The 56,936-nt window shown below is 59.4% G+C and carries 51 protein-coding genes and 2 pseudogenes (1 of these 53 running past the window's edge); 17 read left to right on the plus strand and 36 right to left on the minus strand.

Going from position 1 to position 56,936, the window contains the following annotated elements; genetic code table 11:
- Nucleotides 1–269: 269 nt before the first annotated feature.
- The 7 genes and pseudogenes from C6558_RS36340 to C6558_RS36365 all read right to left on the minus strand — a co-directional run bounded on the left by C6558_RS36340 (nt 270) and on the right by C6558_RS36365 (nt 7,211).
- Nucleotides 270–479, minus strand: coding sequence for a hypothetical protein (locus tag C6558_RS36340; protein ID WP_245449315.1), 210 nt, complete (start codon nt 477–479; stop codon nt 270–272).
- A 90-nt stretch (nt 480–569) separates the two neighbouring features.
- Entirely contained in the window at nt 570–1,160 is a 591-nt protein-coding gene (locus C6558_RS36345) for a type IV toxin-antitoxin system AbiEi family antitoxin domain-containing protein (RefSeq protein WP_245449317.1), read from the minus strand.
- 22 nt (nt 1,161–1,182) lie between these two features.
- A pseudogene (locus C6558_RS41235) lies at nt 1,183–1,401 on the minus strand (AbiEi antitoxin N-terminal domain-containing protein); the annotation flags it as partial.
- Between the two features lie 246 nt (nt 1,402–1,647).
- Nucleotides 1,648–2,634 carry a quinone oxidoreductase gene (locus tag C6558_RS36350; RefSeq protein WP_107028647.1) on the minus strand — a complete coding sequence of 329 codons (987 nt, stop codon included), beginning with the start codon at nt 2,632–2,634 and terminating at the stop codon, nt 1,648–1,650.
- 51 nt (nt 2,635–2,685) lie between these two features.
- Nucleotides 2,686–3,252: a TetR/AcrR family transcriptional regulator gene (locus C6558_RS36355; RefSeq protein WP_025431036.1), complete on the minus strand. Its 567-nt coding sequence runs from the start codon at nt 3,250–3,252 to the stop codon at nt 2,686–2,688.
- Nucleotides 3,253–3,667: 415 nt separating this feature from the next.
- Nucleotides 3,668–5,716 (minus strand): hybrid sensor histidine kinase/response regulator, encoded by a 2,049-nt coding sequence (locus tag C6558_RS36360; protein WP_057217468.1) that lies wholly within the window; start codon nt 5,714–5,716, stop codon nt 3,668–3,670.
- On the minus strand, nt 5,700–7,211 hold the full coding sequence (locus C6558_RS36365; protein WP_057217470.1) for an ATPase domain-containing protein: 1,512 nt from the start codon (nt 7,209–7,211) through the stop codon (nt 5,700–5,702). Before C6558_RS36365 ends, C6558_RS36360 begins: the two co-directional genes overlap by 17 nt.
- A 443-nt stretch (nt 7,212–7,654) precedes the next feature.
- On the opposite strand from C6558_RS36365, the gene C6558_RS36370 reads away from it, so the two are divergent.
- Nucleotides 7,655–8,326, plus strand: a complete 672-nt coding sequence (locus C6558_RS36370) for a DUF938 domain-containing protein (RefSeq protein WP_057217472.1) — start codon at nt 7,655–7,657, stop codon at nt 8,324–8,326.
- Nucleotides 8,327–8,711: 385 nt separating this feature from the next.
- Here C6558_RS36370 and C6558_RS36375 read toward each other — a convergent pair whose 3' ends face one another.
- Together C6558_RS36375 and C6558_RS36380 are read right to left on the minus strand one after the other, a co-directional pair.
- On the minus strand, nt 8,712–11,009 hold the full coding sequence (locus C6558_RS36375; protein ID WP_107028612.1) for a hypothetical protein: 2,298 nt from the start codon (nt 11,007–11,009) through the stop codon (nt 8,712–8,714).
- A 505-nt stretch (nt 11,010–11,514) separates the two neighbouring features.
- Nucleotides 11,515–11,985 (minus strand): cyclophilin-like fold protein, encoded by a 471-nt coding sequence (locus C6558_RS36380; protein WP_107028613.1) that lies wholly within the window; start codon nt 11,983–11,985, stop codon nt 11,515–11,517.
- Nucleotides 11,986–12,431: 446 nt separating this feature from the next.
- Here C6558_RS36380 and C6558_RS36385 point away from each other — a divergent pair, with 446 nt between their 5' ends.
- Complete coding sequence (locus tag C6558_RS36385; RefSeq protein WP_158269001.1) at nt 12,432–13,901, plus strand: adenylate/guanylate cyclase domain-containing protein; 1,470 nt, start codon at nt 12,432–12,434, stop codon at nt 13,899–13,901.
- Here C6558_RS36385 and C6558_RS36390 read toward each other — a convergent pair.
- Complete coding sequence (locus C6558_RS36390; protein WP_107028615.1) at nt 13,861–14,757, minus strand: LysR family transcriptional regulator; 897 nt, start codon at nt 14,755–14,757, stop codon at nt 13,861–13,863. The two genes, C6558_RS36385 and C6558_RS36390, sit on opposite strands and share 41 nt — an antisense overlap.
- Before the next feature lie 152 nt (nt 14,758–14,909).
- Here C6558_RS36390 and C6558_RS36395 point away from each other — a divergent pair, with 152 nt between their 5' ends.
- The 7 genes from C6558_RS36395 to C6558_RS36425 all read left to right on the plus strand — a co-directional run bounded on the left by C6558_RS36395 (nt 14,910) and on the right by C6558_RS36425 (nt 21,862).
- Nucleotides 14,910–15,356: a (2Fe-2S)-binding protein gene (locus C6558_RS36395; RefSeq protein WP_107028616.1), complete on the plus strand. Its 447-nt coding sequence runs from the start codon at nt 14,910–14,912 to the stop codon at nt 15,354–15,356.
- A gap of 13 nt (nt 15,357–15,369) precedes the next feature.
- A complete protein-coding gene (locus tag C6558_RS36400; protein WP_107028617.1) occupies nt 15,370–17,616 on the plus strand; it encodes a xanthine dehydrogenase family protein molybdopterin-binding subunit in 2,247 nt (748 codons plus the stop codon).
- Entirely contained in the window at nt 17,613–17,987 is a 375-nt protein-coding gene (locus C6558_RS36405; RefSeq protein ID WP_107028618.1) for a cytochrome c family protein, read from the plus strand. Before C6558_RS36400 ends, C6558_RS36405 begins: the two co-directional genes overlap by 4 nt.
- A gap of 184 nt (nt 17,988–18,171) precedes the next feature.
- Nucleotides 18,172–19,362, plus strand: a complete 1,191-nt coding sequence (locus C6558_RS36410) for an MFS transporter (protein ID WP_107028619.1) — start codon at nt 18,172–18,174, stop codon at nt 19,360–19,362.
- The gene (locus C6558_RS36415) at nt 19,359–19,808 is read left to right on the plus strand and encodes a cyclophilin-like fold protein (RefSeq protein WP_244494671.1); all 450 of its coding nucleotides are present in this window, start codon (nt 19,359–19,361) and stop codon (nt 19,806–19,808) included. The genes C6558_RS36410 and C6558_RS36415 overlap by 4 nt, the downstream gene beginning before the upstream one ends.
- Nucleotides 19,809–19,830: 22 nt before the next feature.
- A complete protein-coding gene (locus tag C6558_RS36420) occupies nt 19,831–20,847 on the plus strand; it encodes a zinc-dependent alcohol dehydrogenase family protein (protein ID WP_057215828.1) in 1,017 nt (338 codons plus the stop codon).
- Between the two features lie 88 nt (nt 20,848–20,935).
- On the plus strand, nt 20,936–21,862 hold the full coding sequence (locus C6558_RS36425; RefSeq protein ID WP_245449319.1) for an XdhC family protein: 927 nt from the start codon (nt 20,936–20,938) through the stop codon (nt 21,860–21,862).
- Nucleotides 21,863–21,912: 50 nt separating this feature from the next.
- Here C6558_RS36425 and C6558_RS41865 read toward each other — a convergent pair whose 3' ends face one another.
- The 6 genes from C6558_RS41865 to C6558_RS36450 form a co-directional block, all read right to left on the minus strand.
- On the minus strand, nt 21,913–22,326 hold the full coding sequence (locus C6558_RS41865) for a hypothetical protein (protein WP_348523276.1): 414 nt from the start codon (nt 22,324–22,326) through the stop codon (nt 21,913–21,915).
- 12 nt (nt 22,327–22,338) lie between these two features.
- The gene (locus tag C6558_RS41240) at nt 22,339–22,680 is read right to left on the minus strand and encodes a hypothetical protein (protein ID WP_245449321.1); all 342 of its coding nucleotides are present in this window, start codon (nt 22,678–22,680) and stop codon (nt 22,339–22,341) included.
- A 226-nt stretch (nt 22,681–22,906) separates the two neighbouring features.
- Nucleotides 22,907–24,115, minus strand: coding sequence for an MFS transporter (locus tag C6558_RS36435; RefSeq protein WP_107028621.1), 1,209 nt, complete (start codon nt 24,113–24,115; stop codon nt 22,907–22,909).
- A 207-nt stretch (nt 24,116–24,322) separates the two neighbouring features.
- Nucleotides 24,323–25,360 carry a nucleotidyl transferase AbiEii/AbiGii toxin family protein gene (locus C6558_RS36440; protein ID WP_057210716.1) on the minus strand — a complete coding sequence of 346 codons (1,038 nt, stop codon included), beginning with the start codon at nt 25,358–25,360 and terminating at the stop codon, nt 24,323–24,325.
- Nucleotides 25,353–25,982 carry a DUF6088 family protein gene (locus C6558_RS36445; protein WP_244494673.1) on the minus strand — a complete coding sequence of 210 codons (630 nt, stop codon included), beginning with the start codon at nt 25,980–25,982 and terminating at the stop codon, nt 25,353–25,355. The genes C6558_RS36440 and C6558_RS36445 overlap by 8 nt, the downstream gene beginning before the upstream one ends.
- Before the next feature lie 96 nt (nt 25,983–26,078).
- Complete coding sequence (locus C6558_RS36450) at nt 26,079–26,405, minus strand: NIPSNAP family protein (RefSeq protein ID WP_057210717.1); 327 nt, start codon at nt 26,403–26,405, stop codon at nt 26,079–26,081.
- A 537-nt stretch (nt 26,406–26,942) separates the two neighbouring features.
- Here C6558_RS36450 and C6558_RS36460 point away from each other — a divergent pair.
- Nucleotides 26,943–27,269, plus strand: a complete 327-nt coding sequence (locus C6558_RS36460) for a hypothetical protein (RefSeq protein WP_057215834.1) — start codon at nt 26,943–26,945, stop codon at nt 27,267–27,269.
- Nucleotides 27,270–27,564: 295 nt separating this feature from the next.
- Here C6558_RS36460 and C6558_RS36465 read toward each other — a convergent pair whose 3' ends face one another.
- Together C6558_RS36465 and ligD are read right to left on the minus strand one after the other, a co-directional pair.
- A complete protein-coding gene (locus C6558_RS36465) occupies nt 27,565–28,338 on the minus strand; it encodes an SOS response-associated peptidase family protein (protein WP_107028622.1) in 774 nt (257 codons plus the stop codon).
- 63 nt (nt 28,339–28,401) lie between these two features.
- Complete coding sequence (ligD, locus tag C6558_RS36470; RefSeq protein WP_057215837.1) at nt 28,402–29,466, minus strand: non-homologous end-joining DNA ligase; 1,065 nt, start codon at nt 29,464–29,466, stop codon at nt 28,402–28,404.
- A gap of 281 nt (nt 29,467–29,747) precedes the next feature.
- Here ligD and C6558_RS36480 point away from each other — a divergent pair, with 281 nt between their 5' ends.
- From C6558_RS36480 to C6558_RS36490, 3 genes are read left to right on the plus strand one after another with little or no spacing between them, the layout of a single operon-like run.
- The gene (locus C6558_RS36480) at nt 29,748–30,500 is read left to right on the plus strand and encodes an ImuA family protein (protein WP_057215840.1); all 753 of its coding nucleotides are present in this window, start codon (nt 29,748–29,750) and stop codon (nt 30,498–30,500) included.
- On the plus strand, nt 30,421–31,932 hold the full coding sequence (locus C6558_RS36485) for a DNA polymerase Y family protein (RefSeq protein WP_057215844.1): 1,512 nt from the start codon (nt 30,421–30,423) through the stop codon (nt 31,930–31,932). The genes C6558_RS36480 and C6558_RS36485 overlap by 80 nt, the downstream gene beginning before the upstream one ends.
- Entirely contained in the window at nt 31,929–35,186 is a 3,258-nt protein-coding gene (locus C6558_RS36490) for an error-prone DNA polymerase (RefSeq protein WP_107028623.1), read from the plus strand. Before C6558_RS36485 ends, C6558_RS36490 begins: the two co-directional genes overlap by 4 nt.
- Nucleotides 35,187–35,261: 75 nt before the next feature.
- Here the strand turns inward: C6558_RS36490 and C6558_RS36495 are convergent, their stop codons facing one another.
- Both C6558_RS36495 and C6558_RS41245 read right to left on the minus strand, forming a co-directional pair.
- Nucleotides 35,262–36,035 (minus strand): Fic family protein, encoded by a 774-nt coding sequence (locus tag C6558_RS36495; protein WP_245449323.1) that lies wholly within the window; start codon nt 36,033–36,035, stop codon nt 35,262–35,264.
- Between the two features lie 21 nt (nt 36,036–36,056).
- Entirely contained in the window at nt 36,057–36,335 is a 279-nt protein-coding gene (locus tag C6558_RS41245) for a hypothetical protein (protein WP_245449325.1), read from the minus strand.
- 101 nt (nt 36,336–36,436) lie between these two features.
- On the opposite strand from C6558_RS41245, the gene C6558_RS36500 reads away from it, so the two are divergent.
- Entirely contained in the window at nt 36,437–37,018 is a 582-nt protein-coding gene (locus tag C6558_RS36500; protein ID WP_057211185.1) for an intradiol ring-cleavage dioxygenase, read from the plus strand.
- 42 nt (nt 37,019–37,060) lie between these two features.
- Here C6558_RS36500 and C6558_RS36505 read toward each other — a convergent pair whose 3' ends face one another.
- Together C6558_RS36505 and C6558_RS36510 are read right to left on the minus strand one after the other, a co-directional pair.
- Complete coding sequence (locus tag C6558_RS36505; protein WP_107028624.1) at nt 37,061–38,383, minus strand: type II toxin-antitoxin system HipA family toxin; 1,323 nt, start codon at nt 38,381–38,383, stop codon at nt 37,061–37,063.
- On the minus strand, nt 38,373–38,657 hold the full coding sequence (locus tag C6558_RS36510) for a helix-turn-helix transcriptional regulator (protein ID WP_057211187.1): 285 nt from the start codon (nt 38,655–38,657) through the stop codon (nt 38,373–38,375). The genes C6558_RS36505 and C6558_RS36510 overlap by 11 nt, the downstream gene beginning before the upstream one ends.
- A 769-nt stretch (nt 38,658–39,426) precedes the next feature.
- Here C6558_RS36510 and C6558_RS36515 point away from each other — a divergent pair.
- Together C6558_RS36515 and C6558_RS36520 are read left to right on the plus strand one after the other, a co-directional pair.
- Entirely contained in the window at nt 39,427–39,681 is a 255-nt protein-coding gene (locus C6558_RS36515; RefSeq protein ID WP_107028625.1) for a plasmid stabilization protein, read from the plus strand.
- The gene (locus C6558_RS36520) at nt 39,678–40,097 is read left to right on the plus strand and encodes a type II toxin-antitoxin system VapC family toxin (RefSeq protein WP_107028626.1); all 420 of its coding nucleotides are present in this window, start codon (nt 39,678–39,680) and stop codon (nt 40,095–40,097) included. The genes C6558_RS36515 and C6558_RS36520 overlap by 4 nt, the downstream gene beginning before the upstream one ends.
- Nucleotides 40,098–40,340: 243 nt before the next feature.
- Here the strand turns inward: C6558_RS36520 and C6558_RS41250 are convergent.
- The 3 genes and pseudogenes from C6558_RS41250 to C6558_RS36535 all read right to left on the minus strand — a co-directional run.
- Nucleotides 40,341–40,514 (minus strand): annotated as a pseudogene (locus C6558_RS41250) (Fic family protein); the annotation flags it as partial.
- A gap of 362 nt (nt 40,515–40,876) precedes the next feature.
- Entirely contained in the window at nt 40,877–41,461 is a 585-nt protein-coding gene (locus C6558_RS36530) for an AAA family ATPase (RefSeq protein ID WP_107028627.1), read from the minus strand.
- 75 nt (nt 41,462–41,536) lie between these two features.
- Nucleotides 41,537–41,899, minus strand: a complete 363-nt coding sequence (locus C6558_RS36535; protein WP_256371997.1) for a GNAT family N-acetyltransferase — start codon at nt 41,897–41,899, stop codon at nt 41,537–41,539.
- A gap of 765 nt (nt 41,900–42,664) precedes the next feature.
- Between C6558_RS36535 and C6558_RS36540 the strand changes: the two genes are divergently transcribed.
- Nucleotides 42,665–44,584 (plus strand): alkyl/aryl-sulfatase, encoded by a 1,920-nt coding sequence (locus C6558_RS36540; RefSeq protein ID WP_305765389.1) that lies wholly within the window; start codon nt 42,665–42,667, stop codon nt 44,582–44,584.
- Nucleotides 44,585–44,749: 165 nt separating this feature from the next.
- On the opposite strand, the gene C6558_RS36545 is transcribed toward C6558_RS36540, so the two are convergent.
- The 11 genes from C6558_RS36545 to C6558_RS36595 form a co-directional block, all read right to left on the minus strand.
- Nucleotides 44,750–46,867, minus strand: a complete 2,118-nt coding sequence (locus tag C6558_RS36545; RefSeq protein WP_107028629.1) for a type IV secretory system conjugative DNA transfer family protein — start codon at nt 46,865–46,867, stop codon at nt 44,750–44,752.
- Nucleotides 46,864–47,862 (minus strand): P-type DNA transfer ATPase VirB11, encoded by a 999-nt coding sequence (gene virB11 / locus C6558_RS36550; RefSeq protein ID WP_107028630.1) that lies wholly within the window; start codon nt 47,860–47,862, stop codon nt 46,864–46,866. The genes C6558_RS36545 and virB11 overlap by 4 nt, the downstream gene beginning before the upstream one ends.
- Nucleotides 47,859–49,280, minus strand: coding sequence for a type IV secretion system protein VirB10 (virB10, locus tag C6558_RS36555; RefSeq protein WP_158269002.1), 1,422 nt, complete (start codon nt 49,278–49,280; stop codon nt 47,859–47,861). The genes virB11 and virB10 overlap by 4 nt, the downstream gene beginning before the upstream one ends.
- On the minus strand, nt 49,277–50,059 hold the full coding sequence (locus C6558_RS36560) for a TrbG/VirB9 family P-type conjugative transfer protein (protein WP_107028632.1): 783 nt from the start codon (nt 50,057–50,059) through the stop codon (nt 49,277–49,279). Before C6558_RS36560 ends, virB10 begins: the two co-directional genes overlap by 4 nt.
- Nucleotides 50,059–50,793 carry a virB8 family protein gene (locus C6558_RS36565; protein ID WP_107028633.1) on the minus strand — a complete coding sequence of 245 codons (735 nt, stop codon included), beginning with the start codon at nt 50,791–50,793 and terminating at the stop codon, nt 50,059–50,061. Before C6558_RS36565 ends, C6558_RS36560 begins: the two co-directional genes overlap by 1 nt.
- Nucleotides 50,794–50,945: 152 nt before the next feature.
- Nucleotides 50,946–51,317 (minus strand): hypothetical protein, encoded by a 372-nt coding sequence (locus C6558_RS36570; protein ID WP_107028634.1) that lies wholly within the window; start codon nt 51,315–51,317, stop codon nt 50,946–50,948.
- A gap of 16 nt (nt 51,318–51,333) precedes the next feature.
- Nucleotides 51,334–51,567, minus strand: coding sequence for a hypothetical protein (locus C6558_RS36575; RefSeq protein ID WP_107028635.1), 234 nt, complete (start codon nt 51,565–51,567; stop codon nt 51,334–51,336).
- 52 nt (nt 51,568–51,619) lie between these two features.
- Entirely contained in the window at nt 51,620–52,639 is a 1,020-nt protein-coding gene (locus tag C6558_RS36580) for a type IV secretion system protein (RefSeq protein WP_107028636.1), read from the minus strand.
- Nucleotides 52,640–52,823: 184 nt separating this feature from the next.
- A complete protein-coding gene (locus tag C6558_RS36585) occupies nt 52,824–53,540 on the minus strand; it encodes a type IV secretion system protein (RefSeq protein WP_107028637.1) in 717 nt (238 codons plus the stop codon).
- Nucleotides 53,537–54,709: a transglycosylase SLT domain-containing protein gene (locus C6558_RS36590; RefSeq protein WP_158269003.1), complete on the minus strand. Its 1,173-nt coding sequence runs from the start codon at nt 54,707–54,709 to the stop codon at nt 53,537–53,539. The genes C6558_RS36585 and C6558_RS36590 overlap by 4 nt, the downstream gene beginning before the upstream one ends.
- Nucleotides 54,702–56,936, minus strand: the 3' portion of a protein-coding gene (locus C6558_RS36595) for a VirB4 family type IV secretion/conjugal transfer ATPase (protein ID WP_107028639.1). The gene runs 177 nt beyond the window's last position; the window shows 2,235 of its 2,412 coding nt (coding positions 178–2,412); its start codon lies beyond the right edge, outside the window — the gene reads right to left on this strand; it ends in the stop codon at nt 54,702–54,704. Before C6558_RS36595 ends, C6558_RS36590 begins: the two co-directional genes overlap by 8 nt.

Raw genomic sequence — 56,936 nt, forward strand, 5'->3', positions numbered from 1 at the left:
CGCAGTAAGTCTCTGAGATCAAGCGCGAGGACATTCTCTTTGAGATCATAAATCCTAAGTATCGCCATGACGTCCCCCTGACGGCAGGATTCGCATTGGCAGCAGCACTTTGTCAACAGGACCTAATACAGCCGGAGATAACAAACCTGTTCATGGCGGGGTATACTGGCCGCGACGCGGAGTTTGTGAAGCGGCACATCGCCGAGCATGTTCTTGGCATAGTCGAGGGAGACACCACTTACCATCAGTTCAATCGAAGTACCCATAGGTCAGATCTTATCCGCTCCGGAATCCCTGCGAGCCTGTGGCACGATCTCCTCGATCTTACGCCGCTGCTCCGCATGTTTCTCTGGGTTCCTGGCTTTCAGCTTTTCGAGGTTGAGAAGCTTCCAGCGGACGGCGGGCAGCTCGGCCGCCTGGGGCAGGCCGATTGCTTTGAAATCTGGTTCGCCATCGTGGAGTGACAGCAGGAAGCGCATCGCCTTGTCGTCGAGCTTTGCGCGAAGGCCTCGTGCCGGGCAATGTAGGGAAGGGTCCGCACCAGGAGGTCGACTTGGCGCAGGTATTGGTCACGGGCCATTCGGGGTCTCCTTTGGCATCAAGTCGGCCGGGATCGTGATGCGGTAGATGGGGTGCAGCCGGCCGCCCGGTGTCAGCGCCCGGTCGCCCTTGCCTAGATCGACGGACGAGATGTCGATGTGGCGGCGCCAGGCATGATTATGCTTGTCGGCAAATACGAAGAAGAGGCGCTTGGTTTTGACGCTGCGGCATAGGGTGAGGAGCGTCGTTAGCAATCTCGGGCGCAGATTGGCCAGGCTCTCGAAGGCCATGTCGACCTTGTGAAAGCTTTCTTCTTTTGGGACCTCGTCGAGCATTTCGAGGATCGCGCGTTCGGGTGAGGACATTGGCATCGGCCAGCGCCACGGGCTCTGTGCCAGCTCCGGATCCTCGTCGTTGGAAAGGTCGAAATCCGCGTTTTCGACGCCAGTCGCTCCTTCGCCGAACAGGACGTTGCTCCTGGTCTTCACATCGGCGTCCGTCCGCAGCTTCGATAGCCATGTCGGGATATCGGATCCGTAGAGATAGAGGGCGAATTCGCCGCCGAACGACAGGTAATGAGCATGTCCCCCGTAAGGAGAGGGAGCTCGCCCCGCCGACATGAAATTTATGCCGCATGAGCCAGACGGCCGAGAGCAGGGGTATTTTCCAGCCTCCGACGGCTTCTGGATTGGTGTCTGAGGAAAACGGGCGGCGGTACACGCCGGACATGACCGGCTCGAGCCAGCCCTGTTTGAGATAGCCTGAGACGGACTGCCGCGAGATGGCATGACGAGCCATCCACCCAGAATCCACCAGGAAGCCGGGGGGGACTTGCTGGAGGAGTTGCTTTAGTTTTGTCATCGTCCACTCACGTTTGACATTATGGCATAAAAGTAAAGCTCGGGCCACTCCAGCTTTACAAAGATGGAAACTTGTCAATCTAGGATTGACCGGACTCACCGATCTCAAAGCGGGAGTTGGGTGGGCATCCCCCTTCAGGCCGCGCTGTTGTCAGAGCTGAAGCCCCGCGTGTCATCCCATGCGGGCGGCCATTGCGGAACCTCTTGCCGGGGCTAGTCGACCCCGGTTCCAGCCTTTCAGGCAGCGCTATGCTGAACCCCTTTGCGTGGGGATCAGCAATAGCTTGCCGGTGGTCGACCGGCTTTCCATGTCGGCATGAGCACGGGCGGCATCAGAAAGCGCGTAGGTTCCACCGACGTGCAGCTTGAGCGACCCATCGTGAATCCAACGGAACAACTGCTCGGTGCGGGCGCGAAGAAGTTCGGGCGTACTGATGTGATCGAAGAATGTCGCATAGCCGATCTTGATGCTCTTGGGCAGGCTCATGATGTCGAGTGGCCCCGGACCGCCAAGCACCGGCCCATACCAGCAGAATGTGCCGGAGCGACGAAGTGCTGCGAGCGACCCCTGAAAGGTCTTGGGACCGGAACCGTCATAGACGACGCTTGCACCTTCTCCCCCGGTGAGACGCAAAACTTCAGCGGCAAACTTCCCCTCCGTGTCGACGATAACGTGGTTCGCGCCAGCCGCTTTTGCGACGTCCACCTTGTCGGTCGACGAAACGCGGCCGATCACATGTCCACCCCTTAGCCGGACGATCTGTGTCAGCAGCAGGCCGACGCCACCCGCCGCAGCATGCACGAGTGCGGTGTCTCCAGGCTGGATCGGGTAGAAATCGGTGGCGAAGTGGCTCGCGGTCAATCCTTGCATCATGAGGGAGGCTGCTGTCTTGTCATCGATAGTATCGGGAAGGCGCACGAGCGCATCCGTTGAGATCAGGACGTGCGAGGCATAGCTTCCTGGCGCGTAGACCCAGGCGACCCGGTCTCCGATAGCGAAACCATCGACCCCATCACCAAGCGCGACGATGCGTCCTGCACCCTCGACCCCGAGAATTTTCGGGTTGGGGCTGTCTGTCCACGCCATGCCCTGGCGCACGCCGATATCCATGAAGTTCACGCCTGCGGCCGCGACTTCGACCACCACATGCCCCGGGGTGGCGACCGGTTCCGGGAGAGCGACAAATTCCATCACCTCGGTGCCACCGATTTCATTCATAACCACGGCTCTCATGATCTTCCTTTCTTGACTGATCATTCCAGAAACAAGCAAAAAATTTTGCCCTCATGTCACTACCCGAAGCGCGATCCTGGCTAGGGTCTTGAGCTCTTTTGGCCCCGCGCCGCCGCGCGCAGCGATGCGGATGCCGGCAACATTGGCGAAGAGGAAATCGGCAGTCTCTTCCGTGGAAAGCGTTGCGTCGAGATCCCCTTGCGCCTGAGCCTCGCTGATGCGTTGCTTGGCGGCATGCTTCAATCGCCGATCAGCAGCCTGATGAATTGCCGTTAGGTCAGGTCGGTTCTGGCCGAACTCGCAGACCGAGTTCACGCCAAGACAGGCCCGTGAAGCATTTTCGACCACTCGGTCCATCATCGCCCGAATGCCGTCCTGGGCACGCGGCGCACCGCGCAGCATGGCGATGTGGGCCTCCGTTTCCGCAGCGGCGTAGCGTTCGACAGCAAGGCAGTAGAGCTTCCACTTGTCGCCGAACGTATCATAAAGACTCTGCCGGCCAATCTTCATCGCACGGACGAGCATTTGGGTGGACGTGCCTTCGAAACCGTGTTCGCGAAACACCTCGATGGCGTCATCCAGCGCCTGCTCTCGATCGAATTCCTTGTTCCTTGCCATGGATGCGATTTAGGTATTCTGGAACGATCTGTCAAGAAAAGAATACGGCGAACGCTCGGGTAACTCCTTTAGAGCGTTGACTATGACATTTCAGGTTCGGTGGTTTGATTCCGTTCAAGGCGAGGGATAGGAGACATCCTTGCTGCCGGCCTTCTGGTCGTCGAGTGATCTGAACGCCCGAGGAGCGTCAGGAGTGGATACTTGGTCAGTGCGACCCAAGCGTCTCGATTGGGGCCGGAGAACGAACCCGCTGCGCGGGAGGGCGTCCGCGGTTGAAATAGAGGACAGAGGCTGGAGGTCGCGCCTGGGTTGAACGTCGTCCGGCAAGGGCGGAACATGACGAGCTTCTTTGCAGCCATTAGGCGCCTCGGGCTTTGCATCACGCTGCATCATAACGGCTTCGCATGGACGAAAACTAGAACTTTAGGACTTTGGCAATTTCAAATGCCAATTGATCTTGCGTGTAGGGCTTGCCAAGACGTGGTAAATCTATTCCAGCACCGGGAGGCAGATCGGCGTAGCCGGTTGCAACCAGAATAGGAAGCGCAGGGTTGATTTCCAATGCTGCCTTTGCGAGTTGCGCGCCATTCATCCCCGGCATCGAATAATCCGTAATCATCAGATCGATCTGATCGCCTCCACCCAGAAGCTCCAGAGCCCTTGCGCCCGAATTTGCCTCAAGGACCTCATGGCCGAGATCTTCCAACATATCGACGGTGCTCATGGCGATAAGCGCGTCGTCGTCAACCACCAGAATCTTTGCTCTTGCTGTCACGCCCGGCTGGGCTGGCGTCAGGTCCATCCCCTTATCCTCTATTTTCTGTGTCGTGGAAGGAAACCAGATTTCCGCTTTGGTTCCGTGCCCAGGCGCGCTGAACAACTGGAATTTGCCGTTCAACTGGACAGCAAGCCCATGAATCATCGATAAACCCAAGCCAGTACCCTTCCCCAATTCCTTGGTGGAGAAAAAGGGGTCAATCGCTTTCTTGAGCGTTTCGCCATCCATTCCATGCCCGGTATCTGTTACTGAAATCCGAACGTAGGATCCCAAAGCTAGCCTATCCTCGGGCATTGATTGAGCAAGATCGAGTTCCACCACGAGTGACCCACCGTCCGGCATCGCGTCGCGCGCATTCACAGCCAGGTTGAGCAAAGCAAGTTCCACCTGATTGCCGTCCACCAGCGCGTGCGGCAGCCCGTTGGTCAAATTCAATCGCAGAGCAATCGCCGAGCCGATGGAACGCTCCAAAAGATCAGTCATGCCGCGGATGAGTTTTTCCAGATCAACGGGTTCGACCTGAAGATCCTGTCGCCTGGCGAAGGCGAGCAGGCGCTGCGTCAGCGCCGCACCACGACGGGCGCCCTGCATCGCACCCTCCAGAAGCCTTGCCGCCTTTGGGTTGTTTGCCAGGTGCTTTCTCAACAGGTCGAGATTGCCCATGACGGCCATGAGAAGATTATTGAAATCGTGGGCAACACCGCCTGTGAGCTGTCCGATTGCCTCCATCTTCTGTGCGTGGCGCAAATGCTCCTCAGCCCGTTCCCGCTGCGCCACCTCAGCCAAGAGTGTATCATGCGCCCGGCTAAGCTCGGCCGTTCGCTGAGCCACGCGCTCTTCCAGTGTATCGTTCAGGTCCCGCAACTGGTCTTCGTAGCGTTTGCGGTCAGTGATGTCCGACGACACGCCAACCAAACGTTCGGGATGGCCGCTTTTGTCTGATACGACGCGAGCGCGGATTTCCGTCCAGTGAACGCTGCCGTCGGGCCATAGAGTGCGATGGTCTATGGCGTAGTCGCGGCCGCTATCGATGCTTTCCTTCACGGCGTTGAGGACGCGCTCCTTGTCATCCCCGTGGATACTTGAAAGCGCTTCCTCATAGGAAAAAGCCATAGTGGCCGGACGTCCGAAAATTGCCTTGCACGTGTCGGACGCCGCAAACCGCATGCTGTCCAATTCAAGTTCCCAGGTTCCGAGCCGGCCGGCAAGAAGCGCTGTTTGAAGACGCGATTCTCCTTCGCGAAGCTCTTCAATCCGAGCGCGTGCCTCGTACTGGCGTCGCCGTCCCCTAATTGCGGTGCGGGCCACGCTGGCAAAAGTGACAGCATTGAATGGCCGCTCCAGGAACGTCACGTTACCGAAAAGCTCCGACAGTCTTGCCGCCGCAGGGTTGCGTTCGGGGCTACCGCCGCGATGGGTTAGAATAATGAATGGAAGATCGGACCAGCTAGGCTGGTTGTTTATCCAGGAAGTTATCTGCCGCAGATCGGGAAACCGAAGAGCCTCCTCCGTTGCAACCGCAAAAAAGGTATCGTCATTGAGCGATTGAGCGAATTGAGGAAGATCACTCGCTATCGCACAAGCGATGCCAATTTCCCCCAGCAGCCTGTTTGCGACATCCGCGTCTCGCCCCTGCGGAGTGAAGACCAAGGCCAGTGATGTTACCGGGTCAGGAATTTGCGTCACTCGCGCTTGAGGAATTCAGCAGCGGCCCTGGCGTGCCTACAAACGTCGGCACCCCCCTCAGCACACCTTGGAAACTGGACAGGGGTTCACCAAACGACAACCCCTTGTTGCCTATACCGAACTCGCGGATTGTGTCCTCGTGGTATCCGGTTCGCTTCTTGATGACGGAAACCGCCCGCCGCACCTTGCCGGCCGCCTCGAAATACCGGAGCAAAACAACGGTATCGGCCAAATAGGTCACATCCACAGGCGACTTCATATCGCCAACCAGGCCATGTTGAGCAACGGTCAGAAACGTATTGGTGCCCTGCCTGTTCAAATATTGAAGCAGCTCATGCATGTGGAGAATGAGTGCGTTCTCCTCCGGCATGGAGGCTTGATAGCCGTTGATACTGTCGATCACCACGGTCTTTGCCTGGGCACTATCCACACGCTCACGGACGCGATGGGCAAACTCACCAGGAGAAAGTTCCGCTGCATCAAGTTGCTCGATATGGAGATCACCCGACTCTCGCATCGTCTCCAGATCGATCCCCATGGCACGCATGCGTGAAAACAACAGACCGAGTTCTTCATCGAAAACAAAGACAGCCGCCTTCTGCCCCCTTCGAATAGTCGATGCCACGAACTGAAACGCAAAGGTGCTTTTACCGGTACCTGCGGGGCCTAAGATCAGCGTGCTGGATCCCAGTTCAACACCCCCACCCAGCAGCGCGTCAAGCGCAGGGATCCCGCTGCTCAACGACACGCGTGCAAAATTCGTCCGGTGTTCAGAAGCTACGAGACGAGGGTAGACAACAACACCACCGGTCTTGATCGTGAAATCGTGATAACCGCCTCGAAACGCCTGACCGCGATATTTCATTACCCGCAGTCTGCGGCGTTCCGGACCGTAATTAGGAGCCAGCTCTTCAAGATGAATGACGCCGTGAACGACACTGTGCACGGTCTTGTCCAAGGTATCCGAGGTCAAGTCATCGAGAAGCAGGACTGTTACGCTTTGCCGGGCGAAAAAGTGTTTTAACGCAAGAATTTGCCGACGATACCTGAGAGAGCTCTGTGCCAAAAGTCGGATTTCCGACAAACTGTCGAGAACAACGCGGCTCGGCTTTACACGCTCGAATGCCTCCAGGATCAGTTTTAGGGTTTCGCCGAGCTCGAGGTCTGAGGAGTACAGCAGGCTCTGTTGCCTGTCGTCGTCAAGAAGCGTTTCGGGAGGGGCAAGCTCGAAAACCTCAATGCTTTCATCGATTGTCAGACCATGCGACGCCGCACCCGCGCGCAATTCGCGTTCGGTTTCCGATAATGTGATGTAGAGGCCTCGCTCGCCAACCTCACTCCCTTGGATAAGAAATTGCAGGGCGATAGTTGTTTTCCCTGTGCCAGGATTTCCTTCCAGCAAAAACACGTGCCCTTTGGAAAGCCCGCCGACCAAGATGTCATCCAGCCCGGATACTCCCGTTTGCGCCTTTTCCACGTTGGGGTCTTCACTCATTCACTGCCCTCATTGTTCGTGCACTGCCCTCTTTATTCGTGCCGAAAGAACTAGGGCAAAGGAGCGATCTTTCAACTTCAAGGCTTGCCCCTTTCCGGTCATCCTTCCGGCATCCAATTTCCGGCAGGCCACTGCCCGCGCCGGAAACAAGCGCGATGTCCCGCCGTTTTAGCGGACAGTCACATACAAAGGGAGGATGATCCCATTGGCGTTGAACAAGCCCCAACGAAGTGGCGACTAGGGGGCCGAAGGCTTCCGGGCTCCGAGTTTCGAAAGCAGACCTTGAGCCTGGCGGGCGCGTGATCTGACGCGAAGTGGACCTTCGGTCGCCCTCGGCTGAACGCACGCGCCGACGCCCCCTTCGTAAGTCCGAAATCCTTGGTTTCAGTCCCATCATTTCAGCTATAAGGTGGGAGACATCGCCCAAAGGGGATTCAAGGCATATGCCCCCAGAGAAGAAGGACCGTTCGCCTGTTGCGCTGGAACAGCGCGACGTAAGCGCCGACCAGCGCATGTTCTCGCCTTCCGTTGCGCGAAATTCGGCGCCGATCCTCGCGGTCCTAAAACGTGTCCTTCCAACACATGGCGCCGTGCTGGAGATTGGATGCGGGACCGGCGAGCACGCCGTGTGTTTTGCGGGAGCAATGCCCAACCTCACCTGGCAGCCGAGCGATCCGGATGCCGACGCCCGCACCAGCACGTCTAGCTGGATCGAATTCGCAGGGCTGAAGAATGTGCTGGTCCCGCGGGATATTGATGTGTGCTCAGGACACTGGGGCGTCGAACAAACGGGGCATTTTGACGCCATCGTGTCGATCAATATGATCCATATCGCGCCATGGGCGGCAAGCTTAGGATTGTTCGCAGGAGCTGGCCGTTTGCTTCACGCTGGTGGGCTTCTTCTTCTCTACGGCCCATTCATGCGCGACGGGGCACACAACGCCCCCTCGAACGCTGCTTTCGACGCGGCTCTAAAGGAGCGCAACCCATCTTGGGGTGTGCGTGATATCGCTGATCTTGAACAAGTGGGTGAGGCCGCTGGACTTAATCTCCGCGAGACGATCGAGATGCCTACCAACAATATGTTGCTGGTCTTCTCCAGCGGTGGTGCCTGAACGACAATCGTCCCAGGTGCCCATGCGACGAGAAATGGGAGGACGCGTCGTGTCAGTCGCCACTGAGCCGCTGCTGGGCGTTGCCAAGGAGATGCGCTCGGTTTTGGCCTTTGGTCAGCGGGTCCTGGAGGGTAGTGGCCTTGGTCCGGACACCTGTGACTTCATGTTCGGTACCCCCAGGAACGGTCGCATGGGGCGAAGCAGAAATGTATCCGGTTCGTGGAGAGCTGCTGCGCGAAGGTGATGACTACTGTTAGTGGCGCAACTTCGACCTCCAGCGTGGTCGACGGCAAGTCTGCTTTCAGGCGGCGGCAGCTCACCTCAACGGACGACAGGCGGGGAGGCGCATTGCGGACTGACGGCCTATCACCAAAAGGGACTAATGCTAGATCATCGGAGGCTTCAGAAGCGCGCCAATCCGCGAGATACTAACCGAGGGAATAAAATCGAAGTCGGCGCAGATGGCCATCGCCTGATCTTTGGTCAATCCCGCTGTCGAGGTAACGTTCGTGTCACCGTTGCCAACAGCCCAAGCACTCTCCCACAGCACCGCCAGCAAGTGGGCGCCGCTCTGCATGTTCTTGACGGTCTTGTTACCGAACTTTCGCCATAGGTGCTCCGCTCGCTCCTTCGGCTTGCCCAAAAAGCTGCCGAACTCGTTGACGACCGCCATCGGCGGAATTGAGGTGAAGGTCTTGCGCATCATCTCAACGGTTAGCTTGGCGGCCTCGAAACCGGTCGTAATCATCTCCTCAGCTTCGGTTTTTGGGGTGTTGAGAAGACCAGCCAGGACCTTCTCACGGAAGGCGCTGATCATGGTGTCTTCATATCCCCCATGGACGCCTTTGCCGAAACGTCTCATCTCCGTCTGGCCCTTCCGCTCGCCGCGCGTGAAGGTGTACTCGACCAGACGAAGCGGATCACCGTCATGCAGATATGAGATATGGAGCGGCTGGCACGCATCCCCAATGTAGTGAGTGAGCGTGCCCGCAGCACACACGAACTCTCGGGGCTTGTCGGCGGCGGCGAACTCGACCATCGCGTCGAATGTTTGCCAGACCCGGAAAGGCAGCAACCCGCGATACTTTTCGGCTATCGCGTCGCCGCTCTCAAGATCGGTGACTGAGTCGTAGAAGGCTGCCCATTTTCGGGGGTCGATGAACGTTGTCGGGTCGTCCCTACAAAGTTCCAGGAGAGTCTTTCCATTGGGATCGGGCTGATCCATGTCGGCGAAATGATTGGGCCCCTCGAAGGTGCGGGCGAATCCCTGCTTCGCGATACGTGGCTTCCAATAGAAGTCCGGCACATCCGCCAGTGCCACAAAATCCGCAGAACCCATTCCCGAGAACTCCCCCGCGAGGATGGTGGCGTCATCGTGACTGATGATGTCGGCATTGTTTTTCATCAGCGTGTTGAGTTTCGGCGACCGGTTCGACAGCGCGACCTGGGCGCGATTGGCGATCGAGAAGTGACCGATGGCACTCCATGTGTCGGGCTGATCGAGATTCCAGTTGCGGACCGGGTCGACGCCTAGCTCGGCACACACGCGCGACAGGAGCGTTGCCAATACATAGCTCTGCGGGCGCGCTTCGCCGGCCGAATAGAGCATGTTTCGGCCCCACTGCATGGCCAGCGGCTGGTAGTCCTTGTGCTTGGCCTTGGACTTAGGCGATTTGCCCTCGTCGTCTGGCTCGAGAAGCCAGAGTGTTCCTGAATCACCGGGGTGGGTTGCGAACGTTGAGTCTTTCGCCTTGTTGGCCTCAGCAGGACGGGGGCCAATGAGCAGGTCAGCGACGTACTCAAACCCGCCATTGGTCTTGTAGCGGTAGAAGAGTGCGGCTATCTCGCCCTCCATCTCACCGCTTGCGGCACCGGTACCACGAACGTCGCGACCGATGAGCGCCAACGAAATGGTATGGACTGAGAGGTCGACCATCTTTCCCATTTGGCCGACATGGCGGATTTCGGCGGTCCAACGGTCGAGATTGTCGATGTCGATGAGGCCGACATCGAGATTGACGTAGACGTCGCGGCCCGGCCAGCCGGGGTAGTGCGTCGTGAACAAGGCGCGCGTCAAATGCTTCTCGGAGCTCACGCCAATGCGCTGTTCCTTACCGCCTAGCCGCGAATAGATAATTTCACCCGCTTCGCCGGCGACATGTCGGTTCGTGAGGGCATAGACGGTGTGACCATCGCTCACCAGGCACGCGATCGTGGCAGCGTACTCCTGGCCCTGGTTGCGCGCGATGACGGGCCACCCGCCGCCGATATTGTTGACGGGAAAGACCGTGCTGAGCGGACGCGTCTCGTTCCGGCTTTCCTTGGGCGCTTCAATCACGCACACCGGGACGCTGCGGCCATCCGGCAGGTATAGCGTCTTCGGCACTAGGTCGCCTGGCTCTAGCTCTTTTTCTGTAACCCAGCGTTCGACGAAAACGAGTATCGCTGGCCAGGAGTAGTAGCGAATTTGCGAGTTCGCGAGCGTGCGCGCGTAAGTGCCGTGGACTTTGCCCTCGCTGCGCTCGGTCGGCCAGCTATCTTTGGTGCGGATGCGGTAGAGGCCGATAGCTGTCGCGATCACGTTCGCGTGGCGCATGAGGTGGATGTGGTACTGGTCTCGTGCATCGAGAAGATCGCGCAACGAGAGTTGGTCATGGGCTCGATCAAGACGTTTCGTAGCCATGCTGCCCCCAGCAGAATTGCGATTCTAGTATCGCCTCAACAACTCTCGCCGTCTAGGCCAATGTCTCATGTGTTCCACGGTTGCATTTGGATTTAGTATTAATGGTCACTCGCAAGGTAACCCTGTCACACTCCCTTTTCAAATGTGGCCATTGGCGAAGCAGACCGTCGGCCTTTCAGAACTCTATCGCGTGCTATGAACGACCAACTTGAGGGCGCAATGCTGCGTTCACAGACTTAAGCGTGGACGTCGCCTTAGAGGCGGACAGAATCGCGCTCACACCAGATCGCATAATGTATCAACGGGAATAAGGCGATTTGGCCTCGTGCAGTTCAGCTGGAGGAGGCGAGCCGTGGGTGTGGCAACCGGGGGCGGGCATTCAGCGGTGCCAGTCAGGGACAGTTGCCAGTTTGATGTCCCGCCAGCAAAGGTTTGGCGCACCGTGCACTACGGCGTCTGCTGCTTCCGTTTTTCCTCGTCGTATGCGCGGTGGTCAACCAATTTGCTATGGGAGAACTTCGACCGTAACCGGCCGGTCCGTAAGCTTCTCGAGAGTTGCCGGCGACGCCTTATAGGTCCCGATGTGAAGCGTCTGGTCTGAGTAATCGATGCCGGCTGTATTGTAGTAAAAGCCGAGGTTTCCCCACGGGACGAAGTAGATGAGGTCGCCGTCTTCGGGGTCGGATCCGGGCGAGCCGATGTGCTTGAGCTTACGGGGCAGATAGCTGATTTTTTCGCGGCCGGCGAATTCCTCAAGCTTGAGTGTGAGCGGCAGCATCGAAAGGAAGTCGCGCACTATTGGACTGTCTTCGCCGACTGTTACGTCTACCGTCGTTGCACCATCGGTGAACCGCACGACCGTACCGATCACTGAAGTCGGATTGCGATCCTTTGTTTGAGCAAAGGACATGGTGGGCATTGCGACCGAATGGGCTGCGAGCAAGAGTGCAACGATTTGACGATTGAAGCGCGACATTCTTTCGTTCTCTCGGTTGGCACCGGCTCACTGTTTCCGGTGCGACATGATCGGGATCGAGGGGCTTTCGTTCCTGCTCAAGCCTTTCGACACCGACCAATATAAACGGTCGAGCAGCATCCGATTACCTCTGCCACTTCGCTTGCCGTCATGGGCCCAGTTCATGAGTCCCGCTCAGTCGAGCGAAGATCATCAGCCGACTGATCGATCCGTTTCATAAGCGCATGCGCATTTCCGGCGCTAATCGCGCAGCCAGATCGAAGGTACTGTCTCTACCAGGTTGATCGTTGACCGCCAGCAATCGCCGCGAAGCCATGCAACCCACGAGATGATCGATGAGAACCCATTTTGAGCCAGTGTCGAAGCCTTGGACGACAACGTCGCGATGCGTTGCGCTTCTCCTGGCGCGCGCCCGACGCCGCCTGGCTGGCAAGGCAACCGGCCCCTTGGTCTCCGCGGAGGCGCTCGGCGATGCTATCGATCGTGAAGTAAAAGAGGGCCTGGCCTACATGTTCTGGGGCCGGCTGGTCGCCCTCGGAACGCTCGCCCTGGGGGCGGTCCTTGCCGTGCCACTCGACCGTTCGGGCCTATATGTAGCTGCCATCGTGGCTTTCGGGTTGCTCAATGCTCTTTCCTTTGGCTTGGCACGCAGCAGTCGCTTTGCGACAGTGGCGACATGGTCGTTCGTCGTCATCGACGCAGCGATATTGACTTACATCTTTGTCACGCCTTCGCCGTTTGCCGTCGAAGGCTGGACGTCCCAGCTCAATCTTCGCCTGCCGAATTTCCTGTATCTAGGTGTGTTTCTGGTGAGCATGGCGCTCACCTACTCGCCAGCCCTCGTCGTCTGGAGTGGCGCGGTTACCATCGTCGTCTGGACCATCGCCTACTGCTGGGTCGCAACGCGGCCCGATTCCATCGCCTATGGGAGAGATTTGCTCGATGGCGGGTTGAGTGATGCTGAGATCATTGCGCTGGTGCTCGATCCGCGCTCCGTGAGCCTGATAAATCTCTCTTATCAGACGATGTTCTTGGTGCTCGTGACGATCATTCTCGCGATCGCTGTTTGGCGCTCGCGCCGGCTTGTTCGCAAGCAGGTCGCGGCGGAGGCCCAGCGCAGCGCCTTATCGCGCTACTTCTCCCCGAACATCGTCCGCGAGTTGTCTAGCGGGACTAGCGGATTTGGAGAGCCTTCGCTCCAGACGGCCGCGATCCTCTTTGCCGATATGGTGGGATTCACCAGGATTTCGGAGGGGCTTGCACCAGAGGATCTCGTTAAACTGCTGAAGGAGTATCACGCACGTCTGGCGACGGTTGCCTTTGCCCACGGCGGGACCGTGGACAAGTACATCGGAGACGAAATCATGGTGCATTTTGGCACCCCTCGTCCCCGGAAGGACGATGCCGCGCGAGCGCTCGCTTGCGCGCGGGACATGCTGGAGCAGGTCCGGCAGTGGAACGAGCAGCGGCTCGCTTCTGGCGAATACCCAATCGAGGTCGGCATCGGCGTCCATTACGGCGAGGTCATCGTCGGAAACATCGGAGACGAGCGTCGCCTCGAATACACGGTGCTGGGCGATACGGTGAATGTTGCGAGCAGGCTCGAACGGTTGACGCGCAAGATCGGGACGTCCCTTGCGATCAGCGAGGATCTGCTGATCGCGGCACGGGCGCAAAGCGCGACGAATCTAGCGCCCACAATCGAGGAGCTGCAGGCCGATCAGATGCACTTCGTGCGCGGGCGTCGGCGACCGATCGTCGTCTGGTACCTTCCGCGGGCGCACAAGCAGGAAAGGCGAGGGGTAGCCAGCCGCCGCCAGCACTCGGTCCCGTCACAGTCGAAGCAAGTGGATCGAATCCTTCCTGTTACCGGAACTACGACCTTTGATATCTCAAAGCGTCTACCACCACCTTGAACGCCGGCGAGTTCTGATGCCGGCTTGGATAGTAGATATAGTAGCCGGGGAAGGGCGGCGACCAGTCGGAAAGCAGCGCGACCAGACATCCCGCTTCGATATGATCAGTCGCCAGATCCTCCGGCAAGAAGGCTATCCCATGACCTGCAAGCGCGGCGTCTACCATGGGATAGGACGTGTTGAACGTAAGTTGCCCGTCGATTCTGACGCGAAGCTCCTGGCCGTTCTTCTCAAACTCCCAGATATAGAGACCCCCGCCGGTTGCCCGGCGCATGTTGATGCAGTCGTGCTGCATCAAATCCTGTGGATGCTCCGGGATCGGCCGATCTGCAAGATACCGCGGAGAGGCCACGGCGAGCATCCGCCAGTCGGGTCCGATCCTGACCGCGATCATGTCCTTTTCGATGCTTTCGCCGAGCCGAACACCTGCGTCGAAGCCGTCTTCGACGATGTTGCGCAGGCCATTGTCACGACTGAGCTCAATCTTGATATCAGGGTACTTCGACAGGATCGGTTTCAGCTTGGGCCAGACGATGGTTTCGAGCGCATGATCCGACAGGGTGATCCTGATCGTACCCGACGGCGTGTCGCGCAACGCCGTAAGTGCCGCCAGATCGCTCCTGATGGCGGATATTCTCGGCGACAGCGAATGAAACAAGCGATCCCCGGCTTCAGTCAAGGCAACGCTTCGCGTCGTCCTGGTCAGCAGTCTCAGCCCCATCCGGGTTTCGAGCCGCTTGATGGTGTGACTGAGCGTCGACTGGGTTATGCCAAGCTTGGCGGCTGCCTTGGTGAAGTTGCGCTCCTCGGCAACGGCGAGGAACCATAGCAGGTCATTGAAGTCTTCTTTGGCCATCGATTTTCGCTTGGTCCGCCTCGGTCGATTTATGGTGCGTGTCGATAAATGTAAGCGAAGCATGGCGTCTAATCCATAGCCGTCTCCTTTGTTAGCGTCTGTGCTGAGACAGTTTCGTTCGAGATCGTCGTGCGCATCCTAAGGAGACCGCCATGGAACTCACCATCAATGGGGCCAAACACCAGGTCGACATCGAACCCGACACACCGCTGCTTTGGGTTCTCCGCGACGAGCTTGGAATGACGGGCACGAAATATGGTTGCGGCCTCGCTCAATGCGGCGCCTGCACGGTGCTTGTCGAAGGGCAGGCAACGCGGTCTTGCGTCACGCCGGTCGACAGCGTCGCCGGCACTGAAATCATGACGATCGAAGCTGTTGTTGATGATCCGGTCGGCCAGAAGGTCGTCGAGGCCTGGGTCACCAACCGGGTCGCCCAATGCGGCTATTGCCAGTCCGGCCAGGTCATGGCTGCCACCGCGCTTCTGAAGCAAACGCCCAAGCCCACTGATGACGACATTGCCGGCGCAATGGTCAATCTCTGTCGCTGTGGCACCTACAATGCAATCGCCGCGGCCGTCCGCGACGCTGCTCAAGCTTGATCGGAGGTGCATCATGAATGACATGACACCCATCATTCCCGAAGCTCAGGCCACCGAGAACGGCAAACCCTTCAAGGTATCCCGACGCGGCTTTCTTGGCGCATCGCTCGGCGCGCTTGTTCTTGGCGTGACGCTTCCGGCGGCTCGAACCCGCGCGCTGGCGGCTGCTCCGACGTCCGTCACGCCAGGTTCCCGGGTTGCGGCATTCCTGGAAATCCGGCCCGACAGCACGGTACTTTTCCGCAGTGCCTTCATTGAAGGAGGCCAGGGGATCTTTACCGCCATGGCGCAGATCGTCGGCGAGGAACTGGACGTCGACCCCGCGAACTTCGTCGTGGAAGGCGCTCCCCCCGGCCCGGATTATCTCCTGACCGGTGGCGGGCGGTTCACGGGCGGCAGCATGTCGGTCCGCATGAGCTACGACACGATGCGCAAGCTCGGTGCATCCGCTCGGCATATGCTGCTGCAGGCGGCCGCGGCAAGGCTTGGCGTGCCTGCGTCCGAGCTTTCGACAGAACCTGGGAGGGTGGTCCACGCCGCTTCGGGTCGCGCAGTTCCCTATGGCGAGATAGCCGACGAAGCAGCAAATTTGCCGTTGCCGGCTGATGTCACCCTCCGTGATCGGGCAAACTTCCGCTGGATTGGCAAACCTTTCGCGCGGCTTGACGCGCGCGACAAGTCGACGGGCAAGGCGAAGTACTCGATCGACCAAACGATCGACGGCATGCTCTATGCGGCCGTCCAGCACAGCCCGCGCCTGGGCGGCGAGCCCGAAGTGATGCAGAACGAAGCGGACGTGCGTGGCATGCCCGGCGTTCACTCCATCCAAAAGCTACCCGGCGCTGTTGCAGTGGTCGCCAACAGTTGGTGGCGTGCGCGCCGCGCTGTCGAGGCTTTGCAGGTGAGTTGGACAGAGGCTGCTTCCGGGATGTCGCACCCCATGCCGGCGGACTTCTCTTCCGAAGCGCATATGGCGAAGTTGAAAGCCACATCCGGCGATGGCGTAGCCTTCGAAACGGAGGGCGATGCGGCTGGCACGCTTGCGGGAGCGGCGCGTGTGATCGAAGCGGTCTATGACGCACCCTATCTCGTGCATGGACAGCTTGAACCGCCATCGGCGCTCGCGCGCTGGAACGAGGACGGCTCTCTCGAGCTATGGCTCCCCAACCAGGCACCGGAGATGTTCCAGGCCGATGCCGCGAAGGTCGCCGGCATCGCACCAGAAAAGGTCATTATCCACTCACCGATGCTGGGCGGTTTCTTCGGACGCCACTTTCTCTATCAGACGGCGAACCCGTATCCCCAGGCAATTCTGCTTGCCAAGGCGGTTGGGCGCCCGATCAAGCTCCTCTGGAGCCGAGAGGAGGAATTCCTGCGCGATGCGCTCCGGCCGATGGCTGCAGTCCGTTTCCGCGGCGGAATTGATGCCAGCGGCACGCCGGTGGCACTCTCAGCCGTTGCGGTCGGAGAGGGGCCCACGGGACGGTGGTTCGGTCGCCAACCCGACAAGGTCGACAGTTCCGCCGTCGAGGGGATAGCCGGCAAGGTCTATGCGATCCCTAATCGACGTGTCGGCCAGATCCATGTTGACGACCCCGCGATCATCGGCTTTTGGCGTTCTGTCGGCCATTCGATGAACGACTTTTTCTACGAGACGTTCTTCGATGAGATGGCGGATGCAGGTCAGCAGGATCCTTACGAACTGCGACTTCGTCTCCTGGCCGGCAGCCCACGCCACAAGACGCTGCTTCAGGCCGTGGCCGATCTCTCCGGCGGCTGGAAGCGTGGACCGTTCGCAGCCGAAGACGGTACTCGGCGCGCCAGAGGCGTCGCTATGGCCTCGCCCTTTGGTAGCGAAGTGGCGACGATCGCCGAAGTGTCGTTGCGCGATGGTGAAATCGCCGTGCATGACGTTTGGGTGGCGATCGATCCCGGCAGCATCGTCAATCCTGCAATTATCGAAGCGCAGATGAACTCGGCCGTTGCCCTTGGACTTTCATCGGCTTTGCTTGAGGAAGTCGTCTACGTAGACGGCGTGCCGCAAGCACGAAACTACGACGGCTATCAGATCCTAACGCCAGACCGCATGCCGCGGGTTCATGTCCGGATCGTCGAGAGCGGCGCGCCCATGGGTGGTATTGGCGAGCCAGGTCTGCCCGGCGTTCCGCCGGCCGTAGCCAATGCCCTCTCAGTCCTCGCCGGCAAGCGTGTTCGAAGCCTGCCAATGTCCAAATTTGAGCTCAAGGAGGTTGACGGTTGAAGACACTCGTTCTGGCCTCTTTGGCTTCTCTCATCGTGGCCGGTAGTGTTGCGTCTGCCTGTTCCCAGGAGACGGATGCCGCGCCTGGAGCGCGGCTGTTCCAGCAACGCTGCGGCACATGCCATCAGATCGCCACCACTCGCAACGGCGTTGGGCCCCATCTGCAGGGGGTCGTCGGACGGACGGCCGGAAGTGATGAGGGCTTCAAGTATTCTCCCGCCCTCAAGGCATCGGGAGTGACCTGGACGACGGAAACGCTGGATACGTTCCTGACAAACCCGGGCGCGATGGTCCGGGGCACGCGGATGACGCAACGCTTCAACAACGCGGAAGAGCGGCGTGCGATCATCGAGTTCCTCGGCTCGCGCTAGGCACAGACAAGCATGCGGGGTGGCGGCGGCATTGCTCGGCGCCGCCACCACGCACTTCGTTGGTTCGCGGATTTATGCGCCTCTTCGATTAATGCAAGTGAACGATGTCGGCTAATTCGATTTCTTCCACCGTGCTAATCCGTTTCGCACGGGAGAAAACTCGCTGAATTGAAGGGCGAAACGAATGACCCACATGACGTATGAAGAGACACTGACGAGACCCGCCGCGGCCTGGGGCGCCGTCGTCTCGATGGCACTTTGTGTCGCGGTACTGATCGCTTCAGAGTTCATGCCCGTCAGTCTCCTGACGCCGATTGCAAGCGATCTTGTCATGACGGAAGGCCAGGCAGGACAGGCAATTTCGATATCCGGGCTGTTCGCCGTGGTGACGAGCCTGTTCATTGCAGGGATCACCCGGAGCATCGATCGCAAGGTTGTCCTGTCATCGTTCTCGGTCTTGCTGGTCGCTTCAGGCCTCATCGTCACATTTGCCCCGAACTACACAGTCTTGATGATCGGTCGTGCACTGCTTGGGATTGCAATTGGCGGCTTCTGGTCGATGTCCACCGCAATTGTCATGCGCCTCCTGCCCGCCACCGCTGTGCCAAAGGGGCTTGCGATATTGAACGCTGGGAACGCGATTGCGGCGACGATATCCGCACCGCTGGGCAGCTTTCTGGGCGACTACATTGGATGGCGCGGAGCATTTTTCTTCGTGGTGCCTTTGGCGCTGATCGCGCTTATCTGGCAGTGGCTGAGCATGCCCTTGCTGCCGCCGCGTCGACGGAGCGCCGCCGGCAATGTTTTCCGCCTGCTCAAGCGCAGACAAGTCGCGATCGGCATGACAGCAATCCTGCTGCTGTTCATGGGACAATTTGCGCTCTTCACCTATCTCAGACCCTTCCTCGAGTCCGTCGCCGGCTACTCCGTTTCCGCCTTGTCTCTGGTGCTCTTGTTAATGGGACTCGCCGGCGTGTTAGGAACCTGGAGCATCAGTTCGCTGCTTTCGACGCGCCTTTACCCGATCGTGATTGGTATTCCCCTTGTCATGGCAGCGATAGCTGCAATGCTGATTGCATTTGGCTCGGCGAAGATTGCCGTTGCGGCCCTCCTGATTGCCTGGGGCTTCTTTGGCACCGCCGCGCCCGTCGGCTGGGGAACCTGGTTGAGCAGGGTACTCCACGATGATGCAGAGGCAGGCGGGGGGCTGCAGGTCGCCGTCATCCAGTTTGCCATTACCATTGGCGCGGCTGCTGGCGGATTCCTGTTCGACTGGAGCGGATGGTGGAGTTCGTTCGCATTGGCAGCCATTTTCCTGCTTGGATCGTCGGCGGCAGCTTTTGCGGCGTGGATGGATTGGGAGCGTTCAAGATGAAACGGCAAGCCACCTCGATGACGCGCCGCACTCTGCTCGGCGCGGGTATCGTCGGCACGGCCTTGCCACATCTCGCATGGGCTGAGGAGCAGACACACATGAAGGCACGTTTCATCTTCGCTGATCACGACTTTACGGTGACACTAAATGACAATCCGTCTGCCCGTGACTTCGCCTCGATGCTTCCGCTGGATCTGGCGTTCTCGGATTTCTCCAACGAGAAAATCGCCTACCTGCCGCGCAAGCTCCATCTTGAAGCAAGAGGACCTTTCCCCAACGAGGCTGCAGGCGACCTCTGCTACTACATCCCGTGGGGCAATCTTGCCTTCTTCCACGGCGATTACATCTCAACGAGAGATCTCATTCGGCTCGGTCGCATTGATGGCGGCATCGAGCCGCTGCTCACGCGCGGCGAGTTTCCGCTTCGCGTCGAACGCCTGTCCTGACGCCATCGAAAGGGAGTGAAGCATGCTGGCTACGGTTCTGCACGGCAAAGGCGATATCCGTTGCGAGGAGGTCGCCGAACCAAAAATTCTCAAACCCACCGACGCCATCATCAAGTTGGCGGCGTCCTGTGTTTGCGGCTCCGACCTATGGCCCTACCGTGGGCTCCAGCCGGTGGGCGGGCCGACACACATGGGCCATGAATATTGCGGCGTCGTCGTCGAAGTCGGCGAAGACGTCAAGACGTTGAAGCCAGGCCAGTTCGTCGTGGGATCATTCTGCATTTCCGACAATACGTGCCCCCACTGCCGTTTCGGTTTTCCATCCTCCTGCGAACAGCGTGAGTTCATGTCTGGTGCGCAGGCGCCCTATGCCCGAATTCCGCTCGCTGATGGCACCTTGGTAGCGACCCCCGAAATACCGTCTGACGACCTTATCGCGAGCTTGCTGGCCGTTTCGGATGTCCTTGGTACCGGCTGGTATGCGGCCGATGCGGCGCGGGTACAGTCCGGGTCGACGGCCGTCGTCGTCGGCGACGGCGCGGTCGGTCTGATGGGCGTGCTCTCGGCCAAACAAATGGGGGCTGAAAAGATTATCGCCATGAGCCGGCACAAGACTCGTCAGAATCTCGCGCTCGAATACGGTGCCACGCATATCGTATCGGAACGAGGCGACGAAGGTGTCGCACGGGTCAAAGAGTTGACAGGCGGCGTCGGGGCTGAATCCGTTCTTGAATGCGTCGGAACGCAGGAGGCGATGACGCAGGCGATGAACTGCGCTCGTCCCGGGGGACACATCGGCTTTGTCGGCGTACCGCATGGTGTCCAGATCGATGGTCAGACCCTGTTCTTCGCCCAGAAGAGCCTGATGGGCGGCCCGGCTCCCGTCCGCCGCTATCTCCCCTATCTCATGGAACTTGTACTGAACTGTGAGATCAATCCGGGAAAGGTCTTCGATCTCGAGGTTCCTCTCGCTGACGTCGCCGAAGGTTACCGCGCGATGGATGAACGTCGCGCGATTAAGACCCTCCTACGAGTCTGAGAGCGAGGCATACAGCCGGGCGGGCTGCTCCGCCTGGCACTCTAACCTGGCGCCCAGGGGCGGTGGCCGTCCAATTCAGGGAACTGATGTGAACGACAATCCGCTTCTCATTTTGCCGACACCAGCCAGGGCGCTTCTAACGGACGACCCCATTGAACTCCTCAAGTTTGCCGCTGAAGCATTCAAGGACTCGCAGGTAGCGATCGCAACACTCGTTGAAATCCGGGGCGGTGCTGCGCGATCACTCGGCTCACAGGTGATTGTGCTCAGCGATGGTCGCTTTGCCGGGTACGTTTCTGGAGGGTGCGTCGAAGCTGCCGTCGCCGCTGAAGCACTGCTTGCCATGGCAGAGGGTCGCGATCGAACTGTGCGCTTCGGCGATGGATCTCCATTCCTCGACGTTGTGCTTCCGTGCGGAGGAGGGATTACGGTCGCTATCCACGTCATGCGGAGGATGGAAGAATTCGAGAGGGCGCTCGAATTCTTGAGGCTACGACAGGCGACCGCTCTCAGATACTCGCCCGCCAAACAAACGCTGGACCTGGTCGAACCGGTGGAGCGCGCGGGATGGCTCGGTGACGACTTCTTGATCATCTATCGCCCCTCTACGAAAGTCGTCATCTCAGGGCAGACGATCGAAGTGCGAAGCGTTGCGCGTCTGGCAGAATGTTCGGGGTTCGAGGTAACCGTTCTGGCACCGGAGAGGGGATTGCGTTTGATCGAAGACGTGGTCGATCCGTTTTCCGCTGTCCTGCTTCTACACCATGACCTCGAACAAGAGATGCCGGTTCTTGAGGCCGCGCTACGAACCTCATGCTTCTACCTTGGCGCTCTAGGGAGCAGGCGGACACATCAACTGCGCCTCAATCGGTTGCTGAGGCTAGGACACGGTCAACCCGAACTGGCACGCATCAAAGCACCGATAGGTCTGTTCGGCCCCGCCCGCGATTCTACTTCCCTGGCACTTTCAATCCTCGCGGATGTGGCAGCGTCCCGCTCGGCGGCGTTCGGATGAGCCTTGAGTGTTACAAACTCCCCTGTCACCTGCCTCCAAATCCGAGTTCCTCACCTGAGAGTCATCGATAGCGCAGGGCGTCGACCACCAGTGTGAAGGCAGGCGATGCGAGACGGCGGCTCGGGTATTAGAGATGGTATCCGGGAAACGAAGGACACCAGTCGGCTAAAACCTGGATCAGCCGTCCTTCCTTCACGAGCGGATCTAAGTGATCGCAGGGCAGGCAGGCAACGCCCTGCCCATCGAGGGCGGTCGACGAGGATCATGGCGACGTCGTTGCAGACGAATTGACCTTGGACCCGGACGTTGATGGGGCGCCCGTCCTGCTCGAATTCCCAGGCGTAGAGTCCACCGAGCGTCGGGAGCCTCAGGTTGATGCAGTTGTGCTGCGTCAGGTCGTGCGGGGTCACCCGCCTCGGATGCCGCTCGAAATACCCTGGAGACCCTGCCACGACCATTCGCATTTCGGGACCGATCTACACTGCGATCATGTCCTTTTCGACACTTTCGCCGAGCCGCACTCCGGCGTCATAGCGCTCGGCAACCAGGTCCACGAACCTTTGGTCGATTGAGATTTCGATCTTGACCTCCGGATAGTCCGCCATCAGGCGTTGACGGCGGGCATGAGGATCGTTTCCGCGGCTTGCCGGCTGGATGTGACGCGGATCGACCCTCCTGGTTTTTGGCGCATTGCGCTCCAGCTCTTCGATCCGGCTCCGAGTAACGTTGAAGGCCGGCCGCAGCGTTTCCATCAACCGCTCTCCGGCCTCCGTCGCAACGACATTGCGCGTTGTTCTCGCGAGAAGACGAACGCCCATACTCTCCTCCAGCCGGCGCAGGCGTGGCTGCTGATGCCAACGGAAACGATGCTTGATCGGGGAACCCGCGCGGCACGTTGCTCCTCCCATCTCGGGAGTTCGACACTGTTGGGAAAGCTTCACGAGCATTGTGCTGTGTTTGTTTCCGATTTGTGCGTCCAGTATCGCATAATGTATCGACAGGACCTTATGAACCACGGGGCCTCCGGCCATAGGACCGATGTCTTCAAGCGTGGCCCTCTTCAATCCTCGGAAGGAACCACGCGAGAAGCCCTGCAAGCGGGAGGAAGGAGCAGACGTAGTAAACCGTTTCGACACCATAGCTGTCGGCCAGCAGCCCGAGAAGCGCTGCGGCTATACCGCCAAGGCCGAAATTCAGGCCGTAGAACAGCCCACCAATGAGTCCTATCCGGTGCGGCAGCAACTCGATTGCGTAGATCAGGATGGATGCGAAGGCGCTCGCCATGATCAGGTTGATCATCACCGTCAGCACGCCGGTCCAAAAGAGGTCGACGTGTGGCAGGATCAACGTCAGCGGAAGCGGCCCCAGAACCGAAATCCAGATGATACGATAACGCCCGATGCGATCACCGACGATGCCGCCGATCAGCGCGCCCGCGGCCGAAGCCAGCAGGAAGATGAACAACATCATCTGTGCGGAGGGGATCGAGAGGCCGAACTTCTCCATGAGATAGAAGGTGTAGAATGAGCGGAAGCTCTCACCATAGGCGTTCTTAGTAAACATCAGCAGCATCAGGACCACCAGGGCTACCCCGATCGTCGCTGGCGCGTGACGAAGGGCGCCGCCCGCCTTCTTGCCGTCTGCCCGCATCGCCATGAATGCGGCGCTGATCTCCCGCTGCTTGCTACCGATCCATACAAGAAGTGCCATGGCCATCAACGCGAGAACGGCAAACCAGGCGAGGCTCGGCTGTCCCCAGGGAACGATGATCAGCGCAGCGAAGACCGGGCCGAGCGCGCCCCCCGCCTGACCGCCGACCTGAAACAGTCCCTGCGCCAACCCCTGGCGCCCGCCGGCGGCATAGCGCGCCATGCGCGTCGCTTCCGGGTGAAAGATGGACGATCCAATGCCGATCAGCGCAACTGATACCAGAATCACCGCGTAGCTATGGGCGAAGGCAAGGCTAACCAGGCCAGAGAGTGTAAACATCATCCCCACGACCGGTGAATAGGGCGCGGGATGTTTGTCCGTCACCATGCCGATTACCGGCTGCAGCAGCGACCCGGCGATCTGGAAGGTCATGGTGATCAAGCCGATCTGCACGAAATCCAGCGCATAGGCGTCCTTCAGGATCGGATAGGCGGCCGGGATCAGCGACTGCATCAGGTCGTTGAGGAGATGGGTGAGACCCAGAATGACTAGCACAGCGAGATGCGTCTTGGGACGCGTCATGGTGGGAATGGCGACAGTCATGATTGTTGTTCTTGGCCCTTGGGAAATTCGGCGAGCGGTAGAACGCGGCGCGCCGCTATGGGAGCTTATGCATCGCTCGAGGGGCAGGCAACCGTTTTTTCGCGCTACGAGGGCAAGAGGAGACAATCCTAGCGCGATGGAGATGGCAGCGTTACATCACTGGGAGCCAGCTTCGAGATACCAAGTACCCCGGCCTGTAGATTTGCGCTAGCTATTGATCGTTTCTTGGAGCTTCTCGATTTTTGCAAGTATGACGTCGAAGGTGGGCGGACTGTCATCGAACATCATCGGCGCCATCGCACGATAGTCTGCACGCAGATCCCTGACCCGCGCCTCGCTCGGCATCAGGCGCAGCGTCCCTGGCCGCGCGGTGTCATAGCTGGCCCAGCCCGATCGGAAGAAGGTCGCCTTGTGCTTCGCCACCGTCGCCAGAAGGTCGAAATCGCTTGCTGCGGCTTTGCCCTCGTCGGTATCGAGAAGCATGGCGAGGTCGTAATAGTGTCGTGAAAAGTATTGCGGCGTCGCGGATTCAGCAGGGCGATGGACCTCCGCGTGCAACGCCGTGGCCTTCTCCCAAAAGGTCCGCTGCGCAGCGAGAACGGTGACAGCTGCGTCGGGATTTTCGAAGAAGTCGGGATAGTCCTCCGCCGCATAGGGGCGCATGACCTTCTGCTCCGTCGGCCAGGGATCGCCGCGCGCGCCGAGTTCGAGCTTCACCCGCGGCGTGATGTAGGCCATGCCCTCATATTCGGCGGCGGGTAGCGCGGTCGGATAGTGGAAGTTCACGTTCTGCGCGTCGCCGGCATCGATCTCCAGCGACCAGGCGCCATCGGTCGGTTCGCCGAGTTGCTCTGTGATGGCGGCGCGAAGCGCCGGAAGCAACTTCTCGGCGATATGCGCCTCGACGTCGCCCACGAGATCTTGGATGAGTTGAGCCGCTTTTTTTCGGCTAATTCCCTCTTTCTCGGGATCACGGTCGCCGACGTAGCCGAGGTCGGCACGATCAAAGGAAAGATCGATATCTTCGGAAAAGCGGCGGATCGCGCCGAAGGCCTTTGAGAGGGACGTGCCGCCCTTGAAGACCAAAGTGGCAGCGTCCTTCCCTTGCAGGCCGAAAAGCCGCTTCAAGGTCCAGCAGACCCAGAAGTCCTTTTCGATGATCGTGTCGGCGACCCCTCGGCCCGCGCCGGTCTCGCCAAACAGGGCCGCCCGATCGGTGGCTGGGAGAAGAGCGACCTTATCCATCTATGTCGTCCGACGCTGCGTTGGCGATCGAGACGAGCGTCGGCCGCATCCAAGCGGGGGCTTGGACCGCGGTGGAGGCAAGTGTCTTCTTGTCGCTGGCCGACAGACGCCGCGCTGCGATCTGTGCAACGTCGGCGGCGCGCACCTGCCCCACATGACGAAGGGCTTGGACGACCGTGCCGGCCGCGCTGCCCGGAGCAATCAGATGCTTGGGCGAGGCGTGACGCAGATCGACCACGCGCTTGCCCAGCACGACGCGGCGGGAGGGGCCATCAGTCAGATACGTGCTCTTCGCCGGAACCTGAGTCGAGAGGCCGAGCGCGTTCGCCGCGCGCGCGCCAGCGATCTGCACCTGCGAGCCGGTCTCGCGTGCAAGCGCCTGCGCAACGTCGTCGGGAGTTGGAGAAAGCGGGCCGAGCTTGGGATGGACCTTGGGGTAATCATACAGGCCACGCGCCAGGCGGCGGAGCTTTCCGGTCTTCGCCAGGCGGGAAAGGGCTTGATCGACCGCTGCGCGCGCCGCCACGTCCAGGAAGTCACGAGGCGTGAAGACGCCGCCACGCCCGCCTGCGCGGGCGCGTCGCATGATCCGATCCGGAACTGATGTGACGTCGACTTTCATGTGTCAGAAAATACTGTATCTTTTTCTGACATGCAAGGGCCGCGAAATACGGAGGCGAAAACGGTCGACTGGCGGCAAGCGGCGATCCGTGGTGTCTTACTTTACTGCCGAAAAGGCGGTCGGTGACAACAACTGGTTAGAGATATTGGAGAGGATTTGCCCGTCGCGCTCTGACTCGTCGCGGGCCTTAAGCCATGCGGGATCAGTGGTGAAAGCTTTCCATTTCACCTCGCGATCGGCTAGCGATTCCCAGGCGATGAGGTAGGTGAGACGCTGGCTGTTTTCGCCCACGATTGTGGTGAAGAAACCCGCCTGCTTGATGCCGTGCTTGTCCCATATTGCCAGCGTGTGTTCGGCAAAGCGGTTGAGCAGCGCGGGCAATCGGCCGGGCAGGCAGTCGTAAATTCTGAGCTCATAGATCAAAGTCTTGCTTCCTTATGTGCCTTGAGAAGGACATGTGTTTGGCGCTTGCTCCCTGCGCCCACGATGTCCTCAGAACTTGCAGCAACGTCATTTTCACTGTTAGAACGGGCCCTGCGGGTATGTCCGAACCGCTAATCTCCTGTCAAGCTGATCGCCTGCGTTTAGGCGCCGATTGGCCATGATGTTACGAACGTTGAGCACGGTGGCCAAGTTTGGAAGCTAATCGTGGGAATGTGCCGGTTAGAGCAGCCCTTGGCAGTTAATTTTGAGACGGGCGCCAGCAGCAACGCGTTGCCAATCTCCGACAGCAATCTCTCTTGGCTTGTGCAGCCTTCGAGGCTCACGATCTCTAGTGTACCCCAACACTGGAGCATGGCCATGGATCGAAGCGCGGCTGATATGCCGAAAGTATGAAACGAAATTCTTCCGCCGGACCGCGATGAGAAGTGTGCGTTGGATGCAACGGCATGTGCTTGCTGTCGAAGGTTTACGTCCGGCCTCGAACATGGGTGACGATGGCTGCGGGATCTGCGACGAATGCCTGGCACCATGACCGCCGACGGCAAGAAACCTCCATCGATCCAGGCGACATTCGAAGACGCGCTAGCGAATATGCCGGACGGCTATGCCGACGGATATTTTGGTAATCGACCATGGGGCGTGACCGTCAAGCGGTCGCGGGATTGCAAACGGACTTGGCTCTATGGCGAGGAGCTTAGCGGAAGTGATATCGTCAGCTTCAACCTCTATCGGCTGGCTGGACATGGACCTATACTGAAGCCGTGCGAAATGTCCTGCGCCAAGGTGATCGAATTCGTTCTCGGCTTTGAACCCAGCATAGAGAAGGCTGCGTCTCAACCATAATGGCCGAAGAATGAGCACACGGCCTATATTGCATTGCAACATGTGCATAACTGCACTGCGATTTAAGCGCTGGCGGTCGAGGCAGCCTCAGATATTTTGAGGTCAACGAAGCAATGCACCTCCTCCCGCAGAGCTTCGCGTTCAGGCGACCCACTCCTCCTCCCAAGGGGAGCCTGACAGAACAGCGGCACTCCTCCTCCCAGCCGTTGTTCAATCTTTCGAGAAGCCTGCCGCACCTCCTCCCGCGGCAGGCTTTTTTCGTTTCTCCGAGATATTCGAGCCCTGAATTCAGGCATCAAAGCAGACTGCTCTGTTCCACCGGCTCTCCGGATTTCGACACGATCGTGGACCCGTACGGTTCGCGAGACGAAATGATCAGCGCGTCATCCGGTAACGGCCGGGCAAGGTCCTTGGCTTCATCCCAGGGCGCCCGCATCCAGATGTCGGTCTCTTCCTTCGTCAGCAACAGAACCGGCATGGCCTTCTCATGGATCGGCTTCACCAGGGCGTTGGGATCCGTGGTCAAAAACCCATAAAGATCGTCGGTGGTCAGGCCGTCCCTGACCTTTCGGACACTCTGCCATTGCGGCACATGCAGACCGGCAAAGAACATCAGCGACTTCTGCTCATCGCGGGCGAACCAGGCATTTGGCACGTTTCCGCCAACCTCCTGGTTGGCCGGATCCGGTTCCGCGAAACTGGTGACCGGTACGAGGCATCGATTTTCGACACCAAACCATCGTTTCCAGTGCGGAAAACTGAGCTTGCGCACATTGGTCGTGCCGCGGTCGGCCTCCATGCGGATGAACTCTTCGAGATCGAAAGCCTTGCCCTTGGCCGCAAGTTTCTCGGCCTTCGCTTTGGCCGCCTTCTCGAGCGCGAAACGCGGGGAAGGCAGTCCCCAGCGCGCATGGACCAGTTGCTTCTTTCCGTCGGCGGTGTTGCGGACGATCGGTCCCATCTGATCCGGGTTCATCTGGTAGGCTGGCATCAGATTGATCAGGCTTTCCGCGTCCTGGGCCCACTTTGCGACCCAGTCCTTGTCTTCCATGCGATAAAGGTTGCACATAGCAGACCATCTACTCCGATTGAGCTCGAATGGCGGACAATCTAGCGGACGGCGCTGATTTCGCTAGTCGAGCCGGAAGACCTCGGCATTGTCCTGGCGTTCTCGCAAGCCCTTGTAGGATGGGTGGCGGAGTTTCCCGTCCGCCGTCCAGGCGCGAAACTCGATCTCAGCAATCAAGGTCGGTTCGACCCAGATGACATCGGCACTTCCGGAATAGGGCAGGGGCGGCTGCTTTCGCTTCCAGCGGAGCGTGTCCAGCATCTTCCGTAACCTGCTCGCCTCGACTTCTTTGAATCCAGTGCCGACGCTTCCGACGTGGACGAGATCATCCCCACGATACGCAGCAAGCACCAACGAGCCGAAGCCGGCTGGGGACGCTGCCGACTTCTCATAACCGACGATGAAGAAGGCCTCGCCCTGAATGCATTTGACTTTTACCCAATCGCCGGTCCGGCCCGAGCGATAAGGCCGGTCGAGGTGCTTGCCGACGATGCCTTCCAGGCCGAGGCGGCAGACATGCTCCAGCAGGACGGCTGGTTCGGCATCGAGTGTTTCCGATAGCCTGACGGCGCCGGCTTGGTCGCTCTTTGGGCCGTTTAACGTGTCCTCGAGAAGGTGTCGGCGGGACCGGTATTCGATTCCGCGCAGATCGTGCCCGTCCAGATAAACAAGATCGAAAGCGTAGAGGACGGCTTCGGAGGCACGGTTGCCAGCTTGTTTGCCGGATGCGCCCAGCGATTGCTGCAGCAGCCCAAAATCCGGACGACCCTCTTCGTCGAGCACAACGGCCTCGCCATCGATGATCATCGTCGCCGGCCCGAGCGCTCGGGCGGCCTGCTCTATCGCCGGAAACCGGTGCGTCCAGTCATGGCCGCCACGCGTGAGGATCCGGATCCCCCGCGGTTCAATGTGAACGGCAAGGCGATAGCCATCCAATTTCAGCTCCCAGCTCCACTCGCTTCCCTTTGGGGGACGGGTCTTCAATTCCGCCAGCGCAGGCTCGACGCGCTCAGGCATGGGATCGAACAGGAGCTGTGGTTGGGCTGGATTTCGCTTGCCTCGCGGCCGGGAACGGATCGGGGCCTCGGTGTCACGAAGGAGGGGTTTTGATCTCGGAGGCTTCGTCATGCCGGAAGTTCAGCAGAAAAATCTTAAAGACACTGTGACGATCCCGACTTGTCCTCGCAATTCACACAAAGGGGTTAGCGCTCGCAGGCGCCCGGAAAAAATTCTCAGGACGCTATTGGGCTGATTCCCATAGGTATTCTGCTCATTTCTAATGATCAGGATAATATTCCCATCCCTCCGGTTGCTTGACTCTTTTATTGGGTCGGAACAGAAAGAGAACATCCGCATTTTGTTCGACATGATGTCGGCCACCTACACGACCTTGAAGGGAGCCGTGAACGATGACTGCTGCCCGTGAAAGGGTGATTTCCGATTTGCGCGAACGCATTGCATTGCTGGAAGGCGTATCAGCAAGGAAAGCCGGCTGTCTGTCCTTTGGGGTGCCGGAAATCGATGCAGTGCTCCCGGGAGGTGGTCTGGCCTATGGCGCCCTGCACGAATTTGCAGGCGGCGGGTCGGGGACGGTGGATGGTGCGGCAGCAGCCCTGTGTGCGGCGGGCATCGCGGCCCGCACCAAAGGCCCGATCGTCTGGTGCCTGACGCGCCCCGATCTGTTTTTTCCGGCGCTCGCCCAGGTCGGCCTCCATCCCGACCGGGTGATCTTTGTCGAATCCGATAGGGAGGAAGACGTTCTGGCAAATATGGAGGAAGGGCTTTCCTTTGGTGGGCTCGGCGCAGTCGTTGGCGAACTTGTTCGCCTGCCGATGGTCAGCTCGCGCCGGCTGCAGCTGGCGGCTGAGCGAACGGGCACGATGGCGCTTGCCGTGCGACGTTGGCGGCGACAGACGGAGGCGAATGATTTCGGGCAGCCGACAGCATCGACCACGCGGTGGAGGGTCAGCGTGATGCCGTCGGAGGAATTGCCAGTACCGGGCGTCGGAAGTGCCCAATGGTTGCTGGAGTTGATGCGCGTAAAAGCGGGTGAATGTGCTGAGTTTCTCGTGAGGGCGTGCGATGACAAGGGTTGTCTCGATCTATCTTCCGGATCTGCCGACGGATCGCATTCGTCGCGCCGATCCGTCTATTCCGCCTGAACAGGCGATCGCCGTGATCGCCAGGAGCGGCTCGAAACGCTGGGTCTCGGCGGCAGACGCCGCCGCCAGGAAAGCCGGCGTCCATGTCGGCATGCCGGCGGCAAAAGCGCAGGCGCTGTTTCGCGGCCTGATCCTGGTCGAGGCGGATCCTGCAATGGATGCCGCAGCACTCGAACGCATTACCCTCTGGGCGCTGACGCTCTATTCGCCGATCGTCGCGGTCGATGGGATCGATGGGATCGTCATGGATACCGAGGGTGCCGATCACCTCCAGGGCGGCGAGCTCGCCATGGTGACCAAGATCGCCAATCAGTTCCTGGCAAAAAAACTCACCCCCCGAGTCGCGGTCGCCGACACCTGGGGTGCGGCACACGCCTGCGCCCGCGCCATCAGCCGCGAGACGGTCATCGCGCCGACCGGCGAGACCGCGCGTGCCGTCGAAAAGCTGCCGATATCGTTGCTGCGCCTTCCCGGGAAAGTCGTCAGCGATCTGCGCACGCTCGGCTTCCAGGCGATCGGCGAATTGGCCAACACGCCGCGCGCGCCGCTGACGCTCCGTTTCGGTCCGGAGATTGGCCGGCGGCTGGACCAGATGTTCGGCCGCATCTGCGAACCGATCGATCCGATCCGCACCGCCGAGCTCGTCGAGGTGAGCCGCGCCTTCGCCGAACCGATCGGTGCTGCCGAAACCATCGACAAATATGTCGGCCGGCTGGTCGTGCAACTGATCGACGAGCTGCAAAGGCTTGGCCTTGGTGTTCGGCGCGCCGATCTGATCGTCGAAAAGGTCGACGGTTCGCGGCAGGCAATCCGCGCCGGCACGGTGAAGCCAGTGCGCGATGTCGCCTGGCTGACGAAACTGTTTCGCGATCGGACGGAGAAGATCGAGCCCGGTTTCGGGATCGAGAAGCTGACACTCGTCGCCGTCATGGCCGAGCCGCTGGAGGAGCGTCAGAAATCCTCATCGCTGGTCGAGGACGAGGTCACGGACGTGACGCCGCTGATCGATATCTACGGCAACCGTGGCCAGCTTGTTTATCGGGTGGCACCCGTTGCCTCCGACGTGCCCGAGCGCTCCGTCCATCGCATCAGCGCCGCGGCCAATCCGGTCGAGGTCACCTGGGTCAGCCATTGGCGCCGGCCGGTCCGGCTGCTGGCCCGTCCCGAGCTGATCGAGGCCATCGCCTTGCTGCCGGACCGTCCACCGGTCTCGATCACCTGGCGTGGCACGCGCCGGAAGGTCAAGCGCGCCGACGGTCCGGAACGGATCTTCGGCGAGTGGTGGCAGCGAGACGCCGAGATGGAGGCGGTGCGGGATTATTTCGTCATCGAAGACGAGGCCGGCGAGCGTCTCTGGGTGTTTCGCTCCGGTGATGGCATCGATCCTGAAACCGGAAGCCACCGCTGGTTCATGCACGGGATCTTCGCATGAGTTATGCCGAGCTGCAGGTCACGACCCATTTTTCCTTCCTGCGCGGTGCGAGTTCGGCGCAGGAACTGTTCGAAACCGCCAAGGCTCTCGGTATCGAAGCCGTCGGCGTTGTCGATCGCAATTCGCTTGCCGGAATTGTACGGGCGCTTGAAGCATCGCGCGCCACCGGTTTACGCCTCGTTGTCGGTTGCCGCCTCGATCTCGCCGACGGCATGTCGTTGCTGGTCTATCCGACCGACCGGACTGCCTATTCCCGGCTGACCCGCCTCATCACGCTCGGTAAGTCGCGCGGCGGCAAGAACAACTGCATCCTCCACTGGGACGATGTCATCGCCTACAACGACGGCATGATCTGCGTTCTTGTGCCGGATCTGCCGGATGACGCCTGCGCGATCCAGCTGCGCAAGATGGCCGAACTGTTTGGTGATCGGGCCTATGTATCGCTTTGTCTGCGGCGCCGGCAGAACGACCAGCTGCGGCTGCATGAGATTTCCAATCTTGCAGCGCGATTCAAGGTGCGAACGGTCGTCACCAATGATGTCCTCTTCCATGAGCCAAGCCGTCGGCAGTTGCAGGATATTGTCACCTGCATTCGCACTCGCACGACGATTGACGAGGTGGGGTTCGAGCGCGAGCGCCACGCTGATCGTTATCTGAAGCCGCCGGAAGAAATGGAGCGGTTGTTTCCACGATACCGGCAAGCCCTCGCGCGAACCATGGAGATCGTCCGTCGGTGCACTTTCTCGCTCGAGGAGCTCACCTACCAATATCCGGAGGAAGCGATCGTGCCGGGCAAGGATGCCCAGGCCTCGCTGGAGCACTATGTCTGGCAATGCGTGCCCGATCGCTATCCCGAAGGTCTGCCGCCCGATGTGTTGAAGGTCGTGCGGCACGAGCTCGATCTCATCCGCACCATGAAATACGCCCCGTATTTTCTGACCGTCTTCTCGATCGTGCGCTATGCCCGGTCCCAGGGCATTCTTTGCCAGGGCAGGGGTTCCGCCGCCAACAGTGCCGTCTGCTACATTCTCGGCATTACCAGCATCGACCCCTCGACCAACGATCTTTTGTTCGAACGCTTCGTCAGCCAGGAGCGCGACGAGCCGCCGGATATCGATGTGGATTTCGAGCATGAGCGGCGCGAAGAGGTGATCCAGTGGATCTATCGCACCTATTCCAGAGAAAAGGCAGCGCTCTGCGCCACCGTGACCCGCTACAGGGCGCGCGGCGCGATCCGCGATGTCGGCAAGGCGCTTGGCCTGCCGGAAGACGTGATCAAGGCGCTGTCGTCGGGCATGTGGTCCTGGTCGGAGGAGGTCTGCGATCGCAATGCCCGCGAGCTCAATCTCAATCCAGACGACCGGCGTCTTGTGCTGACTTTGAAGCTCGCCCAGCAATTGATGGGCGCGCCACGGCATCTCGGCCAGCATCCGGGCGGGTTCGTCCTTACCCATGATCGGCTCGACGATCTCGTGCCGATCGAACCGGCCACGATGAAGGACCGTCAGATCATCGAATGGGACAAGGACGACGTCGAAGCCCTCAAATTCATGAAGGTGGACATCCTGGCCCTTGGAATGCTGACCTGCATGGCCAAGGCCTTCGATCTGATCCGCGAGCACAAGGATCGGGATCTCGACCTGTCGAAGATCGAGCAGGAGGATCCTGCGACCTATGCGATGATCCGCAAGGCCGATACGCTCGGCACGTTCCAGATCGAAAGCCGCGCCCAGATGGCGATGCTGCCGCGGCTGAAACCCCGAACCTTCTACGACCTCGTGGTGCAAGTTGCCATTGTCCGGCCCGGTCCGATCCAGGGCGACATGGTGCATCCCTATCTGCGCCGGCGCGAAGGCAAGGAGGCAGTCGAATATCCGACGCCCGAGCTTGAGGCGGTGCTCGGCAAGACGCTCGGCGTGCCGCTGTTTCAAGAGTCGGCGATGAGGGTGGCGATGGTCTGCGCCGGCTTTACCGGCGGCGAGGCCGATCAGCTGCGCAAGTCGATGGCGACCTTCAAGTTCACCGGCGGCGTTTCGCGGTTCAAGGACAAGCTCGTGTCCGGCATGGTGAGAAACGGCTACACGCCCGAATTCGCCGAAAAGACGTTCTCCCAGCTCGAAGGCTTTGGTTCGTATGGTTTCCCGGAGAGCCATGCTGCTTCGTTCGCGCTGGTCGCCTATGCGTCGAGCTTTATCAAACGCCATTATCCGGAAGCGTTCTGTGCCGCCCTGATCAATTCGCAGCCGATGGGTTTTTACGCGCCGGCGCAGATCGTCGGCGACGCCAGAGCCCACGGCGTCGAGGTGCGGCCGGTCTGCATCAATCGGTCTCGGTGGGACTGTACGTTGGAGCGGATCGGCAATTCTGGCCGCCACGCCGTTCGGCTGGGTTTCCGGCAGGTGAAAGGGCTGGCGGTCGTTGACGCCGCGCGCATTGTCGCGGCACGCATGGACAATGCCTTTGTCTCGGTTGACGACATGTGGCGCCGATCCGGCGTGCCAGCGGAGGCGCTCGTCCAGCTTGCCAAGGCCGATGCATTTCTGCCCGCGCTGAAGCTTGAGCGCCGCGACGCGCTCTGGGCGATCAAGGCACTGCGCGATCAACCCCTTCCGCTGTTTGCGGCGGCTGCCGAACGGGAGATGGCTGTAATCGCCGAGCAGCAGGAGCCGGAGGTCGCGCTTCGGCAGATGACTGACGGCCAGAACGTCATCGAGGACTACAGCCATACAGGGCTGACATTGCGGCAGCATCCGATCGCCTTCTTGCGCAGGGATTTGTCAGTGCGCAACATTATCACCTGTGCCGAGGCGATGAATTCCAGGGACGGGCGATGGGTCTATACCGCCGGTCTTGTTCTGGTGCGGCAAAAGCCCGGATCGGCCAAGGGCGTCATGTTCATCACCATCGAGGACGAGACCGGTCCGGCCAATCTTGTTGTCTGGCCGACACTCTTTGAAAAACGCCGGCGGGTCGTTCTCGGGTCTTCGATGATGGCGATCAACGGTCGTATCCAGCGGGAAGGGGAGGTCGTCCATCTTGTCGCCCAGCAGCTGTTCGACTTGTCAGGCGACCTTGTGGGCCTTGCAGATCGCGATGAAGAGTTCAAACTTCCGGCCGGCCGCGGCGATGAATTCGCCAGAGGCGGCGCGCCCGATCCGCGGGATAAGCCGAAGCCGGTTGTAGCCGCGCGCGACATGTTCGTGCCTGACCTTCATATCGATACGTTGAAGGTGAAGAGCAGGAATTTTCACTGAAATTCAGTCTGAGAGCTGGTCGTTGGTCCTAATCGGTTCAAGGCGACCCATTCAGGTGGGCCTGACACCCCTTCATTAGGAAAGACCGTACCAGGCGCCGCGGCCGGCACCGTGCAGGACGAGGTGCCCGTGATCCACGAGTGCCTTGAGATGATCCTTGATAGTGTGACGGCTTGCATCGGTGATCCGGGCGGCCTCCGCGACCGTAATCCGCCCGTGCTCGCGCGCCAACTCGAGCAATATAACGGATAATTCCGGCATGTCGGCGAGGATAATACGCTCGCGCTCCATTTTTTTCTCAAGTCGCGTTTTCTGCCGATGCAGGGCTCTCAAAAAGAACTCGATCCAGGGATTCCAGTCGGGATCGGAACTGCGGATCGTTCCCTGCGTGCGCCGAAGCGAGATGTAATAGCTTTCCTTGGTTTGCTCGATGATGCTTTCGAGCGAGCTGTAGGGGACGTGAGCGTAGCCGGCCCGCAGGAGCAATAAGGTGGTCAGAATACGCGATAGGCGGCCATTGCCATCCTGGAATGGATGGATTTCGAGGAAAACGACAATGAAGATCGCGACAACCAAAAGTGGATGGAGCCGCTTTTCTCGCCCTTGCTCATCCAGCCAGGCGATCAGTTCGTCCATTCGACGCGGGGTATCGAACGGCGATGCCGTTTCAAAAACGATGCCGAGGCTCTCACCCTGTACGTTAAACGCTTCCACGTTGTTGGAGAGGGTTTTGTAGGCGCCGCGATGCCGCTCGTCCTTTGTCGAATGTGCAAGAAGGTCGCGGTGGAGCTGACGGATATGATTCTCGGTGAACGAAATAGCTTCGTAAGCACTGAAGATGGTCTCCATCACCTCCGCATAGCCGGCAACCTACTGCTTGTCGCTAGTCGTAAACGACCCCAGGCGAATGTTTGCCAGCAGCTTTCCGACCTCTCGGTCGGTGAGGCGTGCCCCTTCAATACGGGTGGAGGAACCGACACTTTCGATCGTGGCGACACGCCGGAGGCTGGACAGCCGCTCAGGCGCGATCCGGCCGATCGCACGCCAAGCACCTTTAAATTCGTCGATTTCGGCGATCAGCGACAGGATTTCGGGCGTGATCCGGACGGTCGCCGTATTTAGAAATTCCATTTGGGCATCCATTCCCATCCATTTCCATCCAATTTTCACGAGGGAGTTCGTATATCTGCCCCACTTCTGCCCAATGGAGCCGCAACGATCTTGGCTTCCATGTTTGGAGATACAACGCCATGCCGACCCGGCGACATTTCCTTATCAGCTTCGTCGCAACGCCGATTGTGCTGCCGAGACTAGGCCATGCAGCCGGCGCTCCTGTGGAGCTGCCGCTTACGGCCAGTTGCGGTGATGACCACGAGCTGACGCCGGCACAGACCGAAGGCCCGTATTTTACGCCGGAGAGCCCTGAAAAACAGGACTTCGCGAGCGATGCACCGGGCGGTGAAAGGATGACGCTTGCTGGTTACGCACTAACCAAGGACTGCCAGCCCGTAGCAAAAGCGATGATCGAGTTATGGCATGCCGATGAGATGGGCGCCTACGACAATAGCGGATACAAGCTCCGCGGACATCAATTCACAGATGCAGAAGGCAAATGGTGGTTCGAGACGATCGTGCCCGGGATCTATCCTGGTCGCACTCGGCATTACCACGTAAAAGTCCAACGGCCCGGCGGGAAGGCGCTGACCACGCAGCTGTATTTTGCTGATGAGCCGGACAATGAGCGTGACCGCATGTTCAATGCAGACTTGTTGCTCGACATCAGAACGACGAGCGACGGAAAATTCGGCCGCTACAATTTCATAGTGGCGTAACCGGCGCTTTGCGTCTCTTGAGCTGCTTGGGCGCTGTCATCTTTAGGCGCTTCCGCCGGCGATCAATGCATCACGTGCGGCGCGAAACGCGTCTTGCAGCGGCTTGTAACCATCAAGTCCTTCAAGAGCGTAGCTATTGAGGAACTGACGCCCCGCGAACAGCTTGCGATCCACCGGGGTCAGCTCGGCTTCCGCGCAGACCTCTTGCCAGTGTGCGGCGATCCCCGTGATCTGCCGCTCGATCAGCGCGGCGGCTTCCGCCTCTTTCAGGTGATAATCCGGCGCGGCTGCAAGGCACGTTGCTAGAGTGCTGGTGCGGCCCTCGCCCTTGATCAGCATGGCCTGCGTGGCTTCGTTGCCCGTGCGGTTTTGCGGGCAGATGTCGTAGGCGGGCGTCAAGGTCAGCCTCTTGCCGTCCCAGAATGCGGCATGGTTGCGGGCATGGTCGTCGGTGTTGCCGCACAGGACGTTGAAGCAAATCCGTCCGTAGAGCTCCTTGAGCGTGTACTTGGGATCGGTGAAGCGGTGGCGGATCAGCTCGGCTAGGTCCTCGTAGGAGGCATAGCGGGCCATCATCTCATCAAGGCCCAGCATCGTGAGGGCCGAGACCATCGCGTGCCGCGTCCAGCCGGCCTTGGTATGCGTGCGGTCAAAGCGCTCGATCAGCAGCACGTCTTTTTGCGCGGCGCGGGTCATCGACACGGATGCCGCGTTGAGCCCGCAGGCGCTTGCCAGCTTCATCGCGATGAATTCCGCCTTTACGACGCTGTATGTGTCGTTGCTGGCCGAGAATTTGGCGATGAACTTTTTTGTCCCGTCATCGATCAGCGCCTTGGGGCGCGCTCCGCCGATCGAGGTGCCGTAATTGAGGGCCTGATCGAGCGCCGGGGTCAGAGGAACGCCCTTTTCGATGAGGTCAGCCGCTTCAAGGAGCTCGTCGAGCGATGCTTGCGCGGCAAGGCGGGGGATATATTCTGTGGCCGATGCCTGAAAATCGAGAGCGCCAATCCGGTCGGAGCCTGACTGGAGCAAATAGGTCAGCTCGCTGATCTCCGGCACACCGGCAGCGTCGGGCTTTTTGCCCGTCAGCCTGTTGATGATCACCCGACGGCCCCAGGCATCGGGCGAGCCGTCGCGGATACAGCTCGCCATCCGCAGGCCGTTGATGGGCGCGATTACGCCTTCCTGAAGGGGCAGTTCGGGCTCATAGATCGGTATGGCTTGCTTTCGACGCCGGTAGCTGGCGCCGTAGGTAAAGATCAGGCGCTCGCCATCCTGGTCGAGGCGGCCTGCAACCACCGGTTCCGTTGCCCCCAGCAACCACATCCAGACAAAGGCTTCAGTGGCGTCCGCCCTAGAAGTCATCATCGACTTCCTTCATCGTGTGGCGGACGCTCTTGGGCAGCAGGGAAAGTTTTTCATCAAGGCGGGCGTTGTGCATCTGCAGGGTGCGCTCATCATAGTCGAACAGACGCACGCCCACGAGGGAGGCGACCTCGAAGACGATGCCGATCTCAGGGCCGGGCGTGCCCTTTTCGATGCTGGACAGCGTCGTGCGGCTGATGCCGGCGCGGTCGGCCAGTTCTTGCGCCGTTAGGCGGCGCTCGGCTCGGCCGACGCGGATCAGTTTGCCAAGCATGGTGAGCGCTTCGCGCGTCACTCTTGAATAGCTTCTCTTGCGTGGCACGGTTGGCACCTATTTTGTCCATCTAATTGTACGTGAAGGACGGTTGCGCCCAGAATTTTGTACATCTTGCCATGATGCGTACGGCTAAGTCAAGCGTTGTTCATTTGATTGGTCATAAGGCAAATTGGTGACCAGAATTTTGAACAATGGGCCGGTTCTAGCTGAGGGCGAAATGACAGTGCGCCGGTTGCAATTCCGCGGTGGCTTTTCGAGGGGCGCTTTGGATGCAATAGGAAGACATTGAGGCCAGTTTGATCAGGCAGTTTGCGATCGCCTTTAGAGGAGGGTGCAATCAGTTTCCTGACGCGCGTATGGATCGATACCCGTGTCGGCTGCAGACTGAAAGGGCTTCTGGCTCGGCGGGTTCGACAGGAGAATGCTCTGCTTCGAAAGATGCTTGAGCGGTTTGGCGCAAACTAAGACACGCGCGCCTTCGCGCTTCATCTTTAGGAAGTGCGGTATCGCCCTTGATCGGCAATTGGCTCGGCGGCTCTCGGTTGGCCAACAACAGGTGGCGGATGCTTCTTGATGGGGGTCTGTTCGCTAGTGCCTCGACAGTCGCATAATGTATCGACGGGTACTTGGGCGTGGCCTTGACCGTGACCGAGCCATAGAAGCCGGGCTGAAAGCCAACGCTCAAGAATCTCAAACTCCGAAACTCGCAGAATGACTGCAACGGAACTATATTGCAGTCAATGAAAGCGATTGCGAGGGTCTGACTATGGCTATCCTGACAGTCCGAAATGTACCTGATGAAGTGCACCGGGCTTTACGCGTCCGAGCGGCGATTCACGGCCGTAGCACAGAGGCGGAAGTCCGCAAGATTCTGGAACGTGCGGTAAAGCCCGAACAGCGTGTTCGCATCGGCGATGCCTTGGCCGAGTTGAGCGGGCGGCTTGGATTGACCAATGATGATTTCGAAGTGTTCGACCAGATGCGAGAGAAAGCGCCGGCGGAGCCAATGAGGTTTGAATGATCGTCCTGGACACGAATGTCGTCTCGGAGGCGATGAAGCCGGCCCCGGATTTGGCTATACGCAATTGGTTGAATGACCAGGTAGCCGAAACCTTGTATCTGTCCAGTGTAACGCTGGCGGAGCTACTGTTTGGCATCGCTGCGCTACCGGAGGGCCGGCGCAAAAAGGCGTTGGCCGACACGCTTGATGGCCTGCTCGAACTGTTCGACGATCGCGTGTTGTCATTCGACACTGCGGCCGCTCGGCACTATGCGGACCTTGCGGCAACCGCGCGAGCAGGGGGGAAGGGATTCCCGACACCTAATGGATATATTGCGGCTATTGCAGCCTCCAAGGGATTTACAATCGCGACACGCGATACGAGTCCCTTTGAGGCGGCAGGAGTCCCCGTCGTCAATCCTTGGAACCACCTATAGACTCGGCAAGGGGCGGGTCTCGGGTTCAACTGGGTTCAAGGCGAAGCATCGAAACTCACCTCGGAGACCGCAATGGGTGGTGAGAAGTCGCCCATGGCCAGCACACGGGACCGCCGAAATGGGGACGAAACTGTCATTCGAGCGAGGTGTTACCGTGCTGAAAGGAAGGCCGAGAGATTTGAAGCACATCTGCCACGAGGTCGGCGTTCCCACCCGCTATTTCACCATTCGTAAGTTGGCACCAAGCCGTCCGAGCGCACGCTCCGCTGCGCTGAGGCGAGTGAGCAGGCCCGTGATCGCGATTGGCGGAGATGGGGGAAGGGGAGGCGGCACAAACGCCTTGACGCGCTCGCCACCCACAGCGGTTTCCACGAAGCGACCTAGTCGCCCGTTGGTGTTGGGGTCGTTTCTGACCATATCCTTCCTGAGCCGATTGTTGTGCTGACGTCAAATTGCACGGCGTCTTAATAAACGAAACGGCATTTTTGTTAATTAACGCATTCGCTTAATTAACGATAGGGCAATCGAAGCTGGTTCGAATCCTCAAGGCGAGGGATTGGAGACATCGGGCCTGGGGCGGCATGTTGCCGGCTGCCGGTCGTCTCAGTCGGGTGGAGAGTTCGCGATACCCGCTCTTGATCGGAACGCCCGAGAAGCGCATCAACCGCGATACTTGGCCAGCTGACCCGAGCGTCTCCACGACCGTCTGCGAGGACACCCAACACAAAAAACGGACATTAGAGTTCTTGCCGCCTAGGTCTGGGATTGACCCGAAGCGGTCATCCGCCTTTTCGAGCGTGAGGTTGGGAAGCTAGTTGAAGGAGCCGATCCATCTCGGGATGCGAGTGGAGCACGGCTACCGGAACATTCGGCCCGTAACGATCTATTTGCTTGATGAAAATAGGTGCGTATTTTTTCTCGAAGTTCCAGATATAGGAGAGGAACTCGCGATCTGGCAGTGGCTCAGGACAACCATCAGCCATCGCTGGCCGAACGGAGCCGTAGAAACGAGAAACCCTCTTCAATAAGCCGAGGAGCGCGACCCGTCGGGGAACACGCACCCACAGAACTAGATCAGTTTGCGGCAATCTGATGTCGAAGGAAGACGCTCCACTGCCGTCCATAACCCATCGGCTCCGATGGACCATATCAGCGATGATTTCTCTCTGTTCCCGCGGATCACGCTCTACCCAGCCAGGAAGCCACCGCACATCTCGGTCGAGTGATTGAAATTCTAGGCCAAATGACTCTGCAATCTTGGCGGAGAACGTTGTCTTGCCGCCACCAGAACATCCAATGACAAGAACGCGCCCGACTGTCGCCAAAAGGTTAGCGGTTTCAGTCAACGATACATATCGAGGCATGCAAACTCGCCTTGCCGAAAGTTAGACCAACATGCGTGCGTGAGTCCGCTTATGCATTTTCTTTAACCGCTGCAATCAACAGCTGATGGAAAACAGGTTTAATCCAGACACCTCGCTTTCGATTTGCTTGAAGCCACGTGCAAGGTAGTAAGGCGAGTTGTCAGGCGTTGCACAGAGATAGCAAAATGCGTGTCCCCGCGCCGAAGCCTCTTTTCGAGCAGCGTCCATCAACTTCGCGGCGATACCGTTTCGTCGCATCTCCGGCTCAACCCAAAGAGCGGCAATCCACGGCGTGTATTGTGGCCGGTCATCAAGGTCATTTTCGATCAACAAGACTGATCCGACGTACTCGCCTTGCTCATGGGCGACAAGAGCGAGCGGAATGCCTTCGCCCTCAATCATTTGGTCAAGGTGAGCCCGATATTCGGCTAAAGACACTTCGCTCCCAGTCCACAAGCACGGTCAGCGATGATGTCCGCGCAAGTCGGAAGGGCTGTAAGATTGCAAATTTCCACTGAACATCCTCCGGAGCGGCTTTCGAAGCGACCGCAGGGTCACAAGGGTGTGTGGTATCGTGCAACACCCAGACGAGCAAGGGACGTCCGGTTCTGGCGCAATCAAGCCTTCCAGCCCTGTCGCTGGTGACGTGTGCTTTCGGGCAGCGGCCAAGTTGGTCTCTGCGGCCGAGTTGACGGCGCAAACCCGCCGTCCTGCGTAACGAATTAGTTGTCCGCTTCGGACTACCAAATGGTGTCCGTAGCCAAAGTGCACAGTGATTGAAGGGGCCGTTCTTCACCAGCGCGTTGCACGGCTTGTTGCTGCGATGTTCGCCTTTGGCGTCTAAGATCGCATAATGTATCGTTTGGAATAAGCACCTCGGCGCCGCTTTAAACGTTTCGAGAATTTTCAAAGCCATTGAACTGCTTCGTCGACCGCCAATCGCCACGCCTGATGTATCTAACATTATCGTTACAATTAACAGTAACGTACTTCCCCACCCCCCGTGCGCCCTAGGTAAACGATCTCACAGCGGCGATAGCTGTTGGGAGGAAGCTCAGCGAGGCTTTCGCAAACTGCAGTCTCTATCGATGGTGGCAGCGCCACCGCGAGCATCTCATCTGAATACAATCGGGAGAAGTGAGAATGCGAATTCAGCGATATTTATCTAGCTTGTCGATCATTGCCATCATTGCGGCCACTGCAATGCCCGTCCATGCACAAAGTCCACAGCCGCAAAAGGACGCGACGGAGGCAACGAAAGTTGCCAATGGCAAACTGCTGCAACAACTTCCTTTCAGCGACACGACTGATTTCGAGGATGCCAAACGCGGCTTAGTCGCTCCCTTGCCGAGCGAACTTATCAAGGGAGAGAGCGGGAACGCGATCTGGAACCCTGAACAGTACGGCTTCATCAAGGAAGGGGCCGAAGCGCCGGCGACCGTCAATCCTAGCCTTTGGCGGCAGTCGCAGCTCATCAACATGAGCGGCCTGTTTGAGGTAACCGACGGAATCTATCAGGTCCGCAACCTCGATCTTTCCAATATGACGATCATTGAAGGCACCGAGGGCATCACCATTGTCGACCCGCTCGTCTCTGCGGAGACGGCAAAGGTTGCCATTGACCTCTACTTCAAGAACCGGGGCACCAAGCCTGTGAAGGCGGTCATCTACACGCACAGCCATGTCGACCACTACGGCGGTGTGCGCGGCGTGGTTTCAGAAGACGACGTCACCTCCGGCAAAGTTAAAATCTACGCTCCGGAAGGCTTCCTGGAAGCCGCTGTGGCGGAGAACGTGATGGCTGGTACGGCCATGAGCCGCCGGGCAAGCTACATGTACGGCAACCTGCTTGCGCCCGACCCGAAAGGCCAGGTCGGTGCTGGACTTGGCACCACGACATCGGCCGGAACGGTGACGCTCATTCCTCCGACCAACATCATCACCAAGACCGGTCAGAAAGAAACAATCGACGGCCTCACCTACGAATTCCTGATGGCCCCTGGCTCCGAAGCGCCATCGGAAATGCTGTGGTACATCGAGGAGAAAAAGGCGATCTCGGCCGCCGAAGACGCGACCCACACGCTCCACAATACCTACTCGCTTCGTGGCGCCAAAATCCGCGAGCCTCTACCGTGGTCCAAGTATCTGAACGAGGCGCTCGTCATGTGGGGCGACAAGGCGGAGGTGATGTTTGCCCAACACCATTGGCCGACGTGGACCAACGAGAAGGTCGTGAACCTGCTTGAAAAGCAGCGCGATCTCTATCGCTACATCAATGACGAAACACTGCGCATGGTGAACCATGGGATGACTATGCGGGAAATCGCCGAGACGTTCAAACTGCCGCCTAGCCTCGATAATTTCTGGGCAAACCGCGGCTATTACGGCTCGATCTATCACGATGTCGCGGCCACATACGTGCTTTATCTCGGCTGGTTCGACGGCAATCCTTCGACGCTGCACGAACTTCCGCCGGTCGAAGCGAGCAAGAAATACGTCGAGTTCATGGGCGGTTCGGACGCCGTTCTGGATAAGGCGAAGAAGTCGTTCGAGGCGGGGGACTACCGCTGGGTTGCCCAGGTCGCAAACCATGTCGTCTTTGCCGATCCGAACAACCAGCCCGCCAAGGATCTCGTCGCCGATGCGCTGGAACAGCTCGGCTATCAGGCGGAGTCCGGACCCTGGCGCAACTTCTACCTGACGGGTGCGAAAGAGCTGCGCGAGGGTGTTAAAAAACTTCCGACGCCGAATACAGCGAGCCCGGACACCGTGCGTGCGATGTCGCTGGACCTGTTCTTCGACTATCTCGGCGTACGGCTCAATGCTGAAAAGGCCGGCGACGCTCACATCGTCCTCAATTTCGACTTTGGTGCCGACGGCAAGTATCTCGTCGAACTTGAGAACGGTGTCCTGAACAACACGAAAGACAAGCAGGCCGACGAGGCCGATGCCACCATCACCCTGACGCGAGCCGATCTAAACAGCATTGCGCTGGGGGAGACAAAACTCGACCAGGCCGTTTCCGACGGTAAGGTCAAGGTCGCCGGCGACAACGCCAAACTCGGCCAGCTCGTTTCAATGCTCGACAGTTTCGACTTCTGGTTCAACATCGTGACGCCGTGACAACCCAAATCTTCCTGCCGTCTTAAGGCGGCAGGAGGTCGCGCTTGTTAAGTGAGAGACCTGCTTGAGAGAGCGCACGCGAGTTCGGGAGGCTTGCTTCGGTTTAATCGAGCAGGCTCCCCGTTCGAAAAACGCATCGATGTTTCACGCTTGGTAAAGTCACGACTATTCGTCAGCAAAAGCCGACGCGATCTCCTTTTTAACCTTCTTAGCCGCCCGTTTTTTTACGGGCGCTCTCTCGAATATGGTCAATATCCTTTCGAGGGATTTATCTGCTTCGGCCTTTCGCACCGCGCTCTTTTTCATCGCTGATTTAAAGTCCGGTTCGCTTCCCACTGAATTGACGCTGCGAGGTTCGTCGGCGTGCTTTGACGTATGAGAAGCATCTGGTAACTGGAAACTTCGCTCAGGTATGGAACTGCTCGACGGCGTCATTATCCCCGCCAAGCTTCTCTCCGCAAACTTCCCTCCAGGTGTTGTATCAGGGGGAGGTGGACTATCAGAACGACCTTCAGGATGCCCAGTCGTGAAACTGGTTGCGTCATTGTTGACGTGCTGACTATTCGGCGCGGGCATTTGCAGCCACGCGCGTTTCGATAGTTCGTTATCGGCATAGTAGAAATTCCGCACCCGGAAAATTGGTTGCTGATTTCGAAGCTTGATGATGCACCGCGTCTCGTCCATTGAGCCGAGTTCGTCAGGGCGCATCAGGGGCCGCATCGTGGTCTTATGCGACATCGTGGCGCCCTTGCGATCAAACAGGGTCAAGCCCGTGGAAACGGCTTTGTCGACCGTCACTTCCTTCCGCTCGCCCAGCAGTTGCGAAATATACCGCTGATCCTCGGGATCCTGCGCTCCAAGGAAGATTTGAGCGCGGGCGGAGTTGACGAGCGTCTGACGGCCTTCGCGCGTGTAGACGTTGTCGATCGACCGGAGCGATTGGACAAAGAACCAACAGGGGATGCCGTAGCCGCCGAGGACGGTCGCGACGGTGAGTGCGTTCTCCAGCTTGCCGAGGTTCTGGAATTCATCAAGCAGGACGAGCACGCGTCGCTCGTCACGCGCCATCATGTTTCGCGACATGTAATCCATGAACTGGACCATCAATACATTGAAGATCGGGCCGATCAAGCCGATCTGCTGGATGCGGAAATCCAGATAAAGGCTCATATTCTGCCGGCGCATGGTGCGGATGTCGAACGTCGATCGCGCCGTCGCCCGCAGGATCCGATTGTTCTTGAACGGCCGCACCGCTGCGGCGAGCGAGCCATAGACACCATCGAATTGCTTGCTGGCCATGACGGCGAAGCGGGCGAGGGTGGTGTATGTAAAGGGACTAATCCATTCGGCGCGAAGCTTAGTATTGGCGACTTCCTCCAACCACTCACGAAGCGGCTTGTTGCCGCCTTCGATCACATTGAGGACCGTTCCAAGGTTCTTATCCTTGTCGGAGATATTCGGATTTTCCAGTACCCATGACGTAACGCCGGCGAAGAGTGCGCGGGCGTCGGAGATCCAGTAAGCGTCGCCCTTCGGCGTCGGCAAAAGAGCCGTCGCGATGGAATTGATGTCAATATCGCGCTGGTCGGGGTCGATCGCGACGAAGTCGAGCGGGTTGTAGCATTCCGTATCACCATTTTCGTCCGCCGGCGAGAAACGTAACACGCGCGAGAATTTCGAACGATATCCGGCCGTGGCCTCATAGGTCTCGCCGCGGATATCGAGCACGACGATGCTGTCCGGCCATAGCAGGCAGTTCGGCACGATCAGCGATGCGCCTTTGCCCGACCGTGGCGGTCCGATCACGAAGCCACCGACGTCGTCCCCGTCGATCCAGAGCTTCTTTCCGCCGAACAGCATGGGCTTCATGAACCGACGCCGGCCGGACCCGCGCTGCGTGAATCCGCCCGGAACCTTCATCAAGCTGCCGCCGATCCGACCGACGAACACGCCACCGTTGCGCGTGAGGCCAAGGGCGCGGGCCTCCTGCGTACTGAGAAAGCGAGCGTCGGTCGATTTCTTCTTGCCAGTTATGGCGGCAACAAACACAGCGCCACCGGCGAACAGGCCGGTCGTGGCCGCTATCGCCGGCCGATGCCAGTCACTGGCGGCGAGATCGAGCCGCGCCGCGCTATAGGATGCAAGGATATCGTCCTGCAGCGCCTGAAACATCCATGTCGAGTTGTCGAACGCATAGTTGAGGCCGGCATAAGCGAGCGAGGCGACGAACGAGGCTACAGCGGCGGCAATCGTCAGCCCGAACAGCAGGATTGCCGGGTTCATAGCATGTCCCCCTTGGTAAAGACGATTTCAGAGACGACGCGGCGACCATCCGGAATGCGCGAGAGCTGGACAACGACAGGGATGACTTCCTTGAGGTAGTCGATAATCTCCTGCTTCTCGAGCGCAACGCCGCTCTGCATGACCATGAGGGCCAAGCGGTCATAGCCCGAGCGCGCTGAGTTGGCGTGGACCGTTGTCAGCGATCCCGGATGGCCAGTATTGATCGCCTGAAGGAAGGAGAACGCCTCGGCGCCGCGAAGCTCGCCCAACATCAGCCGATCTGGACGCATGCGCAGCGAGGCTTCGAGTAGCTCCTGCGGCGTCACTTTGGCGCGGCCCTGGCCTCCCTTCGAGGCCAGCAACGCAACCGTATTCGGGGTGATTGGCTTCAGCTCGCGCGTGTCCTCGATGGTGACGATGCGCTCCTCTTCGGGAACCTCCTTGAGGAGTGCATTTAGGAAGGTCGTTTTGCCTGTCGACGTACCGCCCGATATGGCGATCGAAACTCGCGAGCGCACGGCAGTTTGAAGAAACTGCATGGCGTTGACCTCGCCCTTCATCATGGCTGCAAGCTCCTCCTCGGCCGCCGAAAGCCTGAGTTGCCGCCCGACCCTGGTGTGCTCGAACGCGCCACGGTTCTTGTAGACCTCCAGCCCTATGTCCTGGATGACCTGCTTGCGGATGGAGATCGCGCCGCCGTCGGGGGCGGCCGGCGGCAGAACACATTGGAAGCGTTCCCCGGTCGGGAGCGATGCCGACAGAATGGGATGCTCGTCGTTGACGATCTGGTTGGTGGAACCGGCAACGCGCTCGCTCAATGTCCGTATCCAGTCGGCGGTAAACTGCGCATCGAGCTGGCGTTCCATGCCGCTGACGCCGAGCCGCTCGATGAAGAGTTCGCCTGGCCGGTTGATCGAGATTTCGGAGACTCGATCATCCGAGAGATGTGGCTTTAACCGCTCCAGCGCCTTTTCGAGAAACGGGAACTGCTTCATTTGTGGATCGGCGCGATCGGATAATAGGGCGTCGAATCGACGTTGCGCCGGATTTGCCCGCCACGCTTCAGCCGCATCATCTCCTGCCGGACCGGATCGGCATAGAAGTCGGAAAAATCGAGATCGCGCCGCAGATAAACGATAATCGACTCGCCCTGGGCGACATAGATCGTCGGCGGGATCTTCGCGCTTTCCTTAAAAGCTTCGTTGGCAATGTCCTGAAGGATCGCCGATGACTTCTCCGCGGCGATCGAGCGCGCCTCCGCGGCCGTGCGGCTCGGTTCGGTTGTGATCGTCGTGACCGCGCCGGTGATCGGATCGACCGTCGAGATCGAACGGGCGCTTTCCGTCACCGTGTCGCCGAGCGCCGAAACATATTCCGCTGCACCGCCGATTACTGAAAGCATAATCGCGGAGCCGAACCGTTCCCAGAAATGCGTGTCAATCTCGCCGGTGAGCCCGGCGCGGCCGAGGCGGTCGGCGCCTGGCGATGCGATTTCGACCGAAAGACCATCCGACCGGATCACGCGGGACCAGACGATGAAGATGCGCTTCTGGCCGCGCGCCAGACCCGACTTGTATTCGCCGATGAGGCGCGAGCCCTTGGGAATAAGGATGCGACCGCCGTCGAGAGACCGGACATCCTCACGCACGACGGCGCGCACCATGCCGGGAAGGTCGGTATTAATCGCCGTCTCCAGAAACCCGCGGATCATCGTGCCCTGGGCCACAAGCGCGTCGGTCCGATCAAAGCGCGTCGCCTTGACGATGCCGGCCGTCTGCTTTTCAGATTGGGCGAGGAAGGCCTTGTTGGCGTCGCTTTCCGCGCCGGGAACCGCGACGAGCTGGCCGTCGTCAGCAACCGCCACCGAGTGTTCGCCGGCCGACAGGCTTTCGCCGCCGGAGCCGTCGACGATGATTTGCTCGGAGCGCAGCCGCTCCCACCGTGCCTTTTCCTCCTCTTCCCGGCGCTTGGCCTCCAGCTCGGCCAGCCGAGCTTCCTCTTCGGCGCGCCGGCGCGCTTCCTCCATCCGAAGTCGTTCTTCCTCGGCGCGGCGACGCGCTTCTTCGATCTGCCGCAACTTTTCCAGATCGTCGCCCGCGTTCACGGTAAGGTTGACCGCCGCGGACTCCACTGACTTCTTTTCGGCCGTCGGAATCTGCACCAAATTCGGATCGGCCGCCTGTTTTACCGGTTCGTCGGGAAAGTTGCGGATGCTGGAATTCGTCGTCTCGAAAGTCTCGCCTGAACCTTCGGTCAGGTTGGGGTTCTGCGGGTCGGTCGGCCAGTTGACGTAGGCAAGCACACTGGCGCCGACGAGAAGCAGGAGAGGGAGGGCGAGCTTGCCGAGGCGGCCGTTACGCTCACTCGCCACACTGCTTTGCCCGTCGAGGTAGTCAAAATCGATCTTGCTCATCGCTGGCGCTCCTCTTTGCGGTCGAGGCGCTTCGGTCCATAGGCGTCTTCGATGAGATCGAAGGATTGGCGATTGGCTTGCCGATTGTAGAGGCAAAGCCATTTGTCGCCAGCGCGCAGCGTGAACTGGCCGGCGATCTTGTCGACGACGACATACTTTCCCTGCATGCGCAGATTGACGAGTGATTCCCGGCGCTTGCCTTCGACGACGAAGATGGCCGGAATCTCGTCCGGAAATTCCAGATACATATGCGTGCCGTCGTCGAAGGCGACCCGCGGCTTCAGGCTGGTATCGCCGCGGAAGACGTAATCGTAGTTCAGCCGGCCCGGGTCGAGACCCTTCAGCAGGGGATCCTTGGCACTCTCCTGCGCGGCGGCCAACAGCTGGGCGTTGACATCCTCGTCGGGAAATTTGAACCGAACCTGAAATGCCGCCCGAAGGTCGGCCGCGGCCGAGCCCTTCAACAGAAGGGCGTAGACGCGCTGGTTGGTAACGATGTTGACGTTCGTTTCGGCGTTCTCGCGTAGAGGCTTGACGAAGAGGATCCCCGACCCCTTCTTCGGGACAATCGACCAGCTCGCCGTGTCGCCGGCCGAGATCGTCTCGATCACCTCGGAGCTTCCGAGCTGGATCATGGTCGAGACGCCAAGACCCGCAGGCACAGTCACGACGGCATTGTTGTTGAAGGTGATGTATCGGATGCGGGGATCGGCCGAGGCTGAGGTGGTCGCTAGGGCAAGTAGCGATAGCGCCGCGAATGAAAGGAGAGATTTCCGCATCAGCGCGCCGCCTTGTCCGCCGGCAGAACTTCCGGCAGCGATTCCTGATCGCGCCGATACTCGGTGGCCTGGAAGCCAAGCGGGTTGTCGAAGCGATACTCGTTCTTTAGCGGCGCGGTCGTATAGCGGAAGCGGACCACCGAAACCCAGTGTTCGCGTCGAAGGGTGTTGTCGCGCCGCGTCTCGGTTGAGAAGCGGACCGTGGCCGTGGAAGAGTTGAGGAATGAGACCGACTTTATGGTAACGGCGATCCGAGTGTTGCGGCCGAGCATCTTGTCCTTCGACTGCGGGTTCGCGGGCTCGAAGTCGTGACGGAGATCCGAGGCGGCCTGGCCGGTCGAATAGAGCTGGGCTAGATCGTAATTGTCCTTGAGTGCCCGAGGATCATACGTCTCGCGCGCCCGGATATAGCGCACGATGTTCGCCGTCTTGATGGCGTCGTTCTCGGAGAGCTTGCTCTCGTTCAAGGAGCGGGCGACTTCCACGAAGCCGGTGGTTTTGTCGGCAATCACCACCACGGCCTCGAACTGCTTCAGCGGCACCAGCAGATTGAGAGCCGAAAGGCTGAGCAATGTGGAAAAGCCAGCCACCGTCGCGACTGTCCAGGCGATTTTCCGCGAGCGGCGCTCCTTGCGATAGAGTTCCGCCTCCCATGATGCCCCGGCTAACCAGTAGGGGGTGAGATCGATCGGCGGGGTTTCGGGCTTGTTATCGGTTGGCTCTGTGTTGCTCATTGGGTATCCGATGGTCCGCCGTCTGCGGCATAATTAACTATAGTTTATTCACCAGGCCAAGTGATCACCTTTGCCGACCACATCGGTGCGGGGAGGGAGCCGGATAGCCTTGAATTCAGGAGTCGCTCAGCTCCGGCGCAGCGGTTAGGAAACTAGCTGCACCACTTCATCAGGGTCCTCTTCGAAGCCGTGTTCGTGAAATAGAAGGAGCGGTCATCCTTCACGTCGATCTTGACCGTGTCACGATCGCCGTCCGATTCATCGGAGCCGGCCTCGATCCACAAGACATCGAGAACAAAGGAGTTGCCTTCCTGTTTGACGGACAGAACTTTCCCGGCGGTCTTGTTCGCGCCGATCCCCTTGTCCTCGACATAGATGAACGCCGCAGCTGCGGCTTCGCAGCCGCCTTCAGCGGGCGCATAAGCGCCGATCATCACCGGCAAGATCGAGCTTGGCGTCTGCGACCACGCCATGCCGGGAAAAAGCAAGCCGATTGTTATTATCGTCGAGGCGATCTTCTTCATCAAAAAGCCTCCTCGTTCAAAAGCCGAACAAATTGCCGAGGCTGCGAACACATCCGGCGAGCGTGTTGTAAAGATCGATGCAATCCTCGGCAAACGGTTTGAAGAAGATGACGGCGACGATGAAGAGCAGGTAGCCGAGATTGCTGCCTTTCATCGATTCGATGCGAGCCTGCTCAGCCATCTCCTCGTTGATGCGATTTTGCTCGTGGAGAGCCGCCTGATAGCGGTGTGGATCATTCCAAGGTTGCATTTCGAGCCTCCTAGACGTTAATTATATTTAAGGGTCTCCGCAAATGGTCAACCTAAAGTTGCCCGTTCTTTTCTGTCTCTCGCTGGATTGCGCGGGCTCGTGCTGCGTGAACATCGGGCGACGTGCGGCGACGACCAAGGCCCCTCCTTAAGATTCGTGCGCGGCCGGTGAGCTGATATCCGGCACGGCGCAGAGATCCCCTACCACCTTGGAACGGGACATCGCCTTGGCCAGCTGCCACGCCGCCAGCAATCGCGGTGGCAAAAGCGGGGATGAACCGGAACACCACGATCCCCAGCAGGCAGACGATCACGAACGGCGCCACATAGGAGAGTTTGCTTTCCGTCGCGGTATTGTTAGCCGTGTTGATAGCCAGTTCGATGAGTTGGTAGAGGAAGGCAAGAAACGCCATCATCAAAGTCTGCGTCACCATCAGATTGACCATCAGCAACAGCCAACCTTCGGTGAAGCGGAAGGTCCAGCGATAGAGTGCCAGGATGATAAATACCGGCGCCAACGCCAGGGTGATGAACAGCATCAGCTTGGCGGCAAGGATCGCGGCCGCAGCGACCGCGATGAAGATCATCGCGACGACGAACACGACCGCACCGATCAGCGCCCCCACATATTCGAAGGTGCCGGTGGCAACCTGCTCATAGACCTTGCCCGCCGTTTCGAAGACGGCGTCGAGGATCTTCACCACTCCCGTCGTATCGTCGGTCCCACCATTGAGCACGCCGCCGGACCCAGCGATCGACTCGATAATCGTGTCGGAGATCAGGTTCGGCACGGACTGCACGAGCTTGTAGAGCGTGGCGGAGAAGGCGCCCCAGTTGGTCGCCATATAATAGATGAAGAAGGCTCGGCCGAGCCGCCAGGCCGCCTCCGGCACAGAGAAGCTGTCGCGGCCGGCAAGGATCATATAGCCCCACCACATGACATAGAGGGTGAGCATTGACCCGAACAGGACATTCACCTGAAGCGCAAGGCCCTCGTAGGTGTTCCGAATGAACGTCTCGCCTATCGCGTCCAGCTTGGCGAAAATGTCCGATATGATCGTGGTCGCCGCCATCCGTTCATTCCCCCAGGACAGGCGCGAAGACGTCGTTGACCGGCGATGCCAGACCACACAACTCCTCCGCCTCCACAAAACTCGATATCGGCGGACAGGGGGCTTCCTTTTCCCCCTTCGTCTGGCATCCGGCAACCAGCGCGAGACCAGAAAGCATTATCGCGACGAGCAAAGGCATGCGGCCTCACTTGAACGGGTTGACGTCTTTGTACTGCAGCATCTTGGCTGTCTCCGACTGCTGAGTGAGCCGCATCTGCATTTCTGTATTGAGCGCCGAAACCCCGCCGTTCGAGACACTGATCAGCTCATTGATCGTGCGCGCCGTTTCCAGCTGCATGCGGGTATTGGCGTCGACCGAACCCTTGACGTCTTCGGCCGAACCGATCTGGCCGGTGGCCGACTGAAGCGATTGCTCACGCTGCGAAACCCCTTGCGACGCCTGCTGGGTCAGCGCCGAGAGCAGGGCGGCCGTGTTGACTGTACCGGAAAAGGCATGGTTCATCGCCCCGGCATCCTCGCCTTCGATGATCGCCTTGACTTGCTTGACGAGCTGCAGCCCGTTGATCAGCGTCGCCGCGACGTTCTGTGCGTCGGAGCCAAGACCGCCGAATGACAGCGTGCCGCCGTTCATGATCGAGGGGAACGACGGCGCCGCCGAGACCGACATGTTGCCGCCGAGGCCGGTCGAAGAAATCCCCATCGACCCGTCGCGACTGCCGGACAGCGCGCCGAGGATCTCCTTGGTCTTTTCGAGGATGTTGGTGTTGGTTTTCATGATCTCGCCGGTGTTTTCGGCGTTCTTCCTGGCGATCGCCAGGTTCTTTTTATCGATCACTGGAACGTCGGCGAGGACCGGTGTCGAGAAGGCGAGGGCGGTAGCCACGGCGAACGTCTTTTTCATTGCAGACCTCCTTGATCGGCCGCGTTTGCGGCATTCTGGATGAAAAGAAGATTGTTGCCGATCGCGCCGTCGGTGCCTTGGGAGGACATGATCGTGGTTTCCGCATCTGCATCCACGACTACGGCGCAGCGGGGCCAGTCGTCGCGCGGCACCTTCACCTGTTCGAGGATCACCGGATCGCAGCTATAGGGATTGACCTTCGAATCCGATTTCAGGGTCTTGGCCGTTTCGGACGTCTTCGAAAGCCGCATCTGCATGCGCGCCTGCAATAGCTCATTGAAGAGGTTGCGGGCCGTGATCAGGTTGTTCAGCAGTTCGGCATTGAGGGCCCGCGCCTGAGTGTTGTCGTCCCACGCATCCTGATAGATTTCCGAGGCCCCAACGGACGCTGAAAGACTATCAATGCGCCGGCCCGCCTCCTGGACGCGTGCCGTGCTTGCATCGATGCCGGGAACGACGCGACCGACCGCGCCTACTGCCGCGCTATTCGAGCTGCGCGTAGCGCCGGAGCCATAGTCGGCATAGGATTTGAACGACGGCGAAGAAATGTCCTCGATATTCGAGCCGCCGGCATAGGCGTTGAACCAGGCATGGTTCCGACCGACCTTGCCGGCCCAGTTGCTTTGCTCCGAAGCAGTCGAGCCGTTGTACCAGGAGGCTAGGCAGGCATAGTCGGTGCTGCCGCATTTGTTTACGCCCATGCCGAGATATTTGACGCCGCCCTCGATGTTCTCCTCATTGATTTCGCGGTCGAAGCCCATACCCTTGCCGGTCTTCTTCGTCAGCTGCATGACGCCCTTCACACCGGTCGGAGAGCCTGAGCACGTCGAAATTCCGGACTCGGCGTGGGCCACAGACAAGGCAAGGCCGACCGGGACATTGTGCTTTTTCGCATAGTGCTTGATCAGCTCGACGTTTTTGGCATCCTCGTTCACGGCTTGCGCCGGTGAGCGGTAGAGACGGCGGTTTTTCTCCTTCTTTGAAATGTTGCAATTCGTCACGGTCTGCTCCTCGAGTTGGTGGCTTCGGGTTTCCCTGTCCTTTTCCGAATGCTCTTCGTCCTCGGAGCGTCTTTCCTCCACATCGTCGTCGTTGACAGGAACGTCGGCGAGCGCCGCGGGTGCAGTCATCAATGCGGCGGCGAGCAGGAGAAGGATCGTTCTACGCACCGGTCGCCTCCGGGAGGGTCCAGCCACAAAAATGTGGGAGCCAGGCGGCCGGCTCCTCGCCATAGCTCAGGCGTAGCGTCTGGCATTCGCGCACCGTTTCCGGCCGCCCGGACAACACCTTCACCAGATCGGGCATCGCCGACAGGTCGAGCCGAGCGATAATTGAGTCCTGTGCATGCTTGATCAGGAACGTGCGGCTCGCCTTGTCCGCCTGCTTGACGAAGCGGAACTCCTTATCCGAGAGCCCGAAAGCCTTGCGGTAACTCTCCTCGTCGGCGGAGGCGTTGGGGAAGAAGATGTTGGTCATCGTCTGTTCGATGATCGTGTTGCGCAGTTCTGAGCGCACCACGTCGGCTGCCGATTGCGTGCCGAAGCCGACGATGCCGTTCATCTTGCGGATCGTCTTCAGCCAATCCTTGATGAAGCCGGAGAAGACCTCATCATCGAGCAGCCGCCAGCCTTCATCGAGAAAGATCATCGACGGGCGGCCGTCTAGGATCTCCTGGATGCGGTGGAACATGTAAAGCAGAGCTGCCGATCGCGTACGCTTGTCGGAGAGGATCTCCGTCATGTCGAAGCCGATCAGCGAGCCAGAGAAGTCCAGTTTGTCGGCGGGATTGTTGAACAGCCAGCCCTTGTCCCCGGTAGTCCATTCCTTCAGCCGGTCGGCGAGGTCGCCAATGCCAGAGCGCATGCGCCCTCGCATGGCCTCGGCGAGCATATCGAGCCGGCGCTGTCTCCGGTCAAAATCTGTATAGATGCTATCAACCGCATCTGAGATGACGGCCATCTCTTCGGCATTGAGCACGCGGTCCGAAGGCGTGACCAAATAGGAGACGAGCGTCTTGCCAAAGCTTCGGTTGGCCGGCGTGTCTTCAAGCTGGAGCGGTGCAAAGCCAGTCGGCTCGCCCGGCGAAAGCCGTTCGTAGCGCCCGCCCATGGCGCGGACGAAAATCTCGCCGCCGCGGTCCTTGTCGATGAAGACGCAGCGCGGCCGTGGCTCGACACGCATGCCCTGCGCCAAGAGGAAGGAAAGCGCCACCGTCTTGCCCGACCCGGTCGGGCCGATGATGGTGAAGTTGCCGACATCGGCCTCGTGGAAGTTGAAGAAGTAGGCGGTTTGGCTGGTGGTCTCCAACAACGAGATGGGAACGCCCCAATGGACCTTATGCGTCTGGCCGGACGGGAAGTTATGCGCGGAGAATAGTCCGGCGAAGTTCACCGACGAGATCAGCCCTTGACGTGCGATATAGGAGAAGTTGGTTGGCAGTTGCGCCCACCAGGCGGCTTCCAGATTGAGGTCCTCGCGAACGGCGACAACGCCCATGCGCGCAAGTTCGGCAGAAACGTCGGCGACGGCACGGTTTAGCCGCGAGAGATCGCGCTCGAACACTGCAACCGTCATGTGGTGTTTTCCGAACACGACTTCGCCCGAGGCGAGCCGGTCGCGCGCCGTCTCGATGTCGTCTTCGACCACCGTGCCGCCATCGTCGGAGTTTGCGATCTGCCGGCTGATCGTCACGATCGCCTCCGTGACCGTTGTCCGATCTTCCGGCGCGAAAGAATGGGTAACGATGAATTCGTAAGGCAGGCGCAGCAGTCCGTCGAGCTGACCGGGCGTCGTCATCGGCGGATATTCCTTGATCGACACCATCGCCGCGACCTTGGAGGACGAGCCATCCGCCGACCAGATTTCTGTTGCCTTGCGGCCGAACATGATCCGCCCGGTCCCGATATAGTCGGCAAGCGACATGCGAGGCAGCGGCATTGTCCGCTCGTCGCCGGCGGCGAGGATCTTGGCTAAAAACTCGGCAGGCTCGGAATAAACACCGCCGTCACGGATAACGCAGGACAGAATTTCCGGGCGATAGGAGCGGAAGTCGCCGACGATACCAGAGACCATGTCGTTGAGGTCGCGCAACGCCTCGCTGCTGGCTTCGACCTCATTGTCAGCCATGCGGAAGACGTCGAACATGCGGTCGACCGTGCCGGCGCGCCCGGTCATAGGCCGCCGGATGACCGTGAGGTAAAGCTCATTAACGAACATTGTCCGGTGCTTCAGCCCGTCCATGTAGCGGGCGTTCAACTCGTCGGCGAAGGGATTATCGAAATCGCCGTCGATTGCCGGCACGACCTGGCGACGGATGATAGTGGCGTAAAGGGCAAAACGCGACGATCCGAGCGAACGAACCGTCATGTTGCGGTTGGCCAGGCGCGCATTGATCTC

It is taken from the genome of Ensifer sp. NM-2 (genome assembly GCF_003024455.1).
Classification (GTDB): Bacteria; Pseudomonadota; Alphaproteobacteria; order Rhizobiales; family Rhizobiaceae; genus Ensifer; species Ensifer canadensis.

Excerpts from the sequence above, each read along its gene's own strand:
- C6558_RS36340 (WP_245449315.1), bottom strand. The coding sequence starts at position 479 with ATGCGCTTCCTGCTGTCACTCCACGATGGCGAACCAGATTTCAAAGCA.
- C6558_RS36345 (WP_245449317.1), bottom strand. The coding sequence starts at position 1,160 with ATGTCGGCGGGGCGAGCTCCCTCTCCTTACGGGGGACATGCTCATTAC.
- C6558_RS36350 (WP_107028647.1), bottom strand. The coding sequence starts at position 2,634 with ATGAGAGCCGTGGTTATGAATGAAATCGGTGGCACCGAGGTGATGGAA.
- C6558_RS36355 (WP_025431036.1), bottom strand. The coding sequence starts at position 3,252 with ATGGCAAGGAACAAGGAATTCGATCGAGAGCAGGCGCTGGATGACGCC.
- C6558_RS36365 (WP_057217470.1), bottom strand. The coding sequence starts at position 7,211 with ATGAGTGAAGACCCCAACGTGGAAAAGGCGCAAACGGGAGTATCCGGG.
- C6558_RS36370 (WP_057217472.1), top strand. The coding sequence starts at position 7,655 with ATGCCCCCAGAGAAGAAGGACCGTTCGCCTGTTGCGCTGGAACAGCGC.
- C6558_RS36375 (WP_107028612.1), bottom strand. The coding sequence starts at position 11,009 with ATGGCTACGAAACGTCTTGATCGAGCCCATGACCAACTCTCGTTGCGC.
- C6558_RS36380 (WP_107028613.1), bottom strand. The coding sequence starts at position 11,985 with ATGTCGCGCTTCAATCGTCAAATCGTTGCACTCTTGCTCGCAGCCCAT.
- C6558_RS36390 (WP_107028615.1), bottom strand. The coding sequence starts at position 14,757 with ATGGCCAAAGAAGACTTCAATGACCTGCTATGGTTCCTCGCCGTTGCC.
- C6558_RS36395 (WP_107028616.1), top strand. The coding sequence starts at position 14,910 with ATGGAACTCACCATCAATGGGGCCAAACACCAGGTCGACATCGAACCC.
- C6558_RS36400 (WP_107028617.1), top strand. The coding sequence starts at position 15,370 with ATGAATGACATGACACCCATCATTCCCGAAGCTCAGGCCACCGAGAAC.
- C6558_RS36410 (WP_107028619.1), top strand. The coding sequence starts at position 18,172 with ATGACCCACATGACGTATGAAGAGACACTGACGAGACCCGCCGCGGCC.
- C6558_RS36415 (WP_244494671.1), top strand. The coding sequence starts at position 19,359 with ATGAAACGGCAAGCCACCTCGATGACGCGCCGCACTCTGCTCGGCGCG.
- C6558_RS36420 (WP_057215828.1), top strand. The coding sequence starts at position 19,831 with ATGCTGGCTACGGTTCTGCACGGCAAAGGCGATATCCGTTGCGAGGAG.
- C6558_RS41865 (WP_348523276.1), bottom strand. The coding sequence starts at position 22,326 with ATGCGAATGGTCGTGGCAGGGTCTCCAGGGTATTTCGAGCGGCATCCG.
- C6558_RS41240 (WP_245449321.1), bottom strand. The coding sequence starts at position 22,680 with ATGGGCGTTCGTCTTCTCGCGAGAACAACGCGCAATGTCGTTGCGACG.
- C6558_RS36435 (WP_107028621.1), bottom strand. The coding sequence starts at position 24,115 with ATGACTGTCGCCATTCCCACCATGACGCGTCCCAAGACGCATCTCGCT.
- C6558_RS36440 (WP_057210716.1), bottom strand. The coding sequence starts at position 25,360 with ATGGATAAGGTCGCTCTTCTCCCAGCCACCGATCGGGCGGCCCTGTTT.
- C6558_RS36445 (WP_244494673.1), bottom strand. The coding sequence starts at position 25,982 with ATGAAAGTCGACGTCACATCAGTTCCGGATCGGATCATGCGACGCGCC.
- C6558_RS36460 (WP_057215834.1), top strand. The coding sequence starts at position 26,943 with ATGCCTGGCACCATGACCGCCGACGGCAAGAAACCTCCATCGATCCAG.
- C6558_RS36465 (WP_107028622.1), bottom strand. The coding sequence starts at position 28,338 with ATGTGCAACCTTTATCGCATGGAAGACAAGGACTGGGTCGCAAAGTGG.
- ligD (WP_057215837.1), bottom strand. The coding sequence starts at position 29,466 with ATGACGAAGCCTCCGAGATCAAAACCCCTCCTTCGTGACACCGAGGCC.
- C6558_RS36480 (WP_057215840.1), top strand. The coding sequence starts at position 29,748 with ATGACTGCTGCCCGTGAAAGGGTGATTTCCGATTTGCGCGAACGCATT.
- C6558_RS36485 (WP_057215844.1), top strand. The coding sequence starts at position 30,421 with ATGACAAGGGTTGTCTCGATCTATCTTCCGGATCTGCCGACGGATCGC.
- C6558_RS36490 (WP_107028623.1), top strand. The coding sequence starts at position 31,929 with ATGAGTTATGCCGAGCTGCAGGTCACGACCCATTTTTCCTTCCTGCGC.
- C6558_RS36495 (WP_245449323.1), bottom strand. The coding sequence starts at position 36,035 with ATGGAGACCATCTTCAGTGCTTACGAAGCTATTTCGTTCACCGAGAAT.
- C6558_RS41245 (WP_245449325.1), bottom strand. The coding sequence starts at position 36,335 with ATGGGAATGGATGCCCAAATGGAATTTCTAAATACGGCGACCGTCCGG.
- C6558_RS36500 (WP_057211185.1), top strand. The coding sequence starts at position 36,437 with ATGCCGACCCGGCGACATTTCCTTATCAGCTTCGTCGCAACGCCGATT.
- C6558_RS36505 (WP_107028624.1), bottom strand. The coding sequence starts at position 38,383 with ATGACTTCTAGGGCGGACGCCACTGAAGCCTTTGTCTGGATGTGGTTG.
- C6558_RS36510 (WP_057211187.1), bottom strand. The coding sequence starts at position 38,657 with ATGCTTGGCAAACTGATCCGCGTCGGCCGAGCCGAGCGCCGCCTAACG.
- C6558_RS36515 (WP_107028625.1), top strand. The coding sequence starts at position 39,427 with ATGGCTATCCTGACAGTCCGAAATGTACCTGATGAAGTGCACCGGGCT.
- C6558_RS36520 (WP_107028626.1), top strand. The coding sequence starts at position 39,678 with ATGATCGTCCTGGACACGAATGTCGTCTCGGAGGCGATGAAGCCGGCC.
- C6558_RS36530 (WP_107028627.1), bottom strand. The coding sequence starts at position 41,461 with ATGCCTCGATATGTATCGTTGACTGAAACCGCTAACCTTTTGGCGACA.
- C6558_RS36540 (WP_305765389.1), top strand. The coding sequence starts at position 42,665 with ATGCCCGTCCATGCACAAAGTCCACAGCCGCAAAAGGACGCGACGGAG.
- C6558_RS36545 (WP_107028629.1), bottom strand. The coding sequence starts at position 46,867 with ATGAACCCGGCAATCCTGCTGTTCGGGCTGACGATTGCCGCCGCTGTA.
- virB11 (WP_107028630.1), bottom strand. The coding sequence starts at position 47,862 with ATGAAGCAGTTCCCGTTTCTCGAAAAGGCGCTGGAGCGGTTAAAGCCA.
- virB10 (WP_158269002.1), bottom strand. The coding sequence starts at position 49,280 with ATGAGCAAGATCGATTTTGACTACCTCGACGGGCAAAGCAGTGTGGCG.
- C6558_RS36560 (WP_107028632.1), bottom strand. The coding sequence starts at position 50,059 with ATGCGGAAATCTCTCCTTTCATTCGCGGCGCTATCGCTACTTGCCCTA.
- C6558_RS36565 (WP_107028633.1), bottom strand. The coding sequence starts at position 50,793 with ATGAGCAACACAGAGCCAACCGATAACAAGCCCGAAACCCCGCCGATC.
- C6558_RS36570 (WP_107028634.1), bottom strand. The coding sequence starts at position 51,317 with ATGAAGAAGATCGCCTCGACGATAATAACAATCGGCTTGCTTTTTCCC.
- C6558_RS36575 (WP_107028635.1), bottom strand. The coding sequence starts at position 51,567 with ATGCAACCTTGGAATGATCCACACCGCTATCAGGCGGCTCTCCACGAG.
- C6558_RS36580 (WP_107028636.1), bottom strand. The coding sequence starts at position 52,639 with ATGGCGGCGACCACGATCATATCGGACATTTTCGCCAAGCTGGACGCG.
- C6558_RS36585 (WP_107028637.1), bottom strand. The coding sequence starts at position 53,540 with ATGAAAAAGACGTTCGCCGTGGCTACCGCCCTCGCCTTCTCGACACCG.